The following is a 57,671-nucleotide window of genomic DNA, read 5'->3' as shown; positions in this document are numbered from 1 at the left end:
CTTTTTGTTATTGAGCTGTATAGCCGCCGTCCATTACAACAGCCTGACCAGTCACACCTTTTGCTTTGTCACTAGCTAAGAAAGCCGTATAATCAGAGATTTCTTTTACAGATAATAATCGTTTTTGAGGTACTAACGGGTAAATAACATCTTCCAGCACTTTTTCCAATGAAACATTTCGATTGCTGGCTAAATCCTCTAACTGACCTCGAACCAATGGAGTGTCCACGTAACCAGGGCATATAGCATTGACCGTGATCCCATGTTCTGCAGCTTCTAATGCTGAAACTTTCGTTAAGCCTATCACTCCATGCTTGGAACTGTTATAGGCCGCTTTACCAGCAAATCCAATCAAGCCATTTATAGAGGCCATATTAATAATACGTCCCCATCCTTGTTTTTTCATAATCGGAAACACGTGCTTAATAGCCACGAATGGTGCTGTAAGCATTACCTTTGTCATAAATTCAAATTTCTCTGTTGGAAAATCTTCAATAGCAGATACATGTTGCAAGCCTGCATTGTTGATTAACACATCCAAACGACCATACTGTTCCACCGTCTGATCAATGGCACTTTTAAGCTCTTCTTCATTGGTCACATCGCATTTAATTCCTATACATTCATATCCATCTGATGTTAAAGAGGAAGTAACCTCTTGAACTTTATCTTGATTAATATCACTAAACACGACCTTGGCACCGCTCTTCGCAAAATCCTCACCAATTTCATAGCCAATTCCGCTTGCAGAACCAGTAATAAAAACGACTTTATTTTCAACCATACCTGTTACCTCCCGTACATTAAAAAGATGTTTCTAAAAGCTTAGAGCTGACAGTTAATTCAGCCTCTGTTGATTCTTTTATTTCTTCAACTGTCCATCCTTCTGCAATTTCCACTAACACTAAACCGTCCTTTTCCACATCAATAACGGCACGATCTGTAATGATACGATTCACAACACCTTTACCGGTAAGTGGTAAATGACATTGTTTCAAAATCTTTGGTTCCCCGTGTTTATTAACGTGGTCCATGATGATCACAATCTTCTTGGCACCGTGCACGATATCCATCGCTCCACCCATGCCTTTGATCATTTTTCCAGGAATCATCCAATTTGCTAGATCTCCAGTTTCCGATACTTCCATTCCACCTAAAATAGCTAAATCTAAATGTTCCCCTCTAATCATTGCGAATGACTCTGCACTACTGCAATAAGAACTTCCTATCGAGGCTGTAACCGTCTCTTTACCAGCGTTAATTAGATCTGGATCTACTTCTTCTTCATAAGGAGACCGTCCAATCCCGACCAAACCATTTTCTGATTGGAGTACCATTTGTTTATCAGATTGAATATAGTTCGCTACCATTGTAGGCATTCCAATTCCTAAGTTCACATAGAAACCGTTTTCAATTTCTTGTTCAGCTCTTCTAGCAATCTTTTCACGAATTGTAGCTTTATCTAAATGTACCGCCATTTTAAACCCTCCTATTTTTCCTGTGTTTGAAGCGTTAGACGTTCAATACGCTTTTCTTGTTTTCCTTCTATTAAACTTTGAACATATATGCCAGGCGTGTGTACGTGTTCTGGATCCATTTCCCCAGGCTCAACTAGCTCTTCAACCTCTGCAATAGTCGTAGCTCCTGCAGCTGCCATCATAGGATTAAAGTTACGTGCTGTTTTGTTGTACATAAGATTACCAAGTCGATCCCCTTTAGCTGCTCGAACAAGACTGAAATCAGCAGTTAGACCTGTCTGTAGTAAATATTCTTTTCCATCAAACGTACGTACTTCTTTTCCTTCTGCAATTGGCGTACCTACGCCTGCAGGTGTATAAAAGGCAGGAATTCCAGCGCCACCTGCACGAATTCGCTCTGCTAGAGTACCTTGTGGAACAAGATCGATTTCTAATTCGCCATTAATAACTTGTCGTTCAAATTCTTTATTTTCTCCAACATAGGATCCTATCATTTTATCTATTTGCTTATTTTGAAGCAGTAATCCTAGTCCCCAATCATCTACTCCACAGTTGTTTGAAATTACAGTAAGATGTTTAGCATTGGATTCTACTAAAGCTAGAATTAAATTCTCCGGAATTCCAACTAGGCCAAATCCTCCTACCATTATCGTAGAATAATCTTTAATATCTTTTACAGCTTCTTGAAATGATGTATAAATCTCTTTCATCACTTACCACTCCCTTCACCAATTCTATATGCAAAAATCATGCCAACATTAACAACTGCGTCAATGGGGGAAATCATGTATATAATTATTGAGTATTTTCCAAATCATCGGAAAACGTTTTCAAACATTTAATTATATAGTTTGAAAACCTTTTCAAAATCGTAAAAAAGCCATTCCGGATTGCCGGAATGGCTTTCCAATTTAATGGAATCATTACAGGTTATACTTTTTTGTTTTGTCATATAAACTGGATTTTCCTATCCCAAGAAGCTCAGCTGCTTTGATTTTATCCCCATTCGCTTTTTGTAGTGTTTTCTCAATTACACGTTTTTCGGTTTGATCTAATATTTCCTTTAAACTCAAATCCTCTTCCCACTGATATGAATGTGGTTGTATATATTCTGGTAAATCCCTCATTTGAATCTCTTCTGAATTTGTTAAGTGGGCAGCTGCTTCTATAGCATTCTCTAGTTCACGAACGTTCCCTGGCCAATGATATTCCATTAAACTCTCATATACTTCATCACGAAAATCTTCGACTCGTTTTCCAATTCGATCCGTAATTTTAAGTAATAAGGATTTTGCCAGTAATGGTATATCTTCCGTACGTTGTCTTAATGAAGGAACATGAAATTGAACGACATTGATACGGTAAAATAAATCCTCTCGAAAGCGCTGTTCAGCAATAAGCTTCTCTAATGGTTGATGGGTAGAAGCAATAATACGTACATCTACTTTCTGAGGCTGAACAGCACCAACTGCTTCCACTTCCCCTTCTTGTAGGACACGTAAAATTTTTACTTGCGCACTCATAGGCATATCGCCTATTTCATCCAAGAAGATAGTTCCTCCATCAGCCATTTGAAACTTACCTGGTTTTCCTCCTTTTTTAGCTCCAGTGAAAGCTCCTTCCTGATAACCAAACAACTCAGATTCCAGTAAATGTTCAGGGATAGCCGCACAATTTACTTTTACAAATGGCCTTGAGCTTCTTTCACTCAAATGATGAATGCTGTGAGCAAATAATTCTTTACCTGTACCACTTTCTCCTCTAATCAGAACAGATACATCAGTAGGAGCAATCTGCTTCGTCTTGTCTTTTAATTGCTCTAATACAGGAGAACGACTTATTATATGATGCAGAGAGTACGATGCCCCATTACTCTCGTGTTTTTGTGAACGATATGCTTTCAATTCCAATAATAATTCTCGTATATGACTATTCATTTTCAGCCATTCTTCTGTATCGCGAAACAACACCATGCCAAATGCTCCTACCATTTGTCCATCAGCATAAAGAGGTATTCGATTCGCAATCATGTAATTACCCTTTATATATTGTAGATCAGCCATTTCTTCTTTCCCTGATTCCACTACAAGATGCATTCTCGTATTTTCAATGACTTCCGTCACATGTCTACCAATTGCATCATGCTTTTCAACTTCTAAGAAACGACAGTAGCTTTCATTAATGTAGGATACGTTTCCATTATGATCAACGACCACTATACAGAAATTCCCACTTTCAAAAAACGTATCAAATAATTCTTTCTTCTGGTTTTCCAATAAAAATTGCAAGATGTCCACTCCCTAATTGTTAACCTCTGTATCATTCATGTGGTAGCGATTTCACACTCTTTATTCTGAAGTCTATCATGCAAGGGAAAGGGTGTCATGGTATATGTAATATTTTTAAATCGTTTGCATTCTTATGAAATACTTATAAAAACTCGCTAATACGTTCTAGTTTTTGCGGTAAAGTTAAGAAGGCAAAAAAAACCTTTACACCACTCGCTTAATTCTCCTAGAAATTTTTCACCTTTCGAGGATTTATATAGAATAAGAAATAGGTTATATTCTTGGATATGTAAAACATTCTGTTGTTGGAAAATTATTTCATATCCATTTGGTAGATAAGATAGTTTATAAACTAAGAGATATGCTAGTCCCAAGGCAATTAATAATAACAAACTTTTAGTTAATGTATTTCTTACTTTTTGCCCTATTTCAGATTCATCTTGCAATTTTTGCACCTCTCCTCCTATTCCCTAATTCTTCTTGTTCTTATTTTATAATCCCTAATAGCAAAAACACCAACAATTACATAAGTTGTTAAACAAATGAACATTAATAGAGGGGATAACTCCAATAATCGTTTTGAAATGTACATAATTAAAAAGACATAGCTTACCAACATAATATCCCCCTTCTTTTTATCCTCTAAAAATGTTGATTTTATCGAGATGCCAACTCCTAAAGATAACATTGCATTTATAACTATTAACCCAATAACGAACAATACATAGAAGCTTTTTAGGGGATGAGTAAATTGTCTACAGAAAAGGGGAAGAACCGATAATGGTAGCAATAGTAGATTTTATTGTAAGAGATGGCATTTAAAAAATGGTGTTAATAAAATAATAAAGGAAGCTGCCGTGAGCAAGGGTAGTTTCTATCCTTTTCGAATATGGATGAATTGATAAAAGAAGTAGCTGTCTATTCTTTTGAACGATATCTCCAACATATGCCACTTAATCAAACGTCATTTGTTGAAGACATTGTACAGAATCTAGGTAATCATATCTTCACGTCGGTAAGAAGACAAAATAGATATTATTATTTATTATTTTTATTTATTAGTAAGAGCTTTGTCGAGGAAGAATTAAGGCAATCATTTCATGCCATCTTCTCTCAAATTGTGTACAACAATACAGTAGATCAACAAATCTCGAGTAAAAAACCTGAAATAGTCGCTGAGCAACTTCAAACATTAGATATGTTGGCGCTCAGCTTTATTGTCTATTGCCACCTATTGCAAGAAGAAGAACAATTACTTTCTGTCTAGAACCACATGATCGCTCATATTTTCAAAGCTAAAGACAAGGAATAAAATGTTTATACAAGGCCTCTGGCTACTGCAATGGAATATGCTGTTACCGTAAAAAGCTGCGTTAGCTTTCCTTGTTCGATCCTTTTTTTCATCGTTTCTAGATCTATTACCTCTATTTCAATGTCTTCGTTTTCATCTAGGTGTTGATGAAACCCAAGATATGCATTGGAAATAAGAAATGTATGAACTTTATTATTTTGTTCAGCTGGATTTACCATAAATTCACCTAATAATACAGGGGGATCGTCCGAAGTAAAACCGGTTTCTTCTTGTACTTCTCTCAATATACCAGCTTCATATGTCTCCCCTTCTTCAATCATGCCACCAGGAATTTCCGTAAAAAAATCTTTTGCCCCTTGTCGGTATTGTTTTACAAGTACTACCTTCTCTTCTTTTGTTATAACAATCGCATTCACCCAGTCACTATATTCATTTACATAAAAGTCATCAATGATGTTTCCGTTTGGAAGTTCGCATTTGTCTCTCCGAACATTGCCAAAAGGTGACTGAACAATATATTCTGAGTCTAATGTTTTCCAAGTTTTCATAAATATCCTCTCCTTTAGTAGACTACTAGAAGTTGTTTAATGGTACAAAAGAAAAGAGCGCAAATCCATTGAGAAATGCGCATCGTTTTATTCTTTGCCTAAGTTTGTTTTAATCGCATCTTTATAGCGTTTGTAGTAAGCTGGAACGTTGTTTAATAATAGTAATTCCGTGTATAGATAGCTCTTCATATTAAAATCATTAAAGTCAATATTGGTAATCTCAAGTATTTGTTTGATTCGATAATTCAGCGTATTTGGATGTATAAATAGTTCATTTGCTGATTGTTTACCTTTACCATTATTAGCAAGATACACTTCTAATGTTTTTAACAAATCGGTATGGCTATCGATATCTTTACTGATTAACTTTAGTAGATCCTGACTAAAGTAATCTTCTGAGCTATTTTTTTCATATAAAGTAGCTAAGTAACGATATACTCCTAATTTTGAGAACTCACGAGGCATTGTTTCTGGTCTAGGTTCAATAAAGTTTGCTGTTTCGATCACTTCTAACGCTTCCAGAAAACTTTTTCGTACATCGATAAGTCGCTGATATTCCTTCCCTAGCCCAATCATGAACCTATAGAATTCTGCGTAACCAATTTGCTCTTTGATTTTATGGATAACATAGCGAGCTTCTTCGGTTATCAGGCCTTCATCTCCCCTATTACCATGAACAATCATTACAATCTGAAATTCTGTTTTTAATAAGTAAATACGTTTTCTTTCTGGAAATTTATTCACGATTTCTTGAAGATAATCTAATAAGTACCTTTGCTGAGGATTGGTTAAGGAAAAAATCAGTACAGAAAAACGTTCAGGCAAAGTAAGTTTCGCAATGGTTGCATCATGTCTGAATTGCTGCTCACTACCATATTCTTGATGTATAAGCTTCCAAAGTAATTCATCCTTACGGCTATCCGAGGCATTTAATTTGTTATACACATCATATATGAGCTTACCAATATGAGGAGTGATCTCTTCTAAAAATGCTAAGTCCTCTTCTTGAAGAGGAGTTGTTGCTTCCTGAATCCAAATATAGCCCATTGTATGGCGTAAATGATGTGCAGCTATAACCACACGTTGGTAAAAGCCCAGTTCCTCAATCGGGCCTACTCTTATCGGGCTTGGTTGTTTCTCAAGTTTTTGAACAATTCCTTCCTTCTTCAAGCGATCAATGATAAATATAGGACATTTTTTAGATAGAATCGTTTTTTGTTGAGTTTGATCAAATTCATCTAAAGATGAGCTATATGATATAAGTTCGAAATTTTTATTTTCAATAATAACTGGCTTCTTTAAGCTAGAGCTTATCAGTTCTGTTGCTTTATGTATGTCCTCGGTTTGAAAAATAAGCTGTTTCGCATCCACATGGCATTCCCTTTCTTATTCAATTGAATGCATATCTGTTATTAGAAACTTTCTTCTGTATGCACTGCCTATTATATCTATTTCCTATCAAAAGAAAAAGGTTTAAGATTTGCAACATTTATTTTCATTAGTTTAGAACTTGTTATTTTTGTTTTATTGTTCCATTTTATTGAAGAATTGATTCGATATAATTTTGGTTAGAGAAATGTTTCCGTTGCTTGGTTAGAAAAAAGGTGGCCAAGGAACAACTTGCGTCTTTCCGGCGAGCTGGCAAGTCTCCTTTTTACTAGTACACCTTTGCTTTTGTTGGGACGAAGAGAAACATGGCCAGTTTTGCGAGACGGAATGTGTATTTTTCATGTATTAAAGATTACACAACTTTACGAGGAAATACACTTTCTTATGCACTTCTATATACTGTTAGATAACTGATATATAAGACCAGACCAATGTATTCTCATGTAATTCGCTTTACATTAATCTAAATATGTAAGTACGAATGATAACTATTTGGGTTTACACATAGCAAATGCCGATGTTTCCGTTAAACCAAACGAACGCAAAAATGTGTCAGGAAATTGGGGCGGTCGCTCCTATTTTTCAAAAATAGCCCCTGTTTTTCGATTCTCGCTACGAAAGCAGGGAAAGTCGCTCCAGAGCAGATGTTTTTATCGCGGTGGTATGACAAGTCCATGTGATGCATTATGGATGCGGCCCGTGGAAAAAGGATGTGTCGAGACCCCGAAGGGCATCCCAGTTTTTGCGCGGGGAAACGAAGGGTTTCAGGAAAGCGAGCTATTTCTCCACTCATTTTTTCTCCTATCAATGCAACGGAAACATCCCTCTCACCCAAATCATCTCGACTTCAATTCTTCAAGATTATGCCTCTTATATAGAACACTACTATTAAAAAAAGCATGTGGCTACCAACAGCCACATGCTTTGAGATTAACTAGAGTAGTATCTAGGTCTTATAACATTTCAGAAATAGTTTTTGCTTGCATATGAAGAGCTAGATAATCTGGACCACCGGCTTTGGAGTCTGTTCCTGACATCTTGAAACCGCCAAATGGCTGATATCCAACAATTGCTCCAGTGCAATTACGGTTGAAGTATAGGTTACCTACGTGGAAATCACGTGCAGCACGTTCGATATGCTGACGATCTTCTGTAATGACGGCACCAGTTAAACCGTATTCTGTGTTGTTTGCAATTTCAATTGCTTCATCAAAGTCTTTTGCTTTTGTGAAGCAAACTACTGGACCGAAGATCTCTTCTTGTTGCATACGAGATTTAGGATCGAGATCCGCAAAAACAGTTGGTTGGATAAAGTAACCTTTAGAGTCATCACCTGTTCCACCAACAACAAGGCGACCTTCTTCTTTACCTACTTCCATGTACCCCATTATTTTTTCATATGCAGCTTGGTCAACAACTGGTCCCATGTAAACATTCGATTCACTAGCATTTCCTACGGAAAGTTCACTTGTTACTTTTGCAACACGTTCCAGTACTTCATCATAGACGTCCTCGTGTACAACAGCACGGGAACCAGAGGAACATTTCTGACCAGAGAATCCGAATGCTGATACAACAATAGCGTCTACAGCTGTATCAAGGTCTGCACTACTATCTACGACAACCGTATCTTTTCCACCCATTTCAGCGATGACTTGTTTTAGATGATTTTGTCCTGGCTGTACTTTAGATGCTCTCTCGATAATACGTGTACCAACTTCACGAGAACCTGTAAATGAAATAAGTGCTGTTTTAGGGTGATCAACTAGATAGTCCCCAACTTCTCTACCACTACCAGGTACGAAGTTTAAAACACCTTTAGGAAGGCCAGATTCTTCAAGTACCTCAACAAATTTAGATGCAATTACCGGACTATTACTAGCAGGCTTAAGCAGAACAGTGTTACCAGTTACTAGAGGAGCCACTGTTGTACCAGCCATAATTGCAAATGCTAGGTTCCATGGTGGAATGACTACTGCAACACCAGTAGGTTGATAGATATAACGGTTTTGTTCACCTTCACGACTTTCTACATGTTTTCCTTCACCAAGTTCTATCATTTGTCGAGCATAATATTCTAAGAAATCAATTGCTTCTGCCGTATCAGCATCTGCTTCCTTCCAAGGTTTACCTACTTCATAAACAAGATAAGCGGAAAATTCATGCTTACGACGTCGGATTTTAGCTGCAGCGCGGAAGAAAACACCGGCACGAGCTTCAGGAGACCATTTTCTCCAATCTTCAAATGAAGTAACAGCAGCTTGCATTGCTTCCTCAGCAATTTCTTGATTCGCTTTTGATACTCGGCCTACAACTTCCTCTTTGTTTGCAGGATTGATGGAGATAATTTTATCTTCTGTTTGCACGTGTTCGCCATTAACTAGAAGATCATGATCTTTGTTTAAATCACCTTTCACTTGCTCTAAGGCAGCTTCAAAAGCTTTTTTATTTTCCTCTACAGTAAAATCAGTAAATGGTTCATGTTTAAATGGTGTGTACATAAAATAATTCTCCTTTCTAATTTGGAAACGCTTTTATCATAAGATTAACATTATTCTTTATTTTTTAAAAATACCTTTCACTGCAAATGCCACATTTGCCGGTCTTTCGGCTAAACGTCGCATAAAATATCCATACCAATCATCTCCATAAGGTAGATACACTCTTACTTTATATCCTTCTTTTAATAATGCAAGTTGGGTATCATTTCTCATGCCATAAAGCATTTGGAATTCAAATTGATCAGATGGGATATTGTTCTCTTTTGCAAGTGATTTTGTATATTCAATCATGGCATCATCATGGCTTGCTACAGCTGTATAATTACCATTTAAAAGATTCTTTTTAATCAAATGTTTCAAATTATCATCGACATAGGATTTTTCAACGAAAGCCACTTTACCAGATTCCTTATAAGCGCCTTTAACTAAGCGAAGATATGGGTTATAAGCATTTAGATCGTCCAGGTCTTCACTTGAGCGATATAAATAAGATTGTATAACAGTTCCAATGTTGTCATATTTCTCTTTTAAAGCTTTATACATTTCTAATGTCTTCTCTGTTCGAGTTGAATCCTCCATATCAATCGTAATCACCACGTTGTGTTTCTTGGCTTCTTCCATAATCGTAATCATGTTCTCCCAAACTAAATCGTGGCGAATATCAAGTCCAAGGGAAGTTAGTTTCACTGAGACTTGTGATTGCAGTTGATTACTGCTTATGGTTTGAATCGTTTCGACACATTCTTTTGCTCGGTTCCGAGCTTCTTCTTCTGAAGAAACAAACTCTCCAAGATGATCTACCGTAATGTCCAGTCCTTGATTATTCAGTTGTTGAATCAAGGGAACAGCTTGTTCGAATGTTTCCCCACCTACGATTTTATCTGCTCCAAATTTCGGACCCCATTTTTTAGCTAAACGGTCCAGAACAGAGTTGTTTGATAAATAAAGAAAAAAATTCTTACTTAATGCTTCCATGATTACTACACCCCCATATCGTCTCTAGCGATATCTCTTTCTATGTTGAAGGGATAACGTAGGTTTTATTTCTTTGTTATCTGTTATCAAAATTATAACTATTTTCTTAACATTCTAGCAACGTGATGGGAACACAATCATTTACAGAACATTTTGTGGTTTAAACACAAAATGTGAAAGCGTTATCATTTGCATAAAACAAAAACCGGAGATAACTTAACCCCGGTTTTATGCTTTACGATTATATAATTGTGGAAAGGTCAACAACATTGTCAATGATATAGTCAGCATTCATTTTTTCGAAATCAGGTCTAGCTTTTTTGCCCGATAATCCTGTTAAGACAGCTACAAAAGTAGCTCCCATTGTTTGAGCAGCCAAGCCATCAGCCACTGAATCACCTACTATGAAAATCTTTTCTTCATTTATAGGTAACGTAAATTCTAGAGCTTGTTGTATGGTAGATTGTTTAGTGAGCCAGCTACGTATATACGTATAAGGTTGTGGCTTTGCAAGTGGTGCTTTTTTTGGATGAGCTTCTTCTGCTTCTAGTACATCTGAAGCTGTTACAATACGTTCCTCTTCTATATAATCGAGAAGTCCTAATGCTCGTAAGGGTTCGATTGTCTCTAATTTAGGTCTTCCTGTTCCTACGCCTATTGTCCATTTTTCTGACTGCAATTGCTGAAATAACTCTTGAAGTTCTTTCTCTTTCGCAAGTGGAATTTCATGTTGGATGAACCCTTTTTTACCAGGTTGCTTTGCCTTCTTACCAATAGACTTTTCGATTAATTCATCACCTACATACCATTCTTGAAATGCCTGACGTCCAATTGTCCAGAGTTCACTGTTTCGAGTAAAACTTTCCGTTTTCACTCCTAATTTCTTATAAGCAATCTCATTTAAGAATGTTAACAATTCTTGCTTTGTTGCTTCACCTTCTTCAAAGTCTTCAACAAATGTGTGAAATTGAGGTGTCACTACACTATTTTGCACTTTATTATTTAGTTTAAGAAGAGAATCAAGGGTAATATCTTTACTTAAAAATTCTCTAACAAACTCCTCGTCGGTTGACTGAATTTGTTGTAGAAGTACAATAATTTGATGAGATAAAGTTAAGTACACCATATCCCAATTTGCATTAATACCTCTAGATTTGATAAAAGAAAGGACACGATCATTATCAAATACAGTAGAACGAACCTGCGTTATCTCTTCATCTGATAGATTAGTGTTAAAAATAGTTTGATTAACTCCTATGTATTCTTTACTATAAAGCATTTCCCAAACTGTTAAGGCCGAGGAATCAAAATATCGCTCTTCACTTAATAATACTCCATCTACATCAAATAAAATCGTTTTATTTGTTGTCATCTTACCCCTCCTATATCTATTCCAATATGTTAGATAATTCTTATTTTAGCAAGTTAATACGTTAATTAACAGAATGAATTATGGAAAAAAGTTATTTTATCTTGTTGGAAGCCCATTATTCCAAAACCAGTCTAGTTAAAATGTATAAACTTTACTGTTTCCCTACACAATAGAAATGATTACACACTAGGAGGTTCTCGTAAATGGATAATCAATTGGATTCAGTCTATCGCCCCGTCGTAAGAGATGGATTAATGAATACGAATATAGGAAGTCCTAATGCATATGCTGATGCTGCTGAAGCAGTGATGGAAGCTATGCACTTTGCTCATGTCTATAATGATGATATGTACGACGGAGAGATTACTTGGGAAGATGCTGAGATTATGTCGCTAACCAGAGAACAACTGCGAATTCTTTCTGGCACCATCAACCGTCCAAATGCACAACCTTTTTATATTGATATTGAAGCAATCAACCACACAGGAAATATAAATATCCTCGAACGATCAAAAGCAAAAGAAGACTTTCGTATAAGGAATAACGATTTAGCCATTAAATTTAAAAAAGTTATTGAAACAAATACAAAAACATCTGATTCTCTCTAGCTTCACTCCCGATTTTTCTAGTTAGAGAAAAGTTTGTGTTCATATACTTTGACTCTAAAACACTACCTTGTATTTGTATGTTTCCCAATCAAATTCTCCTCTCCCTCTTTTCAGTATAGTGTAGCTGTAAAAATGCTTGATTGTGTATAATGTTGTGGTATTTTATGACTTTTTTTTATATATTGTTCGGAGTTGCTACTAGGTATTTTTATGATAATAAAAGCATCTGCTTAGGTAACAGTATGCTTATGGTCTAACTGTATAGACTTTTTCAACCAGTTAGTGATATTTCTTATCGTTTCATCACAATGAAGGATTGTATTATGATCTTCATCTTGAACAATCGTACATTGATGACTTGTTTGTTTTTCCCACCAAGCTTGTAATTTAGATGCATCTGTTACCTCATCATTCGATCCTATTAGGGTTAGAAGAGGCGCATTCGCTTTTGATAAGTGGATTTGTTTTGCATTTTCTATAAATCTTGATAACAATAGCCGAAAACTTAAATGCAATGAGTTATTTTCTGTAAATTCATCAGGTACAATAGCGACTTTACTATTCGTCCAGCTATAAACACCTACTTTCATTAGTGTAGCTAAGCTAATGATTTTAAATAACTTAAGCTTGTACAAATCTTCTTGTTTCGTTTCTTGCCTTCCTTGATACTTATATAGCTTTAATGAAGGATGAAAGAATGGAGATAAAAACAAAAATCCCTCCGATTTAACAAGATTATTTTCTAGCAATCGAAGTAAGTTAGCACACCCCATAGAGTGACCCGCCCAAAAAATACGATCATATCCTTGATTATTTACAGATTTGGCCACATCGATTAAATCATGATCATATTGCCCAAAGTAAGAAATATCCCCTCTCCCATCTTGATCACCATAGCCCCTTAAAATAGGAATAAACACATTCACATTCGGTTGTAATCTCTGAGCAAGTTGTTGTAATGCATTTTGTTCAGCGGTAATACCGTGAATCAGAATCACTGTTGCGTTTGTTTTATGAGGCGACTTATATGCAAAAACAGGCAAAGATTTACCGTCTCTCATTTTCACATAGAAAAAATCGCGATTTTCAGTCATTATTTTCACCTTCATATCCAGAAACTGCATTCAGTTAACCATAATCATATTATGTTAATTATTCTATACCTATTGATTCAGATCTTTATAACTAATGATGCCACCAAGGCTATCCGCTTCTTTTATAGCTCTACCTACTGCTTGCTGAATAACATAAGATGCTAGATGACCTACTACATTCAAATCTGCTTCTATTTCATTAGAAGACATCGTAAAAACGGTATCCCCATCTACCATAGAATGGGAAGGTCTCATTGTTCTGGCAAACCCATCATGAGCCATAGAGGAGATCTTGTTTGCATTTGCTTTTGTAAGCTTAGCATTTGTTAGAACTGTTGCAATAGAAGTATTGCCGCTGAAACGATTTGTTTCTTGTTGGTTAGGAGAAGATTCAAACATAATCGATTCTGTAGACAAATACGATTGCAGATTTTGATCGTACACCCCAGCAATGATATCTCCCGTATCAGGATCAAATATATCACCGAAGCTATTAACTGCTACAATCGCTCCTATTTGTAAATCGCCAACCTTTACAGCAAACGTGCCAATGCCACCCTTCATGGAATGGTCCATCCCCAAACATTTCCCAACTGTAGCACCTGTTCCTGCCCCTATAGATCCTTCTCTTTCATCTACTAGTTGATAAGCGTTTTGAGCTGCCAAGTATCCCAATTTGTGATTTGGACGAATATTAGGAGAACCAACTGCAAGGTCAAAAAGAACCGCACCGGGTACAATAGGGACACGTGCAACTTGAACATCAAACCCTATTTGTTGCTCCTCGAGAAACTTCATAATCCCACTACCTACATCAAGGCCGTAAGCACTACCACCAGACATAAATATGGCATGGACAGTATCAACCAAGTTTTCTGATGATAATAAGTCCGTTTCTCTGGTACCTGGAGCTCCTCCTCTTACGTCAAATCCAGCAATGGCTCCCTCTGGGCATATAATAGTGGTACAGCCAGTTATGCCTTCCAAGTGTTCTGCATGACCAATCTTAAAACCTTTTATATTTTGGATTAAAATGCGTTCCACTATACAACCTCCTCTTTCCTTTTTTTAACAAGAACAATTTTTGTTAACTTCTTCGTTAAGCACACACACTAACTTAAACATAAATTAAGAGGTGATAAAATTGGATCCTATGGTAGACCCAAGAGAAGTAAATGAAGGTGATGAAGTGTATGTTATTTACCGTAATCCCCATACACCTACTGTGGCAAACATTAAACAAGCAGAAATTGTGAAACATCCTCATAACCCAGAGGATGTAGCGCTATTTTTGCATGAAGCATATCATCTTATTGAGGAAAATGATGCTTTGTTTACGTCAGAAGCAGCAGCCGAGGACGCTTTTAAAGAGCTATTCCCTGATCAGCAATTTGAAGAATGACTGTATCCCACCTACTTCTTGTCGTTTAACTATACTCCTGAAACGGGAATAAACGTAAATGAACTTAACCATAGTTACGACAATGAATAGAGGTGAAAAACGATGCAACATGTACATTTGTTAGTGAAAGGTAGAGTGCAAGGTGTTGGCTTTCGATTTTCAGCTAAACAAAAGGCTCAAGAATTCAATATTACTGGTTGGGTTCGAAATCGAAATGATGGCTCTGTTGAAATTGAAGCGGAAGGTCAAGATGAAGATATGAAATCTTTTATTGAATCCATTAAGCATGGACCCAGCCCTTATTCAAAAATCACGGACGTGGACATTGATGAAGCATCTACATTTGAAGGGTATAAATCATTTGATATTAAGTCCTAGAACCCTACAATTATTAACTATTATGCAAAAGACCCAGAACTGTTATTACAGCTCTGGGTCTTTATTTTTGTATAGGAAATTATAAAATTTAATACTTGTGTATAACTAAAAAAGTGATGTGGCCATGTCCAGCTCCAGCGCCCAGCGACTAGTATGCTTCCCTCGCCTCAGTACGATAAATTAATATCGAATCACGCATGTTTTCGTGTTGCCTTTATCTCCTACGGATTCAAGGGACATTCGATTAAAATCGCTGCGTCACGCAGCAACATCGAACCAACCCACGTCGTGTGGGCCGCGGCACATACGTCGCTAATCGGGCCCCCCGAGCTTTTGTTCTTTATTATTAGTATCTTTCCAAAAATGTTCATTTACTTTTTCATTGGTCTTACCATTACTTCATTCACATTTACGTAATCTGGTTGTGTAACAGCATACACAACAGATCGTGCGATATCATCTGATTCGAGCGTAATACGTCCTTGACGGTCTTTAAACATATCAAGAACTTCCTCGTCTGTAATATGTTCTGGTAATTCTGTGGAAACTGCGCCAGGAGAAACGTTGGTCACTCTAACGCCTGAACTAGATAGTTCTTTTTCCATTCCCATCGATAGAGCTCGAACTGCATATTTTGTTGCACTATAAACGCTGCTTGCTGGGAATACTTCATGACCTGCTACAGAGGATACGTTTACAATATGACCTGATTCTTGTTTAAGCATGGTTGGAAGTGCTGCATGAATTCCAAATAAGACACCTTTTATATTAACATCTATCATCTTTTCCCATTCTTCAACCTTATCATTCTTTAAGAAGGATAAAAGCATTACCCCGGCATTATTTATAAACATATCTACAGAAGAGAACTCTTCTTTTGTTTCCGTAACAAGTGTTTCCATTTCACTTTGTTTCGTTACATCTGTTATGGAAATTTTAGTTTTCACTGAAGTGGTATCCTCTATTTCTTTCGCTAATTCTTCCAATCGTTCTTGTCGACGAGCAGCTAGTACAACATTTGCACCTTCATGTGCTAAATGCTTAGCTATTGCTTCACCAATCCCACTACTTGCACCCGTTACGATTGCTGTTTTTCCTTGTAAACTTACCATAGTAATCACTCCATAGTTATTATTGTAACCACTTTTGCACTGTTCCCTTCTTCTATGGAAATTATTCATATTAATAGTCTATTACTTTTTAGTACACATGATTCGAAAAGGACTCTATCGTTTAAATACCTGTTCTTTTATAAGGTTCACATGGTAAAATGGTAGCTGTTGTATAAAGATACTAAAGAAGAAAGGGAGTTTCATATAAATGCAAAACATGAAGCTTCACCCAATCACCCCCTCTAATGATCCATGGGAAGCCTATATGGATGTGGAGGAGCATGGTGGTATCACACTATCTAATGTTGAGTTCACGACAACTCATTTATGTAATATGCGCTGCGAGCATTGTGCAGTTGGTTACACACTGAGACAAAAGGATCCTGATGCACTTCCTTTTGAATTATTAAAACAACGCTTAGATGAAATACCTCATCTTCGTGCAGTAAGTATAACGGGAGGAGAACCTGCTCTTTCCAAAAAGTCCGTGGAGCAGTATGTTGTGCCTTTACTGAAATATGCACACGAACGTGGGGCCAGAACACAAATCAATTCCAACCTGACTTTACCATATGAACGATATAAAGATATTATCCCGTATTTAGATGTATTACATATCTCTCATAATTGGGGAACGATAGAAGAATTCATACACACTGGGTTTCGAAACATGGAAAAGAAACCTCCAGAGCGAGTACGTGAGCAATACTTTCATCGTATGGTTGAGAATTCACAAAAACTATCCTCAGAAGGTGTCATGGTCTCTGCTGAAACAATGTTAAATAGAAGAACCCTCCCGTATTTAGAATCCATTCATGATCATATTATCGAAATGGGTTGTGCTAGACATGAGGTCCATCCAATGTACCCTGCAGATTTTGCAAGTGATTTAGATATTCTTTCTTTAGATGAAATGAAAGAAGGAATTCATCGATTACTGGATCACCGCAATAAAGATATGTGGATGCTTTTTGGTACACTTCCATTCTATCCTTGCAGTTCTGACAAAGAAGCTTTATCTCTTCAACAAAGGCTCCATGATGAACCGAATGTTACTGTTCGTAACGACCCGGATGGCCGTTCACGCTTAAATGTAAACATCTTTAGTGGAGAGATTATCGTAACCGATTTTGGAGAAGAACCACGCTTAGGCAACATACAAAACACTACCCTACCGGATGCATTTCAGAAATGGCAACAATCGACGATAGCACAGCAACTAAATTGTCATTGTCCAATGGCAAAATGCCTTGGTCCTAATGTTCTTGTTAAGAATACGTATTACCAGGGTGTTGATTTCCGACAACGAAGTGCGAAAATAAGTCGTGTATAAAGAAAGGTACAAGTGGGACTTTTAAATCTATTAATTTATAACCTAAAATTAACGCCCCTTTCCTTTTTGAAAGAATCCCCCACTCAATAGAATGGGGGATTACTTATAAGATTTTATACCTATAGTAAAAGCGAGTCTACTCCTTTAGTTAGTAAAGCAAAGTAGGTAAATGGAATTATTATTAGAATTTTCAGTCTTTTTTTCATGTCACTCCTTTCCTTATCGTGTATCCTAGTAATATAACAACTATTTCTAATGGAGGGTGAATATGTCAGACGTAAAATTAATTCCTTATAAAACCGAACAAATACTAGATAGTTCTTCTATTGTTCCTGAAGGTGTGGAAATGATTGAAGCCCCTTCGATGTGGGATTCTGCTTCAAAAGGGAAGGGGAATATAGTCGCCGTTATTGATACAGGATGTCAACTAGATCACCCTGATTTACAAGATCGCATAATTGGAGGCAAAAACTTTACAACCGACTACAATAACGATGAAAACAACTTTAGTGATAACAATGGTCATGGGACACATGTAGCTGGTACGATTGCAGCATCGCAAACCGGTTCAGGAGTAACTGGTGTAGCACCTGAAAGTAATTTACTCATACTTAAAGTGCTTAGTGGAGAAGGACGAGGAAAAATGGACTGGATCATTGATGCTATTAACTATGCTACAAACTGGAAAGGTACTGAGGGAGAAGAAGTTCGAGTAATATCTATGTCTTTAGGGGGCCCAAGTGATATACCTGAATTACATGAAGCGATACAATACGCTGTTAATCAAGGAGTATCAGTCGTGTGTGCTGCTGGTAATGAGGGGGATGGGCAAGCTAGAACAGATGAGTATGCTTATCCCGGAGCATACAATGAAGTTATACAAGTTGGAGCCATAGATTTCAATCGAAACATTGCTCCATTTACTAATACAAATGATGAAATAGACTTGGTAGCACCAGGAGTAAACATACTATCTACGTATATAGACGGAAAATACGCAAGATTATCTGGTACCTCCATGGCCACGCCACATATTTCTGGCGCACTATCGTTGTTAGTTAATATCACAGAAACGCAGTTTAACAGAAGACTGACAGAACCTGAAATATATGCGCAGTTGATAAGAAGAACTATACCTCTTGGCAAGTCGTCTCAAGCTGAAGGTAATGGACTTTTAAACCTAACCTTGGTTGATAAATTAGACAACCTATTAAATACGTTCACGAAGAATTGGAATGAACATTCATCCTTGCAACATATGTATGTTAAAAACTAACTTACATGATTTCAGCCAAACGGATTCACCGTTTGGCCTTTTTATTTTTCACTATATCGGAGTTGCTACTAAGTATTTTTGGAATCCATAAACTTTACTACTTCTTAATGAAGCTTAGCTATCTAATCTTCATTTTAATACGGAAATGTATGATGTGGTGGAAAATGAGGTAAAACCACTTCCCCAAGCTCTCTCATTACCTCCTCTACCTCTCTCGTACTATTAGATAATGATATCATCACATGATTTACCCCTATCGCTTCATGCTTTTTCAACCATGTAATCAACGCATTGGAACCTAGCTTATAACCAAGCGTTATCTTTTCAGGCTCATGATTAGGATCTTCAGCAAGATCCATTACAAGTGGTTGAAAGAATGGTTGAAATGTGTTCCCACGTTTTTCGAGTACTTTATTTCTATACTCTTCGATTAGAGATTGCTGTTTATCCAATGCTTGAGGGTAAAACATCCAACCATCTCCGTGCTCTGCAACCCAATCCAGGCTCTGTTGAGCATATCCAGTTATAAATGTTGGAATTGGCTTGTTAGGTTTCGGTACGAGTGTAGCACCTTCGATTTTACCAAGTGGAGATTGATAATCTTCATACTCCCTATTCAAGACATGCTCAAAAAAATGAAAGCCCTCTCTAAAAATCTTCCCTCTCTCCATTATTGGAATATGTAGACCTTCGAAGTCTCGCCGACGATCTCCAGATGATATTCCTAACATGAAGCGTTCAGGGAACAAATTTTCAATAGTTGCTGCTTCTTTGGCTAGTCGTAATGGATGTCGTAAGGAAAGTACGACAGCTGCTGTTCCAAGATTAATAATGTTTGTATGTGCGCCAATGTATGTAAGATACAAAAGACTATCATACACTTGTCCAGTTGAAGGATCATGAAAAGTAGGGTCCTCTAATAATACGTCTTGAAACCAAATGGCACTAAAACCTAACCGCTCAGCTAACTGAACTCGTTCTACTTGTTGGGTCATCTTTGGTCTTTCATTACCATGATGTTCAATTGGTAAGGTCAAACCGATAGTCAACTTATTTTCTTTAATCATTCGACTGTAGCCTTTATGCTCGTTCCATTGCATTCCCATGTCACTCTCCTACTTGTTCATGAAAAGAAAAAGAACCTGTCGAATCTTCGACAGGTTAAGATTAGACTTTTCTAAACAATAATAATTCTTACATTCTCTTAAAATTGTCAGACGTTCCGTATTTACCACTATCAAAAGGTTCTTGAGTATACTTCTTTCCCTTTTATCCATGTCGATTGAACATGAAGTTGCATAAGCTTAGAAGTACTAATTTCACTAGGGTGTTGATTTAACAATACAAAATCTGCTTGAAAGCCTTCCGCTATTTTTCCCTTTACATCTTCATTCCATTCTAATTCCGAGGGAACCGTTCCAAATCCCGAAAATGCTTCTTCCACAGAGATTTTCTCACTAGGCATCCATCCTCCGCTTGGTTGATGGTTGGTATCCATTCGATTAACTGCCCCAAAAATGGAAACGATTGGATCTAGATAGCCAATAGGTGCATCGGAACTTAGCGTAATAGGTATGTTATGTTTCAGCATACTTCCGAATGCATCACAGTAAGGCACGATATCTTCAGGCGTCCATTGAGATTTTTGATTCCATTCTTCTATTAAAAAGGATGGCTGCGTTTCAATATACACACCTAATTCTTCCATTCTTTCTAGTAAATCTTCTCCAAGGGTTTGAGCATGAATAATCCGATGACGTAGCTTCTTAGTACGTGCTTCGGATTGTTCAAAAGCCGTTATGGCCGATTGCACCGCTCGATCACCTAAAGCGTGTACAGCTACTTGCATCCCATTGGTTGCTGCTGTTTGAACCATTCTGTTCAATTGATCTTGATCATAAATTAAATAACCTGTCATGTCAGGAGAGTCTGGGTAAGGTTGTCGCATAGCAGCTGTGTGTAAACGTTGAGTACCATCTAAGAAAATTTTAATAGCACCTACTTTCACTCGATCAGTACCTTCCCCTGTACGCTTATGAAAACTTTCTATGAACTCATCCAAATCTTTTTGATTGAAAATATAATGATGTAGATATGCTTCTATTGGAAGACTTCCCTCTTCTTCTAATGACGTGTAAGCGCTCCATAATGATTGGTAGGAGCCAACAAAACTCCTATCATCTGTATGAACGGTTGTAATCCCATTCTCAAGTAAATACGGTATTGCAGCGGATAGTGATTCTTTCGAATGCTCTACGGAACGTTCCCATAGATGATAATTAATATAGTGCACAGCTGTATCTTTAAAGCGCCCAGTTAAATTTCCTTGATCGTCTCGTTCCTTAAATACTTCTGGTTCCTTATAAAAATCTTCTTCTTGCTCCAATCGTTCCAGTAATTTTTTACTAATCACGCATTCATGACCATCCTGATGCATGAAATACATATACTTATTGACATTAATCTCATCTAAATCTTCTGCTGTTAACAAATGATCGATATCTGTAAAGGTACCGTCATTAAATCCTTTACCAAAAATCCAATCTGCTTCTTCTATTTCAGGATAGTAGACTTCCACTTCTTGTTTCATTTCTTTCCAACTTGTCACTTGTGTTAAATCCAATTCATTTTTTAACATACCAAAACGAAGTAGATGCATATGGGAATCTGTGAATCCTGCTACTACTGTTTTACCCTCACCATCTATCACATGGCTGCCCTTTTCTCTACTTAACCCTTTATGTATGGAAGAAAAGACCCCATTTTTCATGTGGAGATGATATACCTCTTCTTTATCAAATTTCCCATTAGGTTGATAAATCTTAACATTATTCAAAATCAAAAAGCCCGTCACCATCCTAAGTTTTTGATAATCTTGTTCCCTTAATAACACATCACAAACATTTATATTAATTTTTTTTAGGGAATTGTCTATCGATACATAATTGTTAGTCACAAGTAAACGATAAAAAAAGCTAGCCTACATTATTTTAGGCTAGCTCTTCGTTTTATACTTCTTTGAAATAGTCCTTCTTAAATCCACCCATTTTACCAGTATTATCAACAATGAATATAAACTCTTCTGTTTCGTTTTTTACATCATATACTTTGCCAGGTGTTAATACATTTTCTACAACATATTTCTCAGCATTTGCGTGAACACATTCTACCTGTTTAATGGTGTCCGTTTCATACCAATGTTTATGAATCATTATTATTCCTCCTTACTTATAATTACTTTTTCATTGCGTACAAAATATATTAAGGATTGGAAACTATTATAGTAGCTTCTCCATCTAATGTGAAATCTCCAGTGTTGCTTGGAAGAATGAAATGCTCCCCTTTTGAAAGGGAATAAGAATCACTTCCAATTTGGAGAGTAGCTTCGCCGTCTAATACACTAAATAATTGAAAAAAGCTGTCTTGTTCAAAAGCAGCCGCTCCAAATAATTCGTATTTATACACACTAAAGTACTGTTCCTGTACTAATGTTGTTATCGTTGCACCAGTGCGTTGCTCCACCATAAAGTTTAGTTCATTATCTTTATGAGGAACAGTTGTTACATCAATCGCTTGCTGTAAATGAAGTTCTCTTTGATTTCCTTCTTGATCTGTTCGATTATAATCAAATACACGATACGTTGTATCAGAGCTTTGTTGCGTCTCTAGTACCAACGTTCCCTCACATAAAGCATGAATAGTCCCACTAGGAACATAAAAGAAATCCCCAGGTTTTATGGATACTTTCCTTAGCAAATTGTCCCACTTTCCCTCTGAAATCATTTGTTGCAATTCTTGTCTACTATGTGCATGGTGACCAAAGATAAGCTCTGCATTTGACGAACAATCGATTATGTACCAGCATTCCGTTTTACCATATTCATTTTCACCCTCATGTTTATGTGCATATTCATCGTCAGGGTGAACTTGAACCGAAAGATCCTTATTAGCATCTAGTATTTTTGTAAGTAGCGGAAATACTTCAGCGTTATAATGACCAAACAAATGAGGCGCATCCCCCCATACTTGGTCTAGTGTTTTCCCCTCGAATTCCCCGTTCATCACTGTACTTTGTCCATTTTTATGTGCAGAAATAGCCCAGCATTCTCCTGTGGTTTCAGAAGGAATATCATAACCAAATTTTTCTTTTAACGTAGTGCCACCCCAAATTCTCTCTTTGAAAATGGGTTGCAAAAATAATGGTTCTGCCATGTCCTTACCTCCTTCATCTCTTCCCATACTTTATCATGGACCTACCCTTCATTTCTATTCCTGCATACACTTTTCGAAATCATTGTAAAAATTATTCTATTTCTAGCTAAATGTCAACTGGTATTGGGGAGGATAGATACATACCTTCTAATGTAATCTCACAAGTGCGGGCATAGATGTTGACACCACTCTCACTTGCTTTGCTTATGGCTTCGGAGAATGCTGAATCAATCCAATCTGCCATTCTAACCTTCGAAATATCACGTCTCTGGCATACAAATAAAATACTACTATGCCATCCTTCTTCTTTTACGAGTTGTTCTAACTCTTGAACATGTTTTCGTCCCCTGTCCGTTATAGCATCCGGAAAATAGCCAACTCCATCATACTGTAATGTTACACTTTTTACCTCCACGGCATGTTGTTGGGTTGTATTCTCTAATAAAAAGTCAAACCTAGAACTTCCCTTTGTAAATTCTCGTTGTATGTAACTCCAATTCTTAAATTCGTTTAACTCATTGGTTCTTAGTGACATTTCGATTAGCTTATTTGGTAATGTTGTTTGTAGGGAGACTAATTCCTTTGTATGTGGGTCTTCAATTAATACTGCGGACCAGTTTGTTTTTCTGGAATTGGAATTATGATAACTTACATAAATGATCGTATTTGGGTGAAGAAGTTCCTTTAGACGTCCCGGATCTCCCATATGGACACGAACCGTTTCACCAGAATGATTTAATGCGCAATACAAAATAAATCGGTTAGAGCGTTTTACAAACCTTGCAGGATATAAAGGATGTGGAAATGGTATAAAACAATTGGAATTTCTCATAATCAGCCTACTTTCACCATAATAACGGGGTGCATAAAACTTGGTTCTGATTTAAGTAATAAAATACCGTCTTTTAAAAGTATAATGAAAATGTATTGAATGGCAAGCTTTTAGGAATGAAAAATCTGCACAAAACGTTTCAATCTATTAGCATTAGAACATATTAGAAAGTTGCGAAAAGCCTGGCACATTTATTTCGGTGCCCCAGGCCTTCCTGATTTAGCAACTTTATTTGAATTGATCATGGTACCAATCCTTTGCTTGATCAATCTCAGGTTTCGTTAATTGATGTCCATTGTTTTCCCAATGTATGGTTACACTTGCCCCCTGCTCATTAAGAATGGAATTCAATTCTTTAGTTTCCTCAGGAGAGCAAATAGGATCGTTCGTCCCAGCTCCTATAAACACAGGTGCCCCTTTCATATCAGGTAGATTAAGACCCCGCATTGGAACCATTGGGTGTAGTAGAATAGCACCCTTTAGTACATCGGCATAATGGAACAACAGACTACCAGCAATGTTGGCTCCATTAGAATATCCAACTGCTATTACATTTGAACGATCAAATTGATGTTCTTCAGCCATCTCATCAAGAAACTCTGCTAGTTCTTTTGTTCGGAATTGTAAATCTTCCTCATCAAACACCCCTTCTCGTAAACGTTTGAAAAACCGGGGCATGCCATTTTCAGAAATGTTTCCTCTTACACTTAATACAGAAGCACCTGAATCAATCATTTCAGCTAACGGTAACAAATCACGTTCATTCCCTCCTGTACCATGTAGCAATAATAAGACTGGTGCATCCTGTGCTCCTTGTTGAAAAATATATTCCATCTTTATTCTCCTCTCTTAAGCTCGGATAAGGTAGCTTCTATTTGAGGTCTCTGTGTTTCTAACCATTCAGGTAATGTTAATGATTGACCTAGTGCATCTACACCCTCATCCGTTACGAAGCCTGGTTCATCTGTAGCAATCTCAAACAATATGCCTCCAGGTTCATGAAAGTACACAGACTTAAAATATTGCCGATCCATTACTGGGGTAATACGGAGACCTTGTTCTGAATGGAGAAATTCTTGCCAAAGAGCTTGATCGGATTCTTTTTCGGTACGAAAGGCAATGTGATGAATTGTACCTGCCCCACCTAATCCTCTAGGTACAGCAGTACGATTTAACCAAATATGTGATCCTATATCTGCAGAGCCCTCATACATCGAGAAATCATCTTTATCGACTGTTGCTTTAAACCCCATTGCCTCAAGTAGGTTTCCTGTTTCAAGTGGTTTTAATGAGTTTAATATAGCACCATAAAATCCTTTAATCGCAATATTTTCCTTTATCGTTGATTGGTCCCAATACGTACTGATGTTAGAATCCTCTTCTACTAACCCTAACTTTATACCATCAGGATCCAAGAACCAGATTCCATGATCATTTTCCTCAAATTCAATGGACTTTATTTGAAAATAATCGACCCAAGAAGAACTTGCCCCTTTAGGTATTAGGAATAATGTACGTTCTACTTGTCCAGACCCTATTCTTCCAGATGGAGCTGATTCTAATGGAAAGAATGTCATAATGGTTCCAGGAGTTCCAATCTTATCCCCAAAGTAAAGATGATAAATACCAGGATCATCAAAGTTTACGGTTTTCTTCACTAATCTTAATCCTAATGTGTTTTCGTAAAAATCAACATTCGTTTGTGGATCATTGACAAGGGCAGTTATGTGGTGAATTCCACTTGTCTCTATTTTCATTTACTTCATCCTTTCACATGTTCTAAAGCATTAATATATTATCTTGAATTCAAGATAATGGTAAGGTGTGTTAACCCTTATTGTCAACTACAATGTCTTTACTTCTCCATTTTTCGAAAAAACCACTGAAGAAAAATCGGCACAATCATTACTACAATTAACAGCCTGACCATCTGTAAAGAACTTACAATCGAGGGATCACCACCTACACTTTGTGCTGTTAATGCCATTTCAATCAGACCACCTGGCGCAATACTTAATATAGCAGTGGCTATACTTATATCAACCATTTGGCTAAATACATACCCTAGGCAAAACGACATAATAATCAACCAAACAGAGAGACCAAAGTATATCATGCAATATTTTCCTGCTTTCATAAGATCCTCTATGTTTATGGAATTACCAAGGTACACACCTAACGTAATTTGGGCCCAAATGAATAAAAAATCTGGTAATGACATCATCGGAACTCCTATAACCTTTAATATCCCCACCGTAAACATAGGAATCATGACATAGGCAGCGGGAATTTTTTTATTTAATAACACAGCTACCAGATAGGACAAAATCAAAAAGGCAATTGTGTACCATTCTCCTGTATTTGTAGATGGAGAAAGTTCAGCCGAGACAATATTCCCTTCATAAAAGAAATGAGTAGCCGAAAAAGGGATAATAAATAGAACAGCAACCAAACGAATGGTATGAAAGATTGTAACCAAGACGGTATTACTCTGTAATGAATCACTTAACGCAATCGATGCAGATAAACCACCTGGAATACTACCTAACATAGATGTATCCATTTTCACTGGAAGCCATTTCGAAACAATATAGCCATTAAACAAGCTAACTGCAATAATGAAACACGTAAAAAATAAATAAGGTATTATATATGGACCAATTTGCTGAAAGGTATCTTCTGTAAAGGAAGAGCCTAATTGAACACCTAACAATGCAAAGCTTATATTTTTTAATGGTATGGAAGAGGCCGTGTCTTGTTTCCAGATTGTTTTATAAAAAAGGAGTGAGGTTACAGCCCCCAGAACCCAAGGTAAAGGCATATGAAACCAAACAAACAGACTTCCTCCAATAGCACCTATTATGTATGAATACACTAATTTTTTTATAAAATCCATTTCCATCAACCCTTATGCATAGCTTACTTTCATGCTCCGCACCTATTCAAACAAATACAAGCGACACACTTCACGTAAAGCAAATTCACTTTACAAGTGTTGGTTGCACGAAATATTTGCTTAACACCAAAAACCATAAGAAAGCTTGTCGAATTACTTGCCTGTGGGGAAGAAAACAATTTGACACGGAATGATCCAAACGTATAAAAGAAGGAGCACTGGTAAAATTCCAGGCTCCTGTTATTCCTATATCTTATTACGAAAAGATATACTGTAAATACCCGTATCCTTCTTCCTCAAGCTTTTCCTTAGGTATGAAGCGAAGTGCTGCTGAATTAATACAATATCGCAGTCCACCTTCTTGTTTTGGTCCATCCTCAAAAACATGTCCAAGATGAGAGTCCGCTTCTTTACTACGTACTTCTGTTCGTATCATACCATGAGATTCATCAGTATTTTCATCAACGAAATAGTCATCTATAGGTCTAGTGAAGCTTGGCCAACCGCATCCAGCATCATATTTATCTCTGGAACTAAATAGTGGTTCTCCAGATACGATATCTATATATATACCATCCTCTTCATGGTCATAAAACTCATTTTGAAAAGGAGCTTCTGTTCCATTTTCTTGTGTTACTTTGTATTGAATAGAGGATAATTGCTTTTTTAATTGTTCTTGATCTTTATCCATCTTCCAGTTGTTATCAATAAAGTCCTTTCGACCGGAACCTTGCTTATATAACCTGTAATGAAAGGATTGTTTTTTATGGTAGTCTTGATGCTTTTCTTCAGCTCGATAAAATGGACTAGCTGGTAATATTTTTGTTACAATCGGCTTTTTAAACTTCCCGCTTTCTTCTAATTGTTGTCTAGATTGCTCTGCTAATTGTTTTTGTTTTTCATTGTGATAAAAGATTGCGGTTGTATAGGAAGTACCTCGATCAGCAAATTGTCCACCAGCATCTGTTGGATCTATTTGTTGCCAAAATACTTGTAAAAGTCGTTCATACGGAAATACATCTGGGTCGTAGGTTATTTGGACCGCTTCCAAATGCCCTGTTTGTTCTGTTATCACTTCTTCATAAGTTGGATTTTCTGTGTGACCGCCTGTATAGCCTGAGACTACTTCATGGATGCCAGGTCGTTCATCAAATGGTTCGACCATACACCAGAAGCAGCCCCCTGCAAATGTTGCTGTTTCCAAGTTATTACTTGTCACGGTGCATTCCTCCTCAAACATATAGACAAAACACGGCTTATCGCCAAAAATGGTGTAAGCCGATGTATAGTGTAGTTTGCTGTCATGCTAACTTCAAGAACACTTAAGCAAGCTTGTGTCCTTATTGTTTCTTGTCACCGTGTAAAAATCAAGTAAATTGCTCCAAATCTTAAATATACATTCTTGGCTGGGACCTTCCTTTAGGACTCTTTTTGTTTGAAGATGCTTCTTTGGCTACTTTTGTTTTTGATTTTTGTGTTGTTGGAGATTGCGATTGTTTCGATTTTTGTTTGGTTGAGGAAGATTTTGATTTAGGGGAAGGTGTACTGTTATTGGATGTTGGATTTTTATTGCTATCACCTTCATCCACAGTATCCTCTTCGACTTCCCCTTCATCTGGTTCTCTCATAATCTTCATTAATTTAAACATTGTTGGGAGGTTTTTTACCATTGGACCATATTGTTGAACCATAGGGGCTGCAGTCTGGGCCATTTTCAACACTTGCTGGACATTGTTGAGCATACCAGTTGCACCTCCACTTGCACTAGTTGCAGATTGAGCTAAGCCTGCCATAGGGGATGCTCCCCCACTTGCTCCACCTCCCAATATTCTTGATAGAAGCCCACCACCACCAGCTCCTCTACCAGACATACCTGATAATCCTTGCATCCCTTGTGAAAGACCTTGGAATCCTTGATTACCGGGCATACCTTGAAAACTATTCATTCCTGTAAAGCCGTTAAAGCGAGTGGCGCCTTGCGAATTGAACCCTGACATTGGCATAGATTGTGGTGGTTTTCCGCCAATCTGAAATGGGGCTCCCCCTCCTTGAGGCATTCGATTAAAGGGCATTGGTCTGATTCCTTGAGGCATATGCTCCCCCTCCTTCATTGTCTTCACTACTGTTACTGTACGTAAGAAGAGGGAGATAGGTGTAGGCGGTTTTCATATAATTACATGTTAAGATTCTGAGGGCTGTAAAGGAAGTTGCCAATCTATTGGAGATAGACCTTTGTTTTTCAGAAAATCATTAGCCTTTGAAAATGGTTTACTGCCAAAAAATCCTTTATGAGCAGAAAAAGGACTAGGGTGCGGTGATGTAATGATAAGATGTTTTGTATCATCTAGCATAGCTATTTTCTGTTGGGCATGTCTTCCCCATAAGATAAACACAACTGGATCTTCACGGTTGTTAAGTGCTTTAATTACTTCATTCGTAAAATGTTCCCATCCTTGTCCTTTATGAGAATTTGCTTCCTTAGCACGTACAGTTAACACTGTATTTAATAACAGTACCCCTTCTTTTGCCCAGTGGAGTAAGTAACCATGATTAGGTATGGCAAACCCAATATCATCATTTAGTTCTTTGTAAATATTTCGTAACGAAGGTGGTATGGTTACCCCTGGCTTCACAGAGAAGCTAAACCCATGTGCTTGATCATGACCATGATAAGGATCTTGACCGAAGATAACCACTTTGGTTTTATGGAAGGGGGTGTAGTGTAATGCATTGAAAATGTCATTCATCTGCGGATAAACTATATGAGTTTGATATTCATTCTTAAGAAATTCTCTTAATTGTATGTAATATGTTTCATTAAATTGGTCTCCTACAATAGTCTGCCAATCATTAGAAAGTATTGTCATGATTTCATTACTCCCCTTAACTTTATATAAAAAACAGATGCCGTTTTGTTAGCATCTGTCTTAAAGTGTAGCAGCCTATGATTTTATCTTCAATCAGTCGTTAAATCTCCGGCAATAATTAATGCAATGGTTCCACTTAATATAAGACCAAACAACATAACCGTTAACATTGTTCATCCCTCTTTCATTAGTGTAGTTAACTTTATACTTTAAGTATAAAGCTATACCATTGCTTATTGTCAGGTTAACTTTGTCAATTTAATGAATTGTACTAGCTATTACCCGAAAACATTTCCCGGGCAAGCGCATGTTTCTACAAATCTCTAAAAAACGTGTCATTAATTGACGTTATAAAGAGAAATGAGTTCATAAGTAATTACTGTGGTATTGGCAAACCAGCTCATTTCAACTACTTTAGCCGTCCCAATCTGTTCCGCATTATCTGTGCGTTTAATATCAATAAATTGATCGATAGGAAATAATTGATATCCATCTAACTTTAATGTGAACGTATTTTCTTTTTCCTCTACACGCATTTCTTCTCCATGGGTAATAATACACCATTCTAGTGATAATGGCATCGACATACTATTCCCCCTCCATCCTATCTCTTTTCTTTCATCCTACGTTACCTCTTTTCAGATAGCAAGTGTAAAAAATGATTTAAGTACTTGTGTGACTGGGACTAATGAAAAATCTATATTTCTAATTTACTTATATCACCAAAGAGAAGGACTTGTTATTAAATAAGCCATTTATTGTCTGGTTGGATCATGGACATTGGATATTCGGTTTGATCTACCTTATGAAAATCTTCACACTGAAAAGGAAAATGAATAAAATGCTTTTCTAATATTCTCTGATTGTTTTTAAATTTATGTTTGTAATCAATTGGATGGCCATCATTCACCAAACATTCAAGAATAGATTGAATGGTTTGAAGGGCTGCAGTTATTTCCATAATTTCTTTTAAAGAGTACTCTTCAATATTTCGTATCTGAAGAACATCAAGATTATGCAAATCCTTGATATAGGATGAGGAAAAAAATGATGGTAACAGGTTGTTATAAATATACCGTACAGTCGTTTGTACATAGTCCTGCTGTTCTGGAGTTGAGGCTGTTACAATTTTCATCCTAAAAGTTTCCTCCTTAGACCTTAACTGTTTCTAATAACATAGTAATAGCGCGGTTATCATTCTCGATCAACTGATATAGGCTTTTGTAAAAAAGCCTATTTCACAGTATATCATGGGCTATTTTTATACTTTAAGCTGTAATTATTGGCAATATATCTCCTAAGCTAATGAAAAAGCACATGTTGATCCTTTTGGTGAAGGTGATATTTGTAGTTTTGCCGGAATCTCTTGTTTTAGTTTAGGTACATGGGAAATAATACCAAGCATTCTGTTTCCTTTTTGTAAATCCTTCAGACAATTAATTGCCTGATCCAAAGACTCCTCATCTAATGTTCCAAATCCTTCGTCTATAAAGAGTGTGTCCAATTGCACGCCTCCTGCATGAGCTTGAACTACGTCAGCCATTCCTAGAGCAAGACTTAATGCAGCTTTAAACCCTTCGCCTCCAGATAACGTTTTAACAGACCTTCTTAAACCAGTATAATGGTCCAAAACTTCTAAATCGAGACCACTTTGCGCGCCTCCCTTAGCTCTTTCTTGACTACGCTCAAGTTGATATCGATGCTCTGTCATTTGATCCAAGCGAATATTTGCTTGGATAATAATTTCATCCAAGAATGCTGACAAGACATATCTCTCAAACGATAATTTATAAGCATTGTCCCCTCTTGCTAATTGAGCAAGTTCTCCAATATAATAATATTTCTCTTCAGACTCAACTCGTAATTGAATCAATTCTTCTAATTGACCATATATTCGTGCATGCTCTGTTTTCTTCAAATAAATCTGCTGATATTGTTCGGAGAGCTCCTCCAAGTTATTTTCCATTTCAGTTAATAACGATTCCATATCTTCCAGATTAGGCACTTCTTTATCATGTAATTGTTCATAAAGCTTTGTATAGGAATCCTGTGTAGATTGTTGCTTTTTTCTAAATTGATTGACTTCTTCTTTTTTATTCCGTAATTCTTCTTGGTCAAGTTTTGCGAGCTGATACGCTTCCACTGATTCGAATCCAACTTCATTACATTGAGCTACTAATTGTTCATCCGCTTTTTTCTCATTTTCTTTCGTTTCTTCAACATAAGTTTGTTGTTGATTAATCTCCACTTCTAGCTTTTGTATTTGTTCTTTTTTTCGCTGATACTGTTCACTCAACTGCTGCATGTGATGGATCCATTTTTCATACCGTTCCTCTTCTTGAGTTACAAAGGAAGCTAGTTTTTCAGGATCTTCAATATATTCCCCTGTTAATCCAGATTGAATATGCTCCATCTTTGTATTGATACTAACCCATTGATTATGTGTTTCTTGAAGTTTCGATTTTTCTTCTTCAATTTTTTCGTCCAGTGATTGCATTTTCTCTTGATATACTTGGACATGCTTAATATCCTCTTCGAGTTGAGAGAGCTGTTTTGCTGTTAATTGCTTTTGTTCTTTTGTTTCATTTCTTTCTTTTTCCCAGGTTTGCTTTTGTTCTTGTCTAGAGGCTTCTTGTAAAAAAGGCGTAGTGAGATGTGATTGTAATGCCTCTTGCTGTTGATCTACAATATGCCGTTGAGATTGCCCCTCGGATTTAGCGCGAACATAGTCATCTTGCTGTTTTTGTAATGTTTTTTCTACTTGCTCTAACGTTTGCTTTGCCTTCTCTACAGCATCGTCTGACACATAATGGTTGGAAGTAAATGCCTTATTGGGATGATCAGTAGATCCACATACTGGACATTCCTGCCCTTCCACTAACTCATTTGCCATTAAAACCGCTTGATGTTGTTTTTGCTCCTCTTCTAACCTTTTCACTTCCTGGATTGCAGCTTCTCGTTGCTTTTTAACACTTTCATACTGACGCTGCACTTGCTGATAGTGTTGGCGCATTTGTTGAAGCTTTTCTTCCTCATTCATGAGCTTGATTACTTGATTAATGATACTATCAAGTTCACGCTCTTTTGATTCAAGCTCATAATAACGTTTGTTTACATACTGATATTCATAATTAGATTTAGAAAGCTCATGTACTTTTTGCTGAAATTCTTTACGATCCATCTGGAGCTTGTTCACTTTTTCTTCCTGTTGTTGTTTGGACGTCAAAAGTGCTGTTGCTTGCTTCTTTAAATCTGTATATTCTCTTAACTGTTCTAGTTCTTGTTTATACTTTTCAATAGATTGCCTTAGCTCTTCTCGTTCCTCCGTTTTACCTTCTTCCTCTTTATATTGTTCTTCTACATTAGAGAATTCTTTTTGAAGCACTTCATAATCTTGTTGCTTCTGAAGGAGGCGCGTTTCTTGCTTTTTACTTTCTTCTTTTCTGCGTAATGCTTGCTCTTCATAAGATTTTACTAGATTCGCTTTCTCGGCCTGATGAATGATCCATTCTTGATTGGATATGGTTGGCTCTTGTTGTTTCATAGTTTCTAGCTCTTGCTTATATTGTTCATACTCATGGAACTGCTGCTTAAGTTGTTTTTGTGAATAGTATTCTTCTTGTTTTTTCTTTAATTGCTGGCGTTTATCCGATAGTGACTGCATAAGCTCTTTCAAGTAGTTATCATCAGTCTTCAGCTCATCCTCAAGTTTCTCAAGTGCTTTTGTACTTGAGGTAACGGATTCTTTTTCTTCAGTAGTCCAGTGTAACTTGTCAATTTCACTATTTTCTTTCTGAGCAAGATGTTCTACTGTTTCTTTAAGTTTTTTTGATTCTTCCTTGAGTCGATCTGTCATATGTTCATATACATATGTCTGGAAAATTTTTTGCAAGATTTCTTCCCGTTCTTTACTATTTTCTGAAATTAACCTTCGAAATTCACCTTGTGGTATCATAATCATTTTTCGAAATTGTTCATAATCCAATCGAAGCATACTTTCTATTGTTTCATTTACTTCTTTTATTTTAGAGGCTATTAATTCTTTTTCTGTCTCATGTATTACATAAAGTTCTGCCTTGGGAGGTTGTTCGGTAAATCCTTCGCCACGTTCTTTCTTCTTTAACTGTTTTGGACTTCTTCTAACCTCATATTTTTTATCCTTTAACTCAAATACGAAACAGACTTCAGTTGATTGACCTTCTTCTGCAAAATGACTTCTTAGAGTATCTTGATCGCGCTCGCTTCCACTAGCTCGCCCATAAAGAGCATATACCATCGCATCAAAGATACTCGTTTTTCCAGCACCTGTAGGTCCAGTAATCAAAAATATGGTTTCATAACCTAATTGATTAAAATCAATTGTTTGTTTGGTAGAATAAGGACCAAACGCTTCCATTGTTAGCGTTATCGCACGCATACTACTGATTCCTTTCTTCCTGAATTAATTCTTGTATGACTTGAAAAATGTGTGATGTTCTTTTATCATCTAAGTCTTCACCTTTTACTTCTTTATAAAAAGATTGAAAAAGTTCTAAATGAGACATTTGTTTCCGCTCTTGTACATTTTGCAATTGTTTCTCTTTACTATCTCCCATCAATCCGACCCTTTCAAGACTTAATACATTAGGAAAAACTTTACGAAGCTTCCCCATAGGATCAAGTAATTGACCTTTATCCAGTAATTTAATATGTAGGTAGTCTTGCATACCTTCTTCGTCAGTATCTAATAATTCCTGCAAATACCCTTCTTTAATTCTCATATCTCTTTTTGGTACCAAAGGGATTTGTTTAATTTCTTCTACTCCTTGGTTGGTGAGTTCAACAATTGTAACTGATTTTTTATGATTAGCTTCGGAAAATGAATATTTTAATATCGAACCAGAATAACGAATAACATCTCTTTTTACCCTTTGAGGCTGATGCAAGTGACCTAACGCCACGTAATCAAAATCATAAAATAAAGAAGCATCTATATAGGGGGTCCCCCCTATCATGGAAAGACGTTCTTCAGACTCAGATTCCATTCCTCCTGCTAAAAAAGCATGTCCTACAAATACATGCCTTTCATTATGGTTCATTTTATCTTGTACGCATTTCACAACAGTTTCCATAGCTTCTTGATGAGTTTGAATAGATTCATCCTCAAATTCAATCCTTGCATCAGCCGGTTCAATGTAAGGAATAAGATAAAAATGAATATCTCCATACTCATCCCGTAATGTCACGGGTTCTAATGCTCCTTCTAAATGAGCTTGTAAATAGAATTGTTGACGTTTAAACAACTGGCTACCAAAGTTCAGACGATCTGGACTATCATGATTTCCTGTATTGGCTAAAACTGGGATACCCAGATCGAAAATTAAAGTCGTAAGTGTATTATTTAATAATTCTACAGCTTCCTTTGGCGGAATAGCTCGATCATATAAATCTCCAGCTATCACAACGACATCAGGTTGTTCTTCTTGAACAATCTGAATTATCTGGTCAATGATATAGCTCTGATCTTCGGTCATATGTAATTGATGAACAAGCTTTCCTAAATGCCAATCAGCTGTATGTAAAATTTTCATCATGAACCTCCTCATATACTGATTACCTACATATTAATGTTGAAAAGAAAGGAACAGCATATTGCTGTTCCAACATTACTGAACATTACGTTTTAGGTAATACTTCTCTATGTTTTCGTTAGTGTTATGGCAAAGATAATGTCTCAAATTTATATATCAGGAATTCACTTCTACGTATATATTGCCTTCATGTTGAACTACATTTACTACGAATCATATCAGAAAAGAAGAATTGAGCCAAAGGAAATTACTGCATCCCATGAAACACTCATTAATGATATAAAGTTGCTGGATGTACTGCTAGAATGTTTTCCTTTACAAATGTACGCATTTGTTTGCGTAAAAAACAATACGCAAAAACATACTGGTCATTCCAGGAACTTATTTTAATCTTTCTTTTTGTAAACGTACCATTATGGGCTAAATACACTATTTCAACCATCTCATTGAGTTCCAATATGGAATGGTTCATGCTATCAGCTCCTTTACTTACATTATACACGAACAAATGTTTCTTTTCTATTGTCAAACGAACATTTGTTTGGTTATACTGAAAAAAAGGAGGAATAAACATGACCTTACGCGATAGAGGTAATATCAAATGGACTTCCCTTATGTTACCCGAGCATGTTCAAATCCTAAAAGATATGTGGAAAGAAGACGATTTACAAACAGCTCCTGAGTTAGATGAACAAGCATTACAACAATTAAATGAAACAATACAAAGCGCTTACGAAGAACAGCTTACAATCATATTGCATATTTTTTCAGATGGCTCATTTCATGAATATACAGGAAGGATAGAGCAACTACTACCTCATGATCAGCGAGTAAAATTCAGAACAAGTAAAGGTCAACTACACTTGTTTCCTATTCATTCCATTGTAAATGTTGCCTAATATACAAATCTGCTTTCTACTTTTTCTGTGCAATCGCCCATACAAAACCTGTGTGCTTACCATATACTATCATACCTTACATGAAAAGGAGGAATAGGTATGAGTTACGGTTGTGGTGGCGGTTATGGTTACGGTTATGGTAACTTTGTATTGATTGTGGTTCTATTTATCTTGTTGATTATCGTAGGAGCTGCATTTGTGTACTAAAAAAAAACACAATTTACCGCCATTAGGCGGTAGTTGTGTCTAGTTGTTATTGGTCCATATTCCATTCATATCAGAAGCTAAACAAGAACGGATGTAAATTCCTTAGCACAGTAAATGAGCCTGATGAATGTAATTTTTTACAGGAATTTTGCGCTAGCTATAATAGAACGAGATCAATCCTACATTAACCCAAAAATACACCTCTATTATTTTTATCTCAGTAAGGAAACAGGGCATAGATACTTAGTTGCCCTGTTTTTTTATTGAAATAACGCGACATTCATCCATTAATCTCCTGCATCTGATACCTCTCCCATAAATCGTCGAAAACTTTTAAAGCTGAAGAAAAAGGGATATTCCACTCTAAATATCTGCTTATTTCATCGTATGAGTGAGATTGTTTAGGAAAACTATGATCCTTAAACATCCAATCTGCTAACCGACTTTCTTCATCAGGATTCATTTTCCCTCTATATGTCATCATAAAATGATAAAATGATCGCATCGTACTCCCCCTAAAACGGTATTGTATTGTTAAGTTATAACATGGCCGTGCATTGTAAGCAACGTTAACACATATAAGAATAGGGAAACAAAGTATATTTTGAATAACATCACTAATAAATCGGATTTACAAATGTTATTTTTTATTTAAGTTGGTAAATCTATTACTTCGTTATTCAAGAAACGAGCATAATTTTGAAGGATTGAAGTCGAGATACTTTGGGGGGAGAGGGATTTTTCCGTTGTGTTAAAGGAGAGAAAAGATGGGCCGTGAAATAAATCGCTTTCTGTGGCTTCACACGACGTTAGTTCAGTCGAGAATTCTACCGGATGTAGCGAACTCAAATGCGTTAAAACATCGGCTCTGGAGCGACTTTCCCTGCCTTCGTAGCAAGAATCGAAAAATAGGAGCTACCTCCCCAATTTCCCGGCCCACCTATACGTTCATTTAGTTTAACGGAAACCAACCTCTTTTCCAAACGCCAAAATTATCTTGAATCCAATTCTTTAAGATAATGGGACTTAAATAGAGTAAGAAAAACGTACATATAAGAAACCTGCCAACACATTTATGTTGGCAGGTAACAATTCTTATTTAATTTTCACTATTTACTCAATAAATCGTTTCCTTTATACCTCTGAAGACAAGTCCTTATCTAAGTTTCTTTGTCTTCTTCGTTCAACTATCCCTGACAATATGATCGAAACTTCGTATAAAACAATTAACGGAATTGCCACTACAATTTGTAAAATGAAATCTGGCGGAGATATCATAGTTCCGATAATAACTAATACAAAGTAGGCATATTTCCTTGTTCTCCGGAGCATTTTAGGGTTAACAATCCCCAAGCTCGTTAAAAACATAACAACAAGAGGAATTTCAAAAAAGATAGCGAAAGGCAATGTAACCCGTATTAGAAACTTAAAATACTTCTCCACTGTGAACATAGTATTAAACATACCTTCTCCAAGGGAAAGTAAAAACTGAAAGATTAAAGGTTCAATAATAAAATATCCAAATGCTAGACCACCAACAAACAACAGGAAAATGGATGGTATATAGCTTAACGATACCTTCTGTTCCTTTGGTGTTAATGCTGGCTTAACGAAAAGCCAAATTTGTAAGGTTAACACGGGCAAAGTACCTGTAATGGCCACCATACTAGCTAGCATTATATAGATCCATAAGATATCAAATGGTCCTAATACTGTTAGCTCATATTGTACATTACTTTCAAAATATTGATAGATCTCTTCAACGAATACAAAACCTAGGATAAAGAACGCTACAAAAACCACAAATGTCCATAATAAGCGGGTTCGTAACTCACCTAAATGATCCGTTATGTTCATTTCCTGATCTGTTGTATTGGATTGTTCCGACAAGTGAGCCACCTCCTGCAATTGCAACGAATGATACGGCATCATCCTTTTTCGGAGATGCATTTAGTAGTTGTTTAATTCATAAAATGAAACAAATAAATAAGATGTAAGAGTGAACTCCTACACCTTTAAGAACGCAAAAATTTTATGCGTTTTTATCTTGCTCTTGCTTTACCTTTTTCGTATCATCATCTGAATCAGACATGATGTCAGTTGTTGCCTTTTTAAACTCTCTTAATGAGCTCCCAACAGCTTTCCCTATTTCTGGTAGCTTGGAGGGACCAAAGACTATTAACGCAATAACTAAAATAAGGATTAATCCAGGAAACCCTATTTGTGAGAACATCGTCATCACTCCATTATTCATTATGTTTTATCTATTTAGTTTAGGAATTTCGATTCTCTTCATTTGAAGACAATGCTTCGCTAGACTGATCAGTTTTATCAGATTCATCACTCGTTAATTCGCGAGTTGATCGCTTGAATTCTTTTAATGTTTGCCCAGTAGCTTTGCCTATTTCCGGAAGCTTCTTTGGTCCAAAAAGTATCAATGTTATCGCTAATATAAGTATTAATCCAGGTATTCCTATTAATGATGGCATTGTTTCACCTACCCTTCACCATTCTTGATGGCATGTCCTATTAAGATAAAAGGACATTGTCATGATTTCCATTTATTATATCGAATTTGATACATCTTTTGTTAGTGTACACAATATCGACACAAAAAAACTCTATTTTCTTATGTTACATTATTATTACAATAGTTACTTAAATATAAACTGCATGTTTTGATTGTAAGGGTTTTTACGATTTTTGTCTATGAGATTACAGAAATCAGACCAATAATAACTATTTACTTAGTTTGCCATTTCTTATATTGATCAGGATAGTTAAGATTTATAAAATGTTTTTCCATTTCATCCTTGTTTATATTATTAGAAAAGGACGAAAAATAATTCGTTGACGTTAAATTTAATAAATCAACCATTCTTAAATTGTTAGCTTCTAATAGTTGAACAATTAATGGATAAAGGTCTTTATGATAAAGGGCTGACATAGGTTGAATTCTCCCATCATAGACTGGAACAACTGCTTTATATAGGCCTCTGTTTTGAAACACTTCGTTGTATATCTTATGGTTAATAAATGGCATATCGCAAGCTGCTACTAAAAACCATTCTTCTTCAGATTGAGCCATCGCACTTTCTAAAGCTGCCAACGGACCTAGTCCTTTGTAATGGTCTTCCACCTTTAGGTAGGATAAGAAAGAAAAAAGATTGGGTTCATTAGTTGAGATTACGATAGAAGAAGTAAAACGCTCTATCTCTTCTACTACATGCGTAATCATTGGCTTACCATAAAGGGATAATAAAGCTTTATTTTGTCCCATACGTCTTGATTCTCCTCCGGCTAGCACAATAGCTCGAACCAACTCATTCACTCCTTAGTTACAATCGAAGAATATATTCTTATGCAAAATGGGAAAACACCGATCCCAAGGAAAGTGTTTATTCAATGAGCTATGATTTCCGATCGTATTGTCGAAAGTAATAATCATAAGGATTCTTCTCATCTTTTTTACCTTTTTCATTATGAGTTAGGACCCAATTCATTTCATCGAATTCAGGGAAGTATGTATCTCCTTCAAATTCTTTATCAATCCACGTGATATACATACGGTCTGCATCGTCGATAACTTGTTCAAAAAGGTGACTTCCACCAATGACAAGCCATTCTTTTTCAGGTTGTTCTTCATTCCACTTGTAGATTTCTTCTATCCCATGAATTACGGTACAACCTCCTTTTTCATAATCCTTATTTCTTGTTACAACCACATTCGTTCTTCCAGGTAAAGGACCCTTCATGGACTCGAATGTCTTCCTGCCCATAATAATTGTTTTACCCATAGAAACTTGTTTAAAGAATTTTAAATCTTCTGGTAAACGCCACGGTAAATCATTATCTTTACCAATGACACGGTTTCGATCCATAGCAACAAGAAACGATATCATAACATGTCAACTCCTTCCGAAAATTTATACAGCTACTGGCGCTTTAATAGCTGGATGAGGTTCATAGCCATTTATTTCTATGTCCTCCATTTGCACATCAAAAATTGACTCTATTTCAGGATTAATTTGTAAGGTTGGTAACATTTTTGGGGGTCTTGCTAATTGCGTTCTTACTTGATCTATATGATTGGAATAAATATGAGCATCTCCTAGTGTGTGAATAAATTCACCCACATCCAGACCACATTCACGAGCAATTAAATGTGTTAACAACGCATAGCTTGCAATGTTAAAAGGGACTCCCAGAAAGATATCTCCACTACGCTGATACAACTGGCAGCTTAATTTTCCATCTGCGACATAAAATTGAAATAAAATATGGCAAGGAGGTAGTGCTGCTTTTTCTGGCCCAATATCTTCTGGACTCCATGCGGAAACAATTAGACGACGAGAATCAGGATTATGTTTAATCATCTCGATTACATCTTTAATCTGGTCAATGGTTTCCCCTCTGGAAGTTTCCCATTCACGCCACTGCTTTCCATACACATTCCCTAAATCACCATATGTACGTGCAAACTCGTTATCATTCAGAATTTTTTCTTTGAATGAAGCCATTTGCTCCTCGTACTTAGCTTTAAATTCAGAATCTTGTTGACTTCTAATGCCAAAGTCTGTCATATCAGGACCTTCATAATCGTTACTATTCACCCAATTTCGAAACGGCCACTCATTCCATATATTGTTATTATGTTTTAATAAATACTGTATATTTGTATCTCCACTTAAGAACCAAAGCAGTTCACTCTTAATCAATCGAAACGGCACTTTTTTTGTCGTTAATAAAGGGAACCCTTGCTGTAAGTCAAAACGCATTTGATAACCAAACACAGAAATTGTTCCTGTTCCTGTACGGTCTCCCTTTTGAGTACCTTGGTCTAATACATATTGACATAGATCGAGGTATGCTTGCTCACCTTGTTTCATGTCTTTTCCTCCCTAGCTAACTATTCTTAATTTTTTATTATATCATACGCGTTCTTCTCAAATGAGGGCTTATGTAATTTTATGTAGAATAAAAAAGCATAAACGCCAAAAAACAAACATTATCTAAAATGACTTCAAAAATCTAGTTCTGACAATTCCTCGATAGCACAAATAGCTAAAGCGTATTTAGGCTTTCCCTATGTTTGGGAGGTGAATGCTCAAGCTGTTTTGATTGCAGTGGTTTTATTCAATATGTCTAAAAAAACGTCCATCTCCCTTGTACAATAAGTGATATTTGGAATGTATCTATTACCTTTTCGAAGCCAAGAGTAGGTGGCTGTGTTTTTTTGAGACCTAGCCCTTCTCATATAATGAATTATTTAGAGAATGGCCAATTTATTCATGCGGTTCTTATAATGGAGTAAAAATAAGTCGGATGAACAATCCTTATTGGAGTCCACTATACCTCGGGACAAAACGCACTCCATAGATGATAAAAACATAGCTTCTTTTCGGCTGTGTTTTTTATTTATATTGACTTAAGAAAATTTCTTCCACTCCTCATGAAAGTCGTTTAAAAACTTCTCTAATATAGCATGTCTTTCTTCAGCTAATGAAATAGCTGTAGGTGTATTCATGTATCCTTTTAGATGAAGTAGTTTATCATAAAAATGTTGAATGGAGGTGCCTGGTTGTGAACGTTCTTGTTCATCTTCTGTATATAAAAGTTGTTCTTTATTTCCTCCAAATGCAAATGTCCTAGCAATGCCGATTGCTCCAATAGCATCTAGACGATCAGCATCTTGCACAATTTTCCCTTCGTAAGTGTAGGGAATGATGTGTTTCCCTCTAAAGGACACATCCTTCATTGCAGCTAAGATTGCATTTTTATCCTCTGTTTCTAAGGGCAATTTATGTAAAAACGTGTGCAAATTCTCTTTGGCCTGATTCTCATTGTCCGTTAATTTACCATCTGTTACATCATGCAACCAGCCTGCCATTTCACAAATGAACGGATCAGCACCTTCTTCGTCAGCAATATAGGCAGCCATATTTGCGACTCTTTTCATATGCTCAAAATCATGGCCTGTTGGCTCTTCTTGAAATATTGAGGCTACGTACTGTTTGGTACATGACCGTATTTCTTCTTGATTCATGTTCTCAACCTCCTAATCGTCAAATAAACCCATCTGTCTTGGATTTAACCCTTCATAAGATAAGTCTAGCATGTTGATCAGTTGCTTAGCATTATCAGAGGCATCTCCACCTGAATTATTATTAAAGAGGACGGTAATATGTTTTGAATGATGCTGCAACTGTTCTATATTTTTTTGCCATTGTGCTAACTCTTCATTTGAATACCGATAAAGAAATCGATATTTTCGCCATTCTGCGTCCTCTCGACCATTCTTATTCCATCCGTGTATATTACGACCATGCATCCGTATCAATGTTTTCTCTGAGTGAGTAGCCTCTAAAACGGTCGGTACGGAAGATTCTCCAGCTTGAGGTTCATCACATATACTATGAATCCAATTATAATCTTTCATAAATTGAATTGTTTGTTCTATATAGGGAGTTTGGAACCATGAGCGGTTTCGAAATTCCAAAGCTAAGGGGATATCACCCATCAATTCACGAATAACCTTTAATCGTTGTACATGTTCTTTCCGCAAATCAAACCATGGTGGAAATTGAAATAACACACAATTTAATTTACTAGCATCAATCAAGGGTTGAATAGATTCTCTATAAGCTTTAAACATTTCTTTAACTTCTGTATTATCCAACTTTTCTCGTCTATGTCCTGTCATCTTCTGAAATGCCTTTACAACAAAAGTGAAATTATCTGGTGTATCTTTCACCCATTTTTCATAGTTTCTTTGTGGCTGAATGGCGTAAAATGCACTATCCACCTCTACTACAGGAAAATGGGAAGCATATACTGACAGTTTATGTTGGGGAGCAATGGTGTCTGGATAAAGAGATGCATGATCCCCCCATCCGGTTACGCCAATCAGAATACTCAAAACAAACGACTCCTTATATTGCTTCTTTTTATATAAAAAATCAGACCCATTACATGATCATCTAATTGTTGAAAACACATATGTATTCCCTATCACATGCGTTCAAGTTTAAAACATGTCATTGTATTTATCGTGATACATACTACTCAAATTTACTAGAACAATCCTAAAGCATTCCCTTTATCATCGACATCCATTTTAAGTGCTGCAGGAGATTTTGGTAAACCAGGCATCGTCATAACATTCCCTGTTAGAGCTACTAGAAACCCCGCTCCAATAGAGGGGCTGAATTCACGAATGTTAATTGTAAAGTTTTTTGGACGACCAATAAGTGAAGGGTCATCTGATAGAGAATACTGCGTTTTCGCCATACAAATAGGCAACTGCCCCCATCCCAAATCACCGTATTGTTCTATTTGTTTTTTTGCTTTAGAGCTATATTCGACTTTTTCAGCTCCATAAACCTTCGTAGCAATAGCATGTATCTTTTCTTCAATGGAATCTTCTTTTTTATACATTCTTTTAAAATTCTTTCCATCCATTTCAACCGTCTGTATTACTTTCTTTGCTAACTCGATCCCCCCTTGACCTCCAAAAGCGTGAACTTCAGTAAGAGCGAACGGAGCATCAACTTCCTCACACCACTTTTCCACAACTTGTAACTCTGCTTCCGTATCTTTTGGGAATCGATTTAGAGCAATCACAAATGGTATTCCAAAGCTTCTAATCGTTTCCATATGTTTCTGTAAGTTTTTCATACCATTTTGTACCGCTACAACATCTTCTTGTTCTAACGCTTGTTTGGATATGCCTCCATGCATCTTTAACGCTCGAATTGTAGCTACTATAACCACGGTATCTGGCTCAACCCCACCTGCTTGAGTTTTGATATCTAAGAATTTCTCTGCACCTAAGTCGGCCCCAAATCCAGCTTCTGTGACAACGTAGTCACCTAATTTTGCTGCGATATTTGTAGCCATTACACTATTACAGCCGTGGGCAATATTGGCAAAAGGCCCCCCATGAATAATAGCTGGCGTATTCTCTAATGTTTGGACAAGGTTTGGTTTTATCGCATCTTTTAATAAAAGTGTTAGAGCACCTTCCATTCCTAATTGTCGAACAGTAACTGGCTGCTGATCGTATGTATAGCCAAAAACAATTCTGCTCAATCTTTTTTTTAGGTCATGCAAACTATTAGCAAGACAAAGAATTGCCATAATTTCTGAAGCCACTGTTATAGAGAAACCATCTTCACGTGGGACACCTTTTGCAGGTCCTCCCAATCCGACTACTACTTCCCTCAAAGCACGGTCATTAATATCCAGTACACGCTTCCAACCAACCCTTCTTGGATCAATATTTAATACGTTCCCTTGGTGAATATGGTTGTCAATAAAGGCTGATAATGCATTGTTGGCTGTCGTGATGGCATGAATATCCCCAGTGAAATGAAGATTTATATCCTCCATAGGAATTACTTGTGAGTAACCTCCTCCAGCTGCTCCTCCTTTCAATCCCATCGTAGGACCAAGTGAAGGTTCTCTGAGAGCAACGATTGTTTGTTTATCTAACTGATTCAAAGCCTGACCTAGACCAACTGTTACGGTAGATTTTCCTTCACCAGCAGGCGTAGGGGTTATTGCTGTGACTAAAACAACCTTCCCATTTGGTCTTTCGAAGAGTTGGTCTAAAAGCGTATGTGATAACTTAGCTTTATAATGACCATATGGCTCCCAATCTTTTGTTGTTAACTTAAGTTGTTCGGCAATCTCATGAATAGGTTTAATCGAAGCATTTTGTGCTATTTCAATATCTGATTTCAATAAAATCCCTTCCTCTCATCGAGCTACTCTTATTGTATCGAATCTTAGCTGTATTTTTTAGTCATTGCATTTAAGAAATGTGCAAAAAGATTGTAAGAAGTTGTGAATATTTTTTATTCACCTTCTCTCACAGGCTATATAGACCCATTCTCAAAACAAACTTACGACCTGATGTTGACGATATTACTATTTTAAGATATATTATAGATAAGCAAAGAAGATGTTTGGATTCATGAAAGACATGGTAACTTCTATAGAAGTTCGGGATTTTATGTTCCTGCATTTCTTTAGGGGTTATCTTTTTTTATGACTCCTTTCTTTGTAATAACACGTTTCACGTGAAAGTTTTTAGGAGGATTTTTGAAAATGCAAAACGGTACAGTAAAATGGTTCAACGCTGAAAAAGGTTATGGCTTCATTCAAGTAGAAGGTGGAAACGATGTATTCGTACACTTCTCTGCAATTCAAGAAGAAGGTTTCAAGACACTTGAAGAAGGTCAAAGCGTAACTTTCGAAATTGTAGAAGGCGACCGCGGCCCACAAGCTGCGAACGTTGTTAAAAACTAAACCATTGTCTATATAAACTAAGCGGTAATCCTTAATGGATTACCGCTTTTTTCTGTTCTACTGCTATTAGATTAAAGATTGTAGTCCATCTTTTTATACCCTTGTTTGCAAAACAAACAAAAAACAAGTATAATTTTTTATCGTTGTGCAAAAGCATCGCAGTTCGCAACTTCCTGCGTTATCAAAACTATGGAGGTCGATAAAATGATAAATGAAGTACTTTGGATACTATTTGCGCTTGTAAACTTCACGATGGTTACAATTATTTACCGTATTTTCGGTAAACAAGGACTGTTTGTCTGGATTGGAATGTCTACAGTTGTAGCCAATATACAAGTTGCTAAAACGATTGAAATGTTTGGTTTAACTGCAACGTTAGGAAACATTATATACGGGACAGCTTTTTTAGCTACGGATATCCTTAATGAGAAATATGGAAAAAAGGATGCAAAGCAAGCTGTCTGGTTAGGGTTCTTCACCTTAATAAGCATGACAATAATGATGCAAATTGCTCTACAATTCACACCAGGTCCTGATGACTTTGCTCATGAAGCACTCACTACACTTTTCTCCTTTCTTCCTAGAGTTGCTATAGGTAGTTTACTGGCGTACCTTGTGAGTCAATATTTTGATGTGTGGATTTATGCAAAACTAAAAGCTGCTCTTCCTGATGATAAATGGCTATGGGTTCGTAACAACGGAAGTACCATGTTTAGTCAACTTTTAGATTCATTCGTTTTTTGCTCAATCGCTTTTTATGGGAAATTTCCTCCCACAGTGTGGTTCGAAATATTTATTACGACGTACTTTATTAAATTTATTGTTGCTGCTTTGGATACTCCATTTTTATATATTGCCAAAAAATTTCATCGGTAACGCATCATTATCACTGGAGTCGTAGAAAGGATGTAGGATATGCTCGAGGTATATGTAGACGGTGCTTCTCAAGGTGATCCAGGTCCTAGTGGTGCTGGAATTTATATAAAGCAATCTGGGAATCATTTAGACTACTCTATTTATCTTGGCAACATGTCTAACCACGAAGCTGAATTTATGGCAGTAATAAAAGCTCTTATTATTTGTAAGGATACATTTCCAGATGAAATCATAAGCATTCGATCTGATTCAAGATTAGTAGTTGATTCTATTGAAAAATCGTTTACAAAGCAAACAAAGTATCAACCCTTACTATCGGAAGTAGAGAAATTAGGAGAACTTTTCCCCTATTTCTTTGTAAAATGGATTCCTAATAAACAAAATAAGCGAGCAGATGAATTAGCTAGACAGGCAATCCACAAACAATAAAGAAAAGTGCAAACGTCCAGATAGCAACGTATATGCTGCGCCCTACACGTCGTAGTATGTTTCGATGTTGCTGCGTGAAGCAGCGATTTTAATCGAACTTCCCCTGAACCCGCAATAAGATAAAGGAAACACGGACACATGCAATGATTTTTATAAATTCCTGGTAGACTATATAAAAAGACCCCAGAACACTCATTCCCATGTTCTAGGGTCTTTTTGTTTAGATAATCCTCTTTTTTCTAGTAGTTTCCATGCTTCTCGCAACGTGGTTGGTTTATTTTGCGAGAGGTATTCCAAAACGGCGATATAAAAGCTCTCATCAAACTTAAATTGGAGTTGAATTGTTGCTCTAACTGCAAAGATTACTAGCCATTCTTCTGCGTTAGCATAATTTTTACCGAAATAAATAAAATGAACATCTCGATCTGATAATTTAAATCCTTTGGTCCATAAATCCTCTATAAAGTTCCCTAGTTTTTCAAAATGGGCCAAATTAAGAACATCCTTTAGTCGTATAAATATAGTGATTCGTACCTAATTATCTAATTTATGCATCTGGGATAACATGGACTGGGTTGCGATCATTACTAATCCAATCACTCCAGCTACCTACATATAACTTCACTTCAGGAAAATTTGCCTCCCTTAAGGACACAGCTAAAGGGGCTGCCGTTACTCCAGAACCACAATATACAATAAACGATTCCATTTCATTTAAAGGGGAAAATAAGTCTTGAAGTTCTCGCTTACCTTTCCAAAGTCCTTGGGTATTAAAAAACTTTTGTCCATTCATAATTGGCTGCAGAAGGAATATGTCCCGTTTTCTTATCTATTGGCTCTTTCCAACCTGCATATCGTTCAAAATTTCTGGCATCCACAATTGCGACATCAAGATTCTCTATACTTGAACGGACCTCCTCTTGAGTAGCTACCCAATCATGTTGGAGGTCTACCTCATAGGAAGAAGCTTCTTGTTTAGGCAACTTATTCGTTGTTGGGTATCCCATTGACTCCCATGCTCGAAAGCCACCATCTAATATATACACTTCCTTATGGCCTAACACTTTCATTAACCAAAAAAACCTGGATGCTATAGGGCTTTTTGGATTGTCATATGCGATTAGTGTGGTTTCTCTTGTAATTCCGTATTGCTCTAACTTATGTACAAATACTTCCTTATCAGGAAATGGATGCCTTCCACCGATACTATCTGCTTCCTTACTTAGATCATTTTCTAAATCAAAATAAATCGCACCTGGTAAGTGAGCTTCTTTAAATTGCTCACGTCCTTCTAAAGGTTCTTGTAAGTTGAAGCGACAGTCGACAAATTGAACTTCTTTTGTTTCTTGTAATTTTCTCACCTGCTCTACTGACAAAATACTTCCCATATTTCCCCTCCATTTCTTATAACAAAATTGAAACTTTTCTAAAGAATATTATACGTGTAAATTTAACAAATGTTCAATCCATTTATATATGAATCTCGAATCAATATAAAATCTAAGAGAATTACATTTTCATGTGTTGGTTTCTGCACTTTAGAGAGAACAAATAAAAAAATGCCAGGTCATTTACCTGGCAGATACAAGTTTTTCATAATGTTGTATATTTTGTTCTTTAGTAGATGAATTGCTACCTTTTATTAATTCTACAAGTTGCAATGCGCGCTTATCCTTTAATTTCGTTAACAGACCGACCATTATTACTGAATAAATACAAACAGTAAGTACTATAAATAAAACCATTCCAGCCCCTCATTTCTACATCATGGTTGATAATGATTTTCAATCTCTACTTGAAGTGTACCAAAATTTTATTGTATTTGCAATGAGAATGATAAATATTCTCAATTCATACTATGACTTATAGGCTTCCGTTAATGCTTTTTCTTCATGAGGAATACGAATTTTCATTAACAACACATGAAAGATTGGAAATAACACCGCTGTAAAATAAGCATTTAATAACAATGGGATCACAATAAATTCTACACCCACCACTAAATAGTTAGGATGTTTAAAATATCGATATGGTCCTTTCGCAATAAGATTTGCACCCGGTAGTACAATGATTTTTGTGTTCCAATATCTACCCAGTGATGTAAGACACCAAATGCGAAAACCTTGTGTTACTAAAAAGACTCCAAATAAAAAGCCCTTCCACATGGTAAGTTCAAATGATTCGTTATATGCTTCTAACGCAATGGATAAGAAGAAAAGAATATGAACAAGAACAATCCATTTATAATGATCTTCTCCTACTTCAATACCTCCTTGCTGTTTCATCCATTTCTCATTGCGTTTTGCTACCATAACTTCGATAATTCTTTGGATGATAATAAAGAAAAACAATATATAAAATAGATTCATTACGACCACTCCAAACTAATTAATTCAGAACTAAAACCAGGGCCTAACGCAGCTAATAAACTTTTCACATTAGAGACTTGACCTTCTTCCATCCATCTCTTTAATACATGCAACACAGTTGCTGATGACATGTTCCCATGTTCTTTTAACACATCATACGAATGTCTGAATTTAGATGCGTCACAATTCAGAACACCTTGATATGCTTCTAACACTTTCTTACCTCCTGGGTGCGCTACAAAGAAAGGAAAATCTTCTTTTGATAAAGACATTTGTTCTACGAACTGCTCAACGTGAGATTTCCAAAATGTTTCTACTAGCGTAGGGATACTCCGAGCAAAGATGACCTGTAATCCCTCTTCATTCATGTTCCACCCCATTACATCTAGAGCATCCTTTAGTAACTTTGAACTAGATTCAATCATTTTAGGAACTGGTTTCCTTATGGATTGAACGTATGGAGATTTTTCTCCCATTACCAAAGCTGCCGAAATGCCATCACCAAACAATGCAGCTCCTATAAAATTACTCTTTCGATGGTCATTTTTTTGGAATGTTAAGCTACATAATTCAACACATACCACAAGTGCATTTTTTTGGGGATATGTATGCACAAACTCCATTGCCCGAGCAAGGCCGGCACTTCCACCAGCACACCCAAGTCCCCATAGAGGCATTCGTTTCACATCATCACGAAAATCACGTTCATTTATCATACGAGCATCAATTGTAGGTGTTGAGATTCCAGTACTAGAAACATAAATAATCATATCAACAGCTTCATATGGAATTGTCTCATCAAACATTTCTTTGTTTTGTAAACAGTTGTCAGTAGCTTGAAGTGAGTGAATTAAAGCTTGTTCTTCATAAATATCGTTACGTTCTTTAAACGAATGATTCTTTGCGAACCATTCTAAGGGCATTACGAATTGTCGCTTCTCTACTGAAGCATTCTCAAATACAGGAAGTAATCTCGTTACATCTCTTTCGTTTCTAGGGAATATATGCTTCACAAAATCTTTTATATCTTTTTGACTAAGCTCATTTGTTGGTAAGCTATAACCTACTGAAGTAATATATGCCATAAAATCCTCCTTATTTTTTATATAGCTTTTGTAAAAAAAATAATTTTATGAGCAGTTACATTAGAAACTATGGTATGATTAGGTCAATATAGGCATAAGGCGGGGGTTCTTTGGCATCGAATCAATCAGTGAAAGAGATACTAAATGGTACAATAGAATCAGTGAAAACCGTCATACCTTTTGATGTTGAAATCGAGAAACCCTCCTTTCAAAAGAAGCCTCTCCTAGATACTGACTTAGGGGTACTCATTGGAGTTAATGGAGATATTCAGGGGCGGTTAGTAATCGAAGGATCAAAAGAAAGTGTAGGTTTGATTGGTGAACGAATGTTTGGAATGCCTCTTGAAGGTGAAATGCTCGAATCTTTCACAGGAGAACTCGCTAATATGATAGTTGGTCAATTAGCCACTATCGTATCTCAGAGAAATGTAGAAATCGACATCACTCCTCCGACATTAATGAATCAATTAAGTTTGTTACCAGAAAATAGAAGATCATTATGTGTTTCTGTTTCATTAGAAAACCAACAATCGTTACAAATGACACTCCTAATAGAAGACTAAAAAGCATAGAATCATGAGATTCTATGCTTTTTTGAATTCTTATAATGCAGTTGAAAAATCATGATATTGTTGTTATTGAATGATATCTCTTATTCCATGTGATTGCCCATTATCTCGAAAACTTGAGTTCCAGTTATTCTGGGTAAGAGAAATGTTTCCGTTGCCTTAGTTAAACTACAGGTGGCCAGGGAACAACTCGCGTCCTGCCGGCGAGCTGGCAAGGTACCTTCGTGGAGAATCGCCCTCAGGGGCACGTTTTTGCCTGAGGAGACGAATGATATCACTGGAAGTTCGACTAAGATTGTCACATCGTATGACAACGTCGAACTACCTACGTCGTGTAGTGCCGCAGGAAAGCGAGCTATTTCCCGGCCCATCTTTTCTCCCACTTAACACAACGGAAAGACCCCACTCACCCAAACTATCTTGACTTCAAGCCTTCAAAATTATGCCTCACTACTTGAATAAGCTATATGATGTTTATTAGGCTATTTATGAGCTATTAAACATAATAATCCATTTCTCAAAGTAAGTAGTTAATTTGTTTATCCTATAACAAAATGCTGATTATTTAAAAACCATAAATGGTCATACCGCCATCGACAAATAATGTTTGACCTGTCATGTAGTTACTTGCGTCAGAAGCAAGAAATACTGCTGACCCAGCTAATTCTTTTAGCTCTCCTACTCGTCTTAGAGGCGTTCGGCTCTTAATTTCATCTACATACTCTTCATTTTCTAATAACTTCTCCGTTAAAGCAGTAGGAAAATACCATGGACCAATAGCATTCACATGTATATTGTATTCTCCCCACTCTAGAGCTAGCGTTTTCGTCATTTGAATAAGGGCACTTTTTGTCATGCCATATACTACTCCGGTTCGCAGAGCCACATGACCAGCTACAGAAGAAATATTGATTATCTTTCCTTCTTGTTTCTCTTTCATTTGTCTCGCTGCATATTGACTAAGAAAAAAAGCACTTTTCATATTGGTCTGAATGATCTGGTCCCACTCTTCATCCGTTACTTCAAAAGCATTACTCCTAATGTTCATACCTGCGTTGTTTACCCAAACATCTATCGTTTCATCCCCAGGTAAAGTGGACTCTATCTGAGAAATAATAGATTTATAATCTTTCACGTCAGCTACAATAGGGTATCCTTTTTGACCGTATTGCTCAACTTCTTTTACAACTTTATGTACGTCATCTTCTGTTCTTGATATGACAATAACATCCGCTCCTGCCTCTGCATATGCCATGGTTATTGCATATCCAATCCCTTTTGTAGCACCTGTAATAGCAGCAAGTTTATTATGTAATGAAAATGATGGTAAATACATTTACATCTCCTCCTCGATATATCTGAATTTTCCCTTTATTATAACATCTCCAAACTATGTTTACATTCTAACTATATCTCTATAAACTACATAATGATGGAAAGAATAAGGGGGATCATTTGAATGAAAAAGATACTACTTACATTAGGTTTATCAACTATTTTAGTAACTACAGCTTGTGGTCAAACGCAAGAAGAGACTAAAAATGCTGAAACAGAAGAGAAAACAGAAGCAACTCAGCAAATAAGTAAAGAAACAATCCAATCCACTTTACTTGATAGTCAATTAGCATTGGCAAAAGATATTCGTGAGCATAATGCAAAAATCGAAGCCCTTCGTGTCGATATTTCTAAGCTTGATAAAGTAGAAACAGATGAAGAAAAGAAGCAATTAGAGCAAACAATAAAAGATAGTACAGAGGAAGCAAAGAAAGCTGCCTCTACCGCTCAAGAAGCTTTAAATTCTTTTGAGATTAAAGGTAAGCTTTCCGAAGATACAAAGAATAGCTTACAAGCATCTCTTGATGATCTTAACGCTTATTTTGAAGAAGTAAAATCAACGCTAGATAAACCACTTCAGACTGATTTCTCTAAAGCAGATGATTTATTCACTTCATTCGAAGATAAATTAGCTTCAATCTATGAGAATGCTGACCTATTAGCTCCTAACATGAAAAAAGAACTTCAATAAGTATAAGAAAATTCTCCTAACCTGTTGCCATTTAGGCAACAGGTTTTTTACGTCTCCACAACGGTTATCTCTCTCCGTATTCCCCAGACATTACAACCATTTGTCATAAAAATTTCACTATTTCACAAGATTTATATGGATTCAATCATTGATATAAAGCCATTTTTGGCTAAATTTGAAAAGTTTGTGAAATGTAACTCCTTGACATATTTAGACTAGAATTTTGGTGTATGATTAACATGTAAACAAAAAACAGGAAATTTCTAATGAAAGGAGTGTGGGTCAACATGACTAATACACCATTACAAAATGAGGAAACAAAGACCCAAACAACTGAAGAAGCACCCTATCTTAAAGGTACGTTTATTGCCGTTCTTATTGTCGGTGCATGTTTAGTAGCGACATGGCTTGGGGTCTGGGGGTTATTTTTAAATCGTTAATTTGTAGTAAGAAGGAGAGGATTATTTATGCACTTGCATAAGTACGAAAAAATATGGATGTTTATTGGCGGGGGATCATTACTAGCATTCTTAATTGTGTTAGGAGTAGGGGCTTTTTTACAGGGTACTCAACCTCCAAGTTGTCTTACAACAATAGACCCTACGAATGTAGAGGCTCATGAATCATTCAAGCAAGAAAATTTAGGATTACAAGAAATGGATGATAAATCCTATGTAGTTAATGTGGTGGCGTCAGCTTTTAATTATGATTTTGGAACAGATGAAGATGGCGCACCGGTTAAAAACATTCGAATTCCAGTTGGATCAAAAGTGTTATTCCAAGGGACCACCAAGGATGTTATTCATGGATTCGAATTAGCAGGCACTAATGCCAACATGATGTTAGAGCCAGGATATATCAATACAGTTGAAGTGACGTTAGATAATCCAGGAACATATACGCTTGTCTGTAATGAATATTGTGGCACTGGGCATCACTTTATGACAGCAAGTGTGGAGGTGTATGAAGAATAATGGATATTAAATCAGCATTACCAAAAAAAGATGCTTCTTTAACAATGGCTCATATGTGGGTTGCGTTTATCTCACTTTTAATTGGGGGATTAATGGGTCTACTACAAACATTCGTCCGAACAGGAAAAATCACTTTACCATTTGGCATTGATTACTATCAAATACTAACTGTACACGGTGTCATTCTTGCATTAGTCCTTACAACGTTTTTTATCATAGGCTTTCAATTTGCTCTAATGAGTAAAACTGTCGGAATGAGTGATGGTCAACGAAAATGGGGTTGGATCGCATTTTGGATTATGTTACTTGGTACCACAGCTACTGCTATCATGATTCTTCTAGGTAAAGCTAGTGTACTCTATACATTTTATGCTCCTTTAGCTGCACATCCAATCTTTTATTTTGGGTTAACTTTCGTTGTTGTAGGTTCATGGGTCGCTTGCTTTGTTAATTTCCATCAACTATTTAAATGGAAAAAGCAGAATCCCAGAGAAAAGTCACCACTTCTTGCGTTTATGGTTGTTATCAATATGGCAATATGGTTTATTGCTACACTTGGTGTGGCAGCTACCGTATTAATACAATTCATTCCATGGTCACTAGGTTTAGTAGATGAGATTAATATATTAGTAAGTCGCACCTTGTTTTGGTATTTTGGCCACCCTCTTGTTTATTTCTGGTTACTACCTGCATATATGGCCTGGTATGGTATCATACCTAAAATTATTGGTGGAAAAATCTTTAGTGACGGGCTAGCACGTCTAGCATTTATATTATTCTTATTATTTTCAATACCGGTAGGGTTTCACCACCAACTCCTAGAGCCTGGTATTGATCCGTTCTGGAAATACATTCAAGTTGTTCTAACATTTGCAGTTGCGATACCTTCGTTATTAACCGCATTTTCAATGTTTGCTGTATTTGAATCTGCTGGTCGTGCTAAAGGTGAAAGAAGCTTATTTGGATGGTTTAAAGCCTTGCCATGGAAAGATGTCCGTTTCTTAGCACCAATGATTGGTATGATTGCTTTCATCCCTGCAGGAGCAGGTGGCTTGGTAAATGCCTCAAACCAACTGAACCTTGTTGTTCATAACACCATTTGGGTAACTGGACACTTCCACCTTACACTGGCAACAACAGTAATACTTACATTCTTTGGTATTTCCTATTGGCTAATTCCTGTATTAACAGGTAGAAAACTAGATGCTAAAACAAATCGTCTAGGTATTATGCAGACAATTGTATGGTCTTTAGGGATGTTTATTATGTCTGGATCTATGCACATAGCTGGGTTACTTGGTGCACCACGTCGCTCATCATTCTCTGAGTATAACGGAAGTGAACAGGCAGTTGAGTGGATTGGTTACCAATATGCCCAAGCCATAGGAGGTTCCATCTTATTCATTGGTATTCTGCTTATGATGTACACCTTTTTCTATATGACATTCTCAGCACCAAAAGGGATAGAAGAATTTCCTATAGCGGAAGAAGAGCTTAATGCAGATACTACACCTACCATTTTTGAAAACTGGCGCCTTTGGATTGGAATCGCAGTGGTATTGATTGCATTTGCTTATACGATTCCATTTATTGATATTATCCAAAACTCTCCTCCAGGAGCACCTCCATTTCAATGGCCTATCGGAAATAGTTAATAAAATAATACAACAGAGAAGTCTTTTTTACGAGACTTCTCTTTTTTGAGTTTAAAAGAATGCATGAACAACCACCTGAATATAAAGTTGTACCACAAAATAAAATGTAATGGCATAGACGACGTTAAACTGAAATCCATTCTTAATAGTTCCAAGCTCATTGGTTGTACTAAGTACAATAACTGGCAAAATCAGTGGTGAGAGCATAATGGAAATCACACTCCCTGATGTAATACCAATTACAATCACTTCTGGCGGGTAAGGAAGCGGAACACCTTCTAAAATCCCAGATACTAATACAATGACGGTTAGTGGTCCTAGTCCAATAAAACCCAACAACACTACGATTAGAGGAAGAATCCAAAGGAAGTTTATGAATGGTACTGCATCTGCAACATAAAACATCCCATCTACAATATAGGAACCTACTCCAGACTTTTTACTGAATCGACAAGAAAACCTGCAGCAAGAAGTATAGAATACTGTTGTGCTTGCTTAGGAATGTCCTCTTGAACAAAACGCTTACCATAACTTCCTAATTTGTATGGTCGTTTTTTGACTATGAAGTATGCAAGAATCCAAAAGATTATGGTGATAGGTATTAATAATAATAGTTTCACATTCCATAATGCCTTTAAAAGAAAAATAGTCCCAAATAAAGAGATGAATAAAATAACAAATTCATACACATAACGTTTATCCTTAAATTGATTATTGGAACTGTTTCCAATCCGTTTAAGCTCCTCCTGTATCCCAGAGGTTATTGGGATACCATATTTCTGTTCCTGAAAATACGAAAACATAGTCGATAACACTATCCCTACTAATGATAACAATGCTCCCTGTACAATCGATAAAGGTAAGGAAGCACCTAGATGATCAACAGCAAAGAGAAAGCTAGGAATACTTACTACCCACATCGTTGTAAGAGCAAACCCTCTTAAGATAGCTGTACTTTTATAATTTTCCCATGCCTCACCCTTTTGATTATGTAGAAAGTCATTAACCATTTGATATATCATGGGAATAGCACCAAATAACAAGAAAAATGAAATTAACTGAGTGATTATCATCATCCCAAAATAAAATCTTCGACTAGTATTAAGTACACTTTGGGCAAAATGGATAACTGATTCAATATAAGACTCTTCTCGTAATACCCAACTTATCATTGGTACAATGATTAACAATGAGATAAGTCCACTCATCACTCTAAACCCTGATAAAACACCTTCAATAAGGGATGTGCCTGATATTAGATGAAGTAATACAGCAATAGTAGCTAAGAAAAGTGATATAGATGCTTTTTGTATTCGCAAAAAGAAAAAAGATAGGAGGAATGCACATACTCCAATAATAGATAAAACAATAGAGAAAACCTCACTCCTGGTAAAGTACAAAATAAAGTGACTAACTGCATATATACATATAAGCATTGAAAATACACGATTCAAATCTTTATCCACCAATACTCCCTCCTCTCTTTACTACCTTTCACTAAAATAACAACGTGTCTTATAGTTTACACCAGAACGTAAAAAAGCCACAATCCTAACACTTAAGGACTGTGGCTAGATATTATTCGTTTGGGAAAAACAAAAATAGAGCGATAGCAATTAAAAAAACGATAAACACAATCATATACATCTAAAGAAAACTTGCCGAGTGGCAAGCCTTTGGAGCAGACAGAGGCCTTACGCTGTTTATGGCATTCTAATAATGTAAGGATTGGCATTTAATTTATGCCGGCCCCCGCGGGGGCCGGCATAAATTAAAAAAGTCACTTGCCAACCCCTCATAATAACTTTAAACTCCTCGTTGGACCAA

At 36.5% G+C, this 57,671-nt stretch carries 63 protein-coding genes; 16 read left to right on the top strand and 47 right to left on the bottom strand.

What is annotated here, in order from left to right; translation table 11 throughout:
• Positions 1–7 precede the first annotated feature (7 nt).
• The 5 genes from GLW08_RS00310 to GLW08_RS00290 form a co-directional block, all read right to left on the bottom strand.
• Positions 8–784, bottom strand: coding sequence for a 3-hydroxybutyrate dehydrogenase (locus GLW08_RS00310; protein WP_160846603.1), 777 nt, complete (start codon positions 782–784; stop codon positions 8–10).
• 19 nt (positions 785–803) lie between these two features.
• A complete protein-coding gene (locus GLW08_RS00305) occupies positions 804–1,478 on the bottom strand; it encodes a 3-oxoacid CoA-transferase subunit B (protein ID WP_160846602.1) in 675 nt (224 codons plus the stop codon).
• An 11-nt stretch (positions 1,479–1,489) separates the two neighbouring features.
• A complete protein-coding gene (locus GLW08_RS00300; RefSeq protein WP_160846601.1) occupies positions 1,490–2,188 on the bottom strand; it encodes a CoA transferase subunit A in 699 nt (232 codons plus the stop codon).
• Positions 2,189–2,401: 213 nt separating this feature from the next.
• The gene (locus GLW08_RS00295) at positions 2,402–3,766 is read right to left on the bottom strand and encodes a sigma-54 interaction domain-containing protein (protein WP_160846600.1); all 1,365 of its coding nucleotides are present in this window, start codon (positions 3,764–3,766) and stop codon (positions 2,402–2,404) included.
• A gap of 155 nt (positions 3,767–3,921) precedes the next feature.
• On the bottom strand, positions 3,922–4,221 hold the full coding sequence (locus GLW08_RS00290; RefSeq protein WP_160846599.1) for a hypothetical protein: 300 nt from the start codon (positions 4,219–4,221) through the stop codon (positions 3,922–3,924).
• Between the two features lie 443 nt (positions 4,222–4,664).
• Here GLW08_RS00290 and GLW08_RS00285 point away from each other — a divergent pair, with 443 nt between their 5' ends.
• Positions 4,665–5,033 (top strand): hypothetical protein, encoded by a 369-nt coding sequence (locus GLW08_RS00285; protein WP_160846598.1) that lies wholly within the window; start codon positions 4,665–4,667, stop codon positions 5,031–5,033.
• Positions 5,034–5,083: 50 nt separating this feature from the next.
• On the opposite strand, the gene GLW08_RS00280 is transcribed toward GLW08_RS00285, so the two are convergent.
• From GLW08_RS00280 to GLW08_RS00260, 5 genes are all read right to left on the bottom strand, one after another.
• Positions 5,084–5,626 carry an NUDIX hydrolase gene (locus GLW08_RS00280; protein ID WP_160846597.1) on the bottom strand — a complete coding sequence of 181 codons (543 nt, stop codon included), beginning with the start codon at positions 5,624–5,626 and terminating at the stop codon, positions 5,084–5,086.
• Between the two features lie 87 nt (positions 5,627–5,713).
• Entirely contained in the window at positions 5,714–6,997 is a 1,284-nt protein-coding gene (locus GLW08_RS00275) for a helix-turn-helix domain-containing protein (RefSeq protein WP_160846596.1), read from the bottom strand.
• A 971-nt stretch (positions 6,998–7,968) separates the two neighbouring features.
• On the bottom strand, positions 7,969–9,516 hold the full coding sequence (gene pruA, locus GLW08_RS00270; RefSeq protein ID WP_160846595.1) for an L-glutamate gamma-semialdehyde dehydrogenase: 1,548 nt from the start codon (positions 9,514–9,516) through the stop codon (positions 7,969–7,971).
• Between the two features lie 57 nt (positions 9,517–9,573).
• Entirely contained in the window at positions 9,574–10,491 is a 918-nt protein-coding gene (locus tag GLW08_RS00265; RefSeq protein WP_160846594.1) for a proline dehydrogenase family protein, read from the bottom strand.
• A 241-nt stretch (positions 10,492–10,732) separates the two neighbouring features.
• Positions 10,733–11,863: an HAD family hydrolase gene (locus GLW08_RS00260; protein ID WP_160846593.1), complete on the bottom strand. Its 1,131-nt coding sequence runs from the start codon at positions 11,861–11,863 to the stop codon at positions 10,733–10,735.
• A 203-nt stretch (positions 11,864–12,066) separates the two neighbouring features.
• Here GLW08_RS00260 and GLW08_RS00255 point away from each other — a divergent pair, with 203 nt between their 5' ends.
• Complete coding sequence (locus GLW08_RS00255) at positions 12,067–12,471, top strand: hypothetical protein (RefSeq protein WP_160846592.1); 405 nt, start codon at positions 12,067–12,069, stop codon at positions 12,469–12,471.
• Positions 12,472–12,701: 230 nt separating this feature from the next.
• On the opposite strand, the gene GLW08_RS00250 is transcribed toward GLW08_RS00255, so the two are convergent.
• On the bottom strand, positions 12,702–13,565 hold the full coding sequence (locus tag GLW08_RS00250; protein ID WP_160846591.1) for an alpha/beta hydrolase: 864 nt from the start codon (positions 13,563–13,565) through the stop codon (positions 12,702–12,704).
• Positions 13,566–13,634: 69 nt separating this feature from the next.
• Positions 13,635–14,609: a P1 family peptidase gene (locus tag GLW08_RS00245; protein WP_160846590.1), complete on the bottom strand. Its 975-nt coding sequence runs from the start codon at positions 14,607–14,609 to the stop codon at positions 13,635–13,637.
• A 109-nt stretch (positions 14,610–14,718) separates the two neighbouring features.
• On the opposite strand from GLW08_RS00245, the gene GLW08_RS00240 reads away from it, so the two are divergent.
• Together GLW08_RS00240 and GLW08_RS00235 are read left to right on the top strand one after the other, a co-directional pair.
• Positions 14,719–14,967 carry a transcriptional regulator SplA domain-containing protein gene (locus GLW08_RS00240; RefSeq protein ID WP_160847836.1) on the top strand — a complete coding sequence of 83 codons (249 nt, stop codon included), beginning with the start codon at positions 14,719–14,721 and terminating at the stop codon, positions 14,965–14,967.
• A 102-nt stretch (positions 14,968–15,069) separates the two neighbouring features.
• The gene (locus GLW08_RS00235) at positions 15,070–15,345 is read left to right on the top strand and encodes an acylphosphatase (protein WP_160846589.1); all 276 of its coding nucleotides are present in this window, start codon (positions 15,070–15,072) and stop codon (positions 15,343–15,345) included.
• A gap of 371 nt (positions 15,346–15,716) precedes the next feature.
• Here GLW08_RS00235 and GLW08_RS00230 read toward each other — a convergent pair whose 3' ends face one another.
• Positions 15,717–16,457 carry an SDR family oxidoreductase gene (locus GLW08_RS00230; protein ID WP_160846588.1) on the bottom strand — a complete coding sequence of 247 codons (741 nt, stop codon included), beginning with the start codon at positions 16,455–16,457 and terminating at the stop codon, positions 15,717–15,719.
• A 208-nt stretch (positions 16,458–16,665) separates the two neighbouring features.
• Here GLW08_RS00230 and yfkAB point away from each other — a divergent pair, with 208 nt between their 5' ends.
• Both yfkAB and GLW08_RS00220 read left to right on the top strand, forming a co-directional pair.
• Positions 16,666–17,790: a radical SAM/CxCxxxxC motif protein YfkAB gene (gene yfkAB, locus GLW08_RS00225; protein WP_160846587.1), complete on the top strand. Its 1,125-nt coding sequence runs from the start codon at positions 16,666–16,668 to the stop codon at positions 17,788–17,790.
• A gap of 268 nt (positions 17,791–18,058) precedes the next feature.
• On the top strand, positions 18,059–19,066 hold the full coding sequence (locus GLW08_RS00220; protein ID WP_160846586.1) for a S8 family peptidase: 1,008 nt from the start codon (positions 18,059–18,061) through the stop codon (positions 19,064–19,066).
• Between the two features lie 134 nt (positions 19,067–19,200).
• On the opposite strand, the gene GLW08_RS00215 is transcribed toward GLW08_RS00220, so the two are convergent.
• The 16 genes from GLW08_RS00215 to GLW08_RS00140 all read right to left on the bottom strand — a co-directional run bounded on the left by GLW08_RS00215 (position 19,201) and on the right by GLW08_RS00140 (position 35,915).
• Complete coding sequence (locus tag GLW08_RS00215) at positions 19,201–20,172, bottom strand: TIGR03571 family LLM class oxidoreductase (RefSeq protein WP_160846585.1); 972 nt, start codon at positions 20,170–20,172, stop codon at positions 19,201–19,203.
• 131 nt (positions 20,173–20,303) lie between these two features.
• Positions 20,304–21,908 (bottom strand): amidohydrolase, encoded by a 1,605-nt coding sequence (locus GLW08_RS00210; RefSeq protein WP_160846584.1) that lies wholly within the window; start codon positions 21,906–21,908, stop codon positions 20,304–20,306.
• A 166-nt stretch (positions 21,909–22,074) separates the two neighbouring features.
• Positions 22,075–22,278 (bottom strand): DUF6501 family protein, encoded by a 204-nt coding sequence (locus GLW08_RS00205; RefSeq protein ID WP_160846583.1) that lies wholly within the window; start codon positions 22,276–22,278, stop codon positions 22,075–22,077.
• A gap of 49 nt (positions 22,279–22,327) precedes the next feature.
• On the bottom strand, positions 22,328–23,278 hold the full coding sequence (gene manA / locus GLW08_RS00200; protein WP_160846582.1) for a mannose-6-phosphate isomerase, class I: 951 nt from the start codon (positions 23,276–23,278) through the stop codon (positions 22,328–22,330).
• Between the two features lie 106 nt (positions 23,279–23,384).
• Positions 23,385–24,110, bottom strand: a complete 726-nt coding sequence (sfsA, locus tag GLW08_RS00195) for a DNA/RNA nuclease SfsA (protein ID WP_160846581.1) — start codon at positions 24,108–24,110, stop codon at positions 23,385–23,387.
• A 228-nt stretch (positions 24,111–24,338) separates the two neighbouring features.
• The gene (locus GLW08_RS00190; RefSeq protein WP_160846580.1) at positions 24,339–24,944 is read right to left on the bottom strand and encodes an alpha/beta hydrolase; all 606 of its coding nucleotides are present in this window, start codon (positions 24,942–24,944) and stop codon (positions 24,339–24,341) included.
• Between the two features lie 2 nt (positions 24,945–24,946).
• Positions 24,947–25,867 carry a VOC family protein gene (locus GLW08_RS00185; RefSeq protein WP_160846579.1) on the bottom strand — a complete coding sequence of 307 codons (921 nt, stop codon included), beginning with the start codon at positions 25,865–25,867 and terminating at the stop codon, positions 24,947–24,949.
• Positions 25,868–25,965: 98 nt separating this feature from the next.
• The gene (locus GLW08_RS00180) at positions 25,966–27,006 is read right to left on the bottom strand and encodes an AbrB family transcriptional regulator (RefSeq protein WP_160846578.1); all 1,041 of its coding nucleotides are present in this window, start codon (positions 27,004–27,006) and stop codon (positions 25,966–25,968) included.
• 256 nt (positions 27,007–27,262) lie between these two features.
• Positions 27,263–28,225, bottom strand: a complete 963-nt coding sequence (msrB, locus tag GLW08_RS00175; RefSeq protein WP_423808681.1) for a peptide-methionine (R)-S-oxide reductase MsrB — start codon at positions 28,223–28,225, stop codon at positions 27,263–27,265.
• A 169-nt stretch (positions 28,226–28,394) separates the two neighbouring features.
• Positions 28,395–29,099 carry a VrrA/YqfQ family protein gene (vrrA, locus tag GLW08_RS00170; RefSeq protein ID WP_160846576.1) on the bottom strand — a complete coding sequence of 235 codons (705 nt, stop codon included), beginning with the start codon at positions 29,097–29,099 and terminating at the stop codon, positions 28,395–28,397.
• A gap of 87 nt (positions 29,100–29,186) precedes the next feature.
• On the bottom strand, positions 29,187–29,873 hold the full coding sequence (locus tag GLW08_RS00165; protein ID WP_160846575.1) for a uracil-DNA glycosylase: 687 nt from the start codon (positions 29,871–29,873) through the stop codon (positions 29,187–29,189).
• Between the two features lie 338 nt (positions 29,874–30,211).
• The gene (locus tag GLW08_RS00160; RefSeq protein ID WP_160846574.1) at positions 30,212–30,460 is read right to left on the bottom strand and encodes a DUF2584 family protein; all 249 of its coding nucleotides are present in this window, start codon (positions 30,458–30,460) and stop codon (positions 30,212–30,214) included.
• Positions 30,461–30,615: 155 nt separating this feature from the next.
• Positions 30,616–31,008 carry a DUF5365 family protein gene (locus tag GLW08_RS00155; protein WP_160846573.1) on the bottom strand — a complete coding sequence of 131 codons (393 nt, stop codon included), beginning with the start codon at positions 31,006–31,008 and terminating at the stop codon, positions 30,616–30,618.
• Between the two features lie 162 nt (positions 31,009–31,170).
• The gene (locus GLW08_RS00150) at positions 31,171–34,290 is read right to left on the bottom strand and encodes an SbcC/MukB-like Walker B domain-containing protein (protein ID WP_160846572.1); all 3,120 of its coding nucleotides are present in this window, start codon (positions 34,288–34,290) and stop codon (positions 31,171–31,173) included.
• Position 34,291: 1 nt separating this feature from the next.
• Entirely contained in the window at positions 34,292–35,446 is a 1,155-nt protein-coding gene (locus GLW08_RS00145) for an exonuclease SbcCD subunit D (protein ID WP_337193872.1), read from the bottom strand.
• 268 nt (positions 35,447–35,714) lie between these two features.
• On the bottom strand, positions 35,715–35,915 hold the full coding sequence (locus GLW08_RS00140) for a hypothetical protein (RefSeq protein WP_160846571.1): 201 nt from the start codon (positions 35,913–35,915) through the stop codon (positions 35,715–35,717).
• 100 nt (positions 35,916–36,015) lie between these two features.
• On the opposite strand from GLW08_RS00140, the gene GLW08_RS00135 reads away from it, so the two are divergent.
• Together GLW08_RS00135 and GLW08_RS00130 are read left to right on the top strand one after the other, a co-directional pair.
• A complete protein-coding gene (locus tag GLW08_RS00135) occupies positions 36,016–36,342 on the top strand; it encodes a YolD-like family protein (protein ID WP_160846570.1) in 327 nt (108 codons plus the stop codon).
• 99 nt (positions 36,343–36,441) lie between these two features.
• A complete protein-coding gene (locus GLW08_RS00130) occupies positions 36,442–36,549 on the top strand; it encodes a YjcZ family sporulation protein (protein ID WP_160846569.1) in 108 nt (35 codons plus the stop codon).
• Positions 36,550–36,829: 280 nt separating this feature from the next.
• Here the strand turns inward: GLW08_RS00130 and GLW08_RS00125 are convergent, their stop codons facing one another.
• From GLW08_RS00125 to GLW08_RS00080, 10 genes are all read right to left on the bottom strand, one after another.
• Positions 36,830–37,054, bottom strand: a complete 225-nt coding sequence (locus tag GLW08_RS00125) for a YozE family protein (protein WP_160846568.1) — start codon at positions 37,052–37,054, stop codon at positions 36,830–36,832.
• A 629-nt stretch (positions 37,055–37,683) separates the two neighbouring features.
• Positions 37,684–38,439: a twin-arginine translocase subunit TatC gene (gene tatC / locus GLW08_RS00120; RefSeq protein ID WP_423808606.1), complete on the bottom strand. Its 756-nt coding sequence runs from the start codon at positions 38,437–38,439 to the stop codon at positions 37,684–37,686.
• Between the two features lie 142 nt (positions 38,440–38,581).
• Positions 38,582–38,782 carry a twin-arginine translocase TatA/TatE family subunit gene (locus GLW08_RS00115; protein WP_160846567.1) on the bottom strand — a complete coding sequence of 67 codons (201 nt, stop codon included), beginning with the start codon at positions 38,780–38,782 and terminating at the stop codon, positions 38,582–38,584.
• A gap of 40 nt (positions 38,783–38,822) precedes the next feature.
• Entirely contained in the window at positions 38,823–39,038 is a 216-nt protein-coding gene (gene tatA / locus GLW08_RS00110; RefSeq protein ID WP_160846566.1) for a twin-arginine translocase TatA/TatE family subunit, read from the bottom strand.
• Between the two features lie 254 nt (positions 39,039–39,292).
• On the bottom strand, positions 39,293–39,871 hold the full coding sequence (mobA, locus tag GLW08_RS00105; RefSeq protein WP_160846565.1) for a molybdenum cofactor guanylyltransferase: 579 nt from the start codon (positions 39,869–39,871) through the stop codon (positions 39,293–39,295).
• A gap of 88 nt (positions 39,872–39,959) precedes the next feature.
• Complete coding sequence (locus GLW08_RS00100; protein WP_160846564.1) at positions 39,960–40,451, bottom strand: dihydrofolate reductase; 492 nt, start codon at positions 40,449–40,451, stop codon at positions 39,960–39,962.
• A gap of 24 nt (positions 40,452–40,475) precedes the next feature.
• The gene (locus GLW08_RS00095; protein ID WP_160846563.1) at positions 40,476–41,438 is read right to left on the bottom strand and encodes a thymidylate synthase; all 963 of its coding nucleotides are present in this window, start codon (positions 41,436–41,438) and stop codon (positions 40,476–40,478) included.
• 539 nt (positions 41,439–41,977) lie between these two features.
• Complete coding sequence (locus tag GLW08_RS00090) at positions 41,978–42,595, bottom strand: HD domain-containing protein (RefSeq protein WP_160846562.1); 618 nt, start codon at positions 42,593–42,595, stop codon at positions 41,978–41,980.
• 12 nt (positions 42,596–42,607) lie between these two features.
• Positions 42,608–43,468 (bottom strand): DUF72 domain-containing protein, encoded by an 861-nt coding sequence (locus tag GLW08_RS00085; protein WP_160846561.1) that lies wholly within the window; start codon positions 43,466–43,468, stop codon positions 42,608–42,610.
• Positions 43,469–43,623: 155 nt separating this feature from the next.
• Positions 43,624–45,294 carry a formate--tetrahydrofolate ligase gene (locus tag GLW08_RS00080; RefSeq protein ID WP_160846560.1) on the bottom strand — a complete coding sequence of 557 codons (1,671 nt, stop codon included), beginning with the start codon at positions 45,292–45,294 and terminating at the stop codon, positions 43,624–43,626.
• 366 nt (positions 45,295–45,660) lie between these two features.
• Between GLW08_RS00080 and GLW08_RS00075 the strand changes: the two genes are divergently transcribed.
• The 3 genes from GLW08_RS00075 to GLW08_RS00065 all read left to right on the top strand — a co-directional run bounded on the left by GLW08_RS00075 (position 45,661) and on the right by GLW08_RS00065 (position 47,166).
• The gene (locus tag GLW08_RS00075; RefSeq protein ID WP_036823848.1) at positions 45,661–45,861 is read left to right on the top strand and encodes a cold-shock protein; all 201 of its coding nucleotides are present in this window, start codon (positions 45,661–45,663) and stop codon (positions 45,859–45,861) included.
• Positions 45,862–46,065: 204 nt separating this feature from the next.
• Positions 46,066–46,737 carry a queuosine precursor transporter gene (locus GLW08_RS00070; protein ID WP_160846559.1) on the top strand — a complete coding sequence of 224 codons (672 nt, stop codon included), beginning with the start codon at positions 46,066–46,068 and terminating at the stop codon, positions 46,735–46,737.
• Between the two features lie 39 nt (positions 46,738–46,776).
• Positions 46,777–47,166, top strand: a complete 390-nt coding sequence (locus GLW08_RS00065; protein WP_160846558.1) for a ribonuclease HI family protein — start codon at positions 46,777–46,779, stop codon at positions 47,164–47,166.
• Between the two features lie 192 nt (positions 47,167–47,358).
• On the opposite strand, the gene GLW08_RS00060 is transcribed toward GLW08_RS00065, so the two are convergent.
• From GLW08_RS00060 to GLW08_RS00040, 5 genes are all read right to left on the bottom strand, one after another.
• On the bottom strand, positions 47,359–47,658 hold the full coding sequence (locus GLW08_RS00060) for a DUF6123 family protein (protein WP_160846557.1): 300 nt from the start codon (positions 47,656–47,658) through the stop codon (positions 47,359–47,361).
• A 55-nt stretch (positions 47,659–47,713) separates the two neighbouring features.
• Positions 47,714–47,959 (bottom strand): sulfurtransferase, encoded by a 246-nt coding sequence (locus GLW08_RS00055; protein WP_160846556.1) that lies wholly within the window; start codon positions 47,957–47,959, stop codon positions 47,714–47,716.
• Complete coding sequence (locus tag GLW08_RS00050; RefSeq protein ID WP_160846555.1) at positions 47,937–48,554, bottom strand: sulfurtransferase; 618 nt, start codon at positions 48,552–48,554, stop codon at positions 47,937–47,939. Before GLW08_RS00050 ends, GLW08_RS00055 begins: the two co-directional genes overlap by 23 nt.
• Before the next feature lie 468 nt (positions 48,555–49,022).
• Positions 49,023–49,535: an isoprenylcysteine carboxyl methyltransferase family protein gene (locus GLW08_RS00045; RefSeq protein WP_160846554.1), complete on the bottom strand. Its 513-nt coding sequence runs from the start codon at positions 49,533–49,535 to the stop codon at positions 49,023–49,025.
• On the bottom strand, positions 49,535–50,620 hold the full coding sequence (locus GLW08_RS00040) for a type III polyketide synthase (RefSeq protein WP_160846553.1): 1,086 nt from the start codon (positions 50,618–50,620) through the stop codon (positions 49,535–49,537). Before GLW08_RS00040 ends, GLW08_RS00045 begins: the two co-directional genes overlap by 1 nt.
• 110 nt (positions 50,621–50,730) lie before the next feature.
• Here GLW08_RS00040 and GLW08_RS00035 point away from each other — a divergent pair, with 110 nt between their 5' ends.
• Entirely contained in the window at positions 50,731–51,183 is a 453-nt protein-coding gene (locus tag GLW08_RS00035) for a chemotaxis protein CheX (RefSeq protein ID WP_160846552.1), read from the top strand.
• Positions 51,184–51,754: 571 nt separating this feature from the next.
• Here the strand turns inward: GLW08_RS00035 and GLW08_RS00030 are convergent.
• On the bottom strand, positions 51,755–52,525 hold the full coding sequence (locus GLW08_RS00030) for an SDR family NAD(P)-dependent oxidoreductase (protein WP_160846551.1): 771 nt from the start codon (positions 52,523–52,525) through the stop codon (positions 51,755–51,757).
• A gap of 123 nt (positions 52,526–52,648) precedes the next feature.
• Between GLW08_RS00030 and GLW08_RS00025 the strand changes: the two genes are divergently transcribed.
• From GLW08_RS00025 to GLW08_RS00010, 4 genes are all read left to right on the top strand, one after another.
• Entirely contained in the window at positions 52,649–53,215 is a 567-nt protein-coding gene (locus GLW08_RS00025) for a hypothetical protein (protein WP_160846550.1), read from the top strand.
• A gap of 287 nt (positions 53,216–53,502) precedes the next feature.
• Entirely contained in the window at positions 53,503–53,655 is a 153-nt protein-coding gene (locus tag GLW08_RS00020; protein ID WP_160846549.1) for a cytochrome c oxidase subunit 2A, read from the top strand.
• A gap of 27 nt (positions 53,656–53,682) precedes the next feature.
• Complete coding sequence (locus GLW08_RS00015) at positions 53,683–54,189, top strand: cytochrome B5 (protein ID WP_160846548.1); 507 nt, start codon at positions 53,683–53,685, stop codon at positions 54,187–54,189.
• Complete coding sequence (locus GLW08_RS00010; RefSeq protein WP_160846547.1) at positions 54,189–55,844, top strand: b(o/a)3-type cytochrome-c oxidase subunit 1; 1,656 nt, start codon at positions 54,189–54,191, stop codon at positions 55,842–55,844. Before GLW08_RS00015 ends, GLW08_RS00010 begins: the two co-directional genes overlap by 1 nt.
• 51 nt (positions 55,845–55,895) lie before the next feature.
• On the opposite strand, the gene GLW08_RS21715 is transcribed toward GLW08_RS00010, so the two are convergent.
• Both GLW08_RS21715 and GLW08_RS00005 read right to left on the bottom strand, forming a co-directional pair.
• Positions 55,896–56,249, bottom strand: coding sequence for a hypothetical protein (locus GLW08_RS21715; RefSeq protein WP_237458243.1), 354 nt, complete (start codon positions 56,247–56,249; stop codon positions 55,896–55,898).
• Between the two features lie 20 nt (positions 56,250–56,269).
• Positions 56,270–57,310 (bottom strand): hypothetical protein, encoded by a 1,041-nt coding sequence (locus GLW08_RS00005; RefSeq protein WP_237458242.1) that lies wholly within the window; start codon positions 57,308–57,310, stop codon positions 56,270–56,272.
• Between the last annotated feature and the right edge of the window lie 361 nt (positions 57,311–57,671).

This window comes from Pontibacillus yanchengensis (assembly GCF_009856295.1).
Lineage (GTDB): Bacteria > Bacillota > Bacilli > Bacillales > BH030062 > Pontibacillus > Pontibacillus yanchengensis_A.
The sequence above is the reverse complement of the archived record's forward strand: the minus strand, read 5'-3'. Positions and strand labels throughout refer to the sequence as shown.

Excerpts from the sequence above, each read along its gene's own strand:
- GLW08_RS00310 (WP_160846603.1), bottom strand. The coding sequence starts at position 784 with ATGGTTGAAAATAAAGTCGTTTTTATTACTGGTTCTGCAAGCGGAATT.
- GLW08_RS00305 (WP_160846602.1), bottom strand. The coding sequence starts at position 1,478 with ATGGCGGTACATTTAGATAAAGCTACAATTCGTGAAAAGATTGCTAGA.
- GLW08_RS00300 (WP_160846601.1), bottom strand. The coding sequence starts at position 2,188 with ATGAAAGAGATTTATACATCATTTCAAGAAGCTGTAAAAGATATTAAA.
- GLW08_RS00280 (WP_160846597.1), bottom strand. The coding sequence starts at position 5,626 with ATGAAAACTTGGAAAACATTAGACTCAGAATATATTGTTCAGTCACCT.
- pruA (WP_160846595.1), bottom strand. The coding sequence starts at position 9,516 with ATGTACACACCATTTAAACATGAACCATTTACTGATTTTACTGTAGAG.
- GLW08_RS00265 (WP_160846594.1), bottom strand. The coding sequence starts at position 10,491 with ATGGAAGCATTAAGTAAGAATTTTTTTCTTTATTTATCAAACAACTCT.
- GLW08_RS00260 (WP_160846593.1), bottom strand. The coding sequence starts at position 11,863 with ATGACAACAAATAAAACGATTTTATTTGATGTAGATGGAGTATTATTA.
- GLW08_RS00255 (WP_160846592.1), top strand. The coding sequence starts at position 12,067 with ATGGATAATCAATTGGATTCAGTCTATCGCCCCGTCGTAAGAGATGGA.
- GLW08_RS00250 (WP_160846591.1), bottom strand. The coding sequence starts at position 13,565 with ATGACTGAAAATCGCGATTTTTTCTATGTGAAAATGAGAGACGGTAAA.
- GLW08_RS00240 (WP_160847836.1), top strand. The coding sequence starts at position 14,719 with ATGGTAGACCCAAGAGAAGTAAATGAAGGTGATGAAGTGTATGTTATT.
- GLW08_RS00235 (WP_160846589.1), top strand. The coding sequence starts at position 15,070 with ATGCAACATGTACATTTGTTAGTGAAAGGTAGAGTGCAAGGTGTTGGC.
- GLW08_RS00230 (WP_160846588.1), bottom strand. The coding sequence starts at position 16,457 with ATGGTAAGTTTACAAGGAAAAACAGCAATCGTAACGGGTGCAAGTAGT.
- yfkAB (WP_160846587.1), top strand. The coding sequence starts at position 16,666 with ATGCAAAACATGAAGCTTCACCCAATCACCCCCTCTAATGATCCATGG.
- GLW08_RS00220 (WP_160846586.1), top strand. The coding sequence starts at position 18,059 with ATGTCAGACGTAAAATTAATTCCTTATAAAACCGAACAAATACTAGAT.
- GLW08_RS00215 (WP_160846585.1), bottom strand. The coding sequence starts at position 20,172 with ATGGGAATGCAATGGAACGAGCATAAAGGCTACAGTCGAATGATTAAA.
- GLW08_RS00205 (WP_160846583.1), bottom strand. The coding sequence starts at position 22,278 with ATGATTCATAAACATTGGTATGAAACGGACACCATTAAACAGGTAGAA.
- manA (WP_160846582.1), bottom strand. The coding sequence starts at position 23,278 with ATGGCAGAACCATTATTTTTGCAACCCATTTTCAAAGAGAGAATTTGG.
- sfsA (WP_160846581.1), bottom strand. The coding sequence starts at position 24,110 with ATGAGAAATTCCAATTGTTTTATACCATTTCCACATCCTTTATATCCT.
- GLW08_RS00190 (WP_160846580.1), bottom strand. The coding sequence starts at position 24,944 with ATGGAATATATTTTTCAACAAGGAGCACAGGATGCACCAGTCTTATTA.
- GLW08_RS00185 (WP_160846579.1), bottom strand. The coding sequence starts at position 25,867 with ATGAAAATAGAGACAAGTGGAATTCACCACATAACTGCCCTTGTCAAT.
- GLW08_RS00180 (WP_160846578.1), bottom strand. The coding sequence starts at position 27,006 with ATGGATTTTATAAAAAAATTAGTGTATTCATACATAATAGGTGCTATT.
- vrrA (WP_160846576.1), bottom strand. The coding sequence starts at position 29,099 with ATGCCTCAAGGAATCAGACCAATGCCCTTTAATCGAATGCCTCAAGGA.
- GLW08_RS00165 (WP_160846575.1), bottom strand. The coding sequence starts at position 29,873 with ATGACAATACTTTCTAATGATTGGCAGACTATTGTAGGAGACCAATTT.
- GLW08_RS00160 (WP_160846574.1), bottom strand. The coding sequence starts at position 30,460 with ATGTCGATGCCATTATCACTAGAATGGTGTATTATTACCCATGGAGAA.
- GLW08_RS00155 (WP_160846573.1), bottom strand. The coding sequence starts at position 31,008 with ATGAAAATTGTAACAGCCTCAACTCCAGAACAGCAGGACTATGTACAA.
- GLW08_RS00150 (WP_160846572.1), bottom strand. The coding sequence starts at position 34,290 with ATGCGTGCGATAACGCTAACAATGGAAGCGTTTGGTCCTTATTCTACC.
- GLW08_RS00145 (WP_337193872.1), bottom strand. The coding sequence starts at position 35,446 with ATGATGAAAATTTTACATACAGCTGATTGGCATTTAGGAAAGCTTGTT.
- GLW08_RS00140 (WP_160846571.1), bottom strand. The coding sequence starts at position 35,915 with ATGAACCATTCCATATTGGAACTCAATGAGATGGTTGAAATAGTGTAT.
- GLW08_RS00135 (WP_160846570.1), top strand. The coding sequence starts at position 36,016 with ATGACCTTACGCGATAGAGGTAATATCAAATGGACTTCCCTTATGTTA.
- GLW08_RS00130 (WP_160846569.1), top strand. The coding sequence starts at position 36,442 with ATGAGTTACGGTTGTGGTGGCGGTTATGGTTACGGTTATGGTAACTTT.
- GLW08_RS00125 (WP_160846568.1), bottom strand. The coding sequence starts at position 37,054 with ATGCGATCATTTTATCATTTTATGATGACATATAGAGGGAAAATGAAT.
- GLW08_RS00115 (WP_160846567.1), bottom strand. The coding sequence starts at position 38,782 with ATGTTCTCACAAATAGGGTTTCCTGGATTAATCCTTATTTTAGTTATT.
- tatA (WP_160846566.1), bottom strand. The coding sequence starts at position 39,038 with ATGCCATCATTAATAGGAATACCTGGATTAATACTTATATTAGCGATA.
- GLW08_RS00100 (WP_160846564.1), bottom strand. The coding sequence starts at position 40,451 with ATGATATCGTTTCTTGTTGCTATGGATCGAAACCGTGTCATTGGTAAA.
- GLW08_RS00095 (WP_160846563.1), bottom strand. The coding sequence starts at position 41,438 with ATGAAACAAGGTGAGCAAGCATACCTCGATCTATGTCAATATGTATTA.
- GLW08_RS00090 (WP_160846562.1), bottom strand. The coding sequence starts at position 42,595 with ATGAATCAAGAAGAAATACGGTCATGTACCAAACAGTACGTAGCCTCA.
- GLW08_RS00075 (WP_036823848.1), top strand. The coding sequence starts at position 45,661 with ATGCAAAACGGTACAGTAAAATGGTTCAACGCTGAAAAAGGTTATGGC.
- GLW08_RS00070 (WP_160846559.1), top strand. The coding sequence starts at position 46,066 with ATGATAAATGAAGTACTTTGGATACTATTTGCGCTTGTAAACTTCACG.
- GLW08_RS00065 (WP_160846558.1), top strand. The coding sequence starts at position 46,777 with ATGCTCGAGGTATATGTAGACGGTGCTTCTCAAGGTGATCCAGGTCCT.
- GLW08_RS00055 (WP_160846556.1), bottom strand. The coding sequence starts at position 47,959 with ATGAATGGACAAAAGTTTTTTAATACCCAAGGACTTTGGAAAGGTAAG.
- GLW08_RS00050 (WP_160846555.1), bottom strand. The coding sequence starts at position 48,554 with ATGGGAAGTATTTTGTCAGTAGAGCAGGTGAGAAAATTACAAGAAACA.
- GLW08_RS00045 (WP_160846554.1), bottom strand. The coding sequence starts at position 49,535 with ATGAATCTATTTTATATATTGTTTTTCTTTATTATCATCCAAAGAATT.
- GLW08_RS00040 (WP_160846553.1), bottom strand. The coding sequence starts at position 50,620 with ATGGCATATATTACTTCAGTAGGTTATAGCTTACCAACAAATGAGCTT.
- GLW08_RS00030 (WP_160846551.1), bottom strand. The coding sequence starts at position 52,525 with ATGTATTTACCATCATTTTCATTACATAATAAACTTGCTGCTATTACA.
- GLW08_RS00025 (WP_160846550.1), top strand. The coding sequence starts at position 52,649 with ATGAAAAAGATACTACTTACATTAGGTTTATCAACTATTTTAGTAACT.
- GLW08_RS00020 (WP_160846549.1), top strand. The coding sequence starts at position 53,503 with ATGACTAATACACCATTACAAAATGAGGAAACAAAGACCCAAACAACT.
- GLW08_RS00015 (WP_160846548.1), top strand. The coding sequence starts at position 53,683 with ATGCACTTGCATAAGTACGAAAAAATATGGATGTTTATTGGCGGGGGA.
- GLW08_RS00010 (WP_160846547.1), top strand. The coding sequence starts at position 54,189 with ATGGATATTAAATCAGCATTACCAAAAAAAGATGCTTCTTTAACAATG.
- GLW08_RS21715 (WP_237458243.1), bottom strand. The coding sequence starts at position 56,249 with ATGTTTTATGTTGCAGATGCAGTACCATTCATAAACTTCCTTTGGATT.